The organism is Acinetobacter parvus DSM 16617 = CIP 108168, from assembly GCF_000368025.1.
In the GTDB taxonomy this organism is placed as follows: domain Bacteria; phylum Pseudomonadota; class Gammaproteobacteria; order Pseudomonadales; family Moraxellaceae; genus Acinetobacter; species Acinetobacter parvus.
This window is the reverse complement of the sequence record NZ_KB849207.1, coordinates 72,217-129,261: the sequence shown is the minus strand read 5'-3', so window position 1 is coordinate 129,261 and position 57,045 is coordinate 72,217. Positions and strand designations below refer to the sequence as shown.

General features: G+C 40.5%; 49 protein-coding genes, 2 tRNA genes, 3 rRNA genes and 5 pseudogenes. 36 read left to right on the top strand and 23 right to left on the bottom strand.

Going from position 1 to position 57,045, the window contains the following annotated elements:
* The 9 genes and pseudogenes from F988_RS00635 to F988_RS00595 all read left to right on the top strand — a co-directional run.
* A 16S ribosomal RNA gene (locus tag F988_RS00635) occupies positions 1-1,085 on the top strand; the annotation flags it as partial.
* A 177-nt stretch (positions 1,086-1,262) separates the two neighbouring features.
* A tRNA-Ile gene (locus F988_RS00630) sits at positions 1,263-1,339 on the top strand.
* 71 nt (positions 1,340-1,410) lie between these two features.
* Positions 1,411-1,486 (top strand) — tRNA-Ala (locus tag F988_RS00625).
* Between the two features lie 466 nt (positions 1,487-1,952).
* Positions 1,953-4,846, top strand: a 23S ribosomal RNA gene (locus F988_RS00620).
* A 195-nt stretch (positions 4,847-5,041) separates the two neighbouring features.
* A 5S ribosomal RNA gene (gene rrf / locus F988_RS00615) occupies positions 5,042-5,156 on the top strand.
* A 117-nt stretch (positions 5,157-5,273) separates the two neighbouring features.
* On the top strand, positions 5,274-6,350 hold the full coding sequence (locus F988_RS00610) for an AI-2E family transporter (protein WP_004680197.1): 1,077 nt from the start codon (positions 5,274-5,276) through the stop codon (positions 6,348-6,350).
* Between the two features lie 202 nt (positions 6,351-6,552).
* Positions 6,553-6,981: pseudogene (locus tag F988_RS00605) on the top strand (acyl-CoA dehydrogenase family protein); the annotation flags it as partial.
* A pseudogene (locus F988_RS00600) lies at positions 6,975-7,397 on the top strand (MFS transporter); the annotation flags it as partial. The pseudogenes F988_RS00605 and F988_RS00600, both read left to right, overlap by 7 nt.
* 191 nt (positions 7,398-7,588) lie before the next feature.
* Positions 7,589-8,758 carry a PQQ-dependent sugar dehydrogenase gene (locus F988_RS00595; RefSeq protein ID WP_004680194.1) on the top strand — a complete coding sequence of 390 codons (1,170 nt, stop codon included), beginning with the start codon at positions 7,589-7,591 and terminating at the stop codon, positions 8,756-8,758.
* 424 nt (positions 8,759-9,182) lie between these two features.
* On the opposite strand, the gene F988_RS00590 is transcribed toward F988_RS00595, so the two are convergent.
* Genes F988_RS00590 through ribF form a run of 4 tightly spaced genes read right to left on the bottom strand, consistent with a single transcriptional unit; the run spans position 9,183 to position 14,101 of the window.
* Positions 9,183-9,665 (bottom strand): FKBP-type peptidyl-prolyl cis-trans isomerase, encoded by a 483-nt coding sequence (locus F988_RS00590; RefSeq protein WP_004680192.1) that lies wholly within the window; start codon positions 9,663-9,665, stop codon positions 9,183-9,185.
* 1 nt (position 9,666) lies between these two features.
* Positions 9,667-10,197: a signal peptidase II gene (gene lspA, locus F988_RS00585; protein WP_162130233.1), complete on the bottom strand. Its 531-nt coding sequence runs from the start codon at positions 10,195-10,197 to the stop codon at positions 9,667-9,669.
* Between the two features lie 4 nt (positions 10,198-10,201).
* Entirely contained in the window at positions 10,202-13,039 is a 2,838-nt protein-coding gene (gene ileS, locus F988_RS00580; protein ID WP_004680190.1) for an isoleucine--tRNA ligase, read from the bottom strand.
* Positions 13,040-13,099: 60 nt separating this feature from the next.
* Positions 13,100-14,101 carry a bifunctional riboflavin kinase/FAD synthetase gene (ribF, locus tag F988_RS00575; RefSeq protein WP_004680189.1) on the bottom strand — a complete coding sequence of 334 codons (1,002 nt, stop codon included), beginning with the start codon at positions 14,099-14,101 and terminating at the stop codon, positions 13,100-13,102.
* A 206-nt stretch (positions 14,102-14,307) separates the two neighbouring features.
* On the opposite strand from ribF, the gene F988_RS00570 reads away from it, so the two are divergent.
* Both F988_RS00570 and F988_RS00565 read left to right on the top strand, forming a co-directional pair.
* On the top strand, positions 14,308-15,441 hold the full coding sequence (locus tag F988_RS00570) for a TDT family transporter (protein ID WP_004680188.1): 1,134 nt from the start codon (positions 14,308-14,310) through the stop codon (positions 15,439-15,441).
* A 63-nt stretch (positions 15,442-15,504) separates the two neighbouring features.
* Positions 15,505-16,071 (top strand): phosphorylase family protein, encoded by a 567-nt coding sequence (locus F988_RS00565; RefSeq protein ID WP_004680187.1) that lies wholly within the window; start codon positions 15,505-15,507, stop codon positions 16,069-16,071.
* A 48-nt stretch (positions 16,072-16,119) separates the two neighbouring features.
* Here F988_RS00565 and F988_RS00560 read toward each other — a convergent pair whose 3' ends face one another.
* The 10 genes from F988_RS00560 to ubiG form a co-directional block, all read right to left on the bottom strand.
* Positions 16,120-16,731 (bottom strand): TetR/AcrR family transcriptional regulator, encoded by a 612-nt coding sequence (locus F988_RS00560; RefSeq protein ID WP_026040037.1) that lies wholly within the window; start codon positions 16,729-16,731, stop codon positions 16,120-16,122.
* Between the two features lie 243 nt (positions 16,732-16,974).
* Positions 16,975-17,775 carry an ATP-binding cassette domain-containing protein gene (locus tag F988_RS00555; protein ID WP_004680186.1) on the bottom strand — a complete coding sequence of 267 codons (801 nt, stop codon included), beginning with the start codon at positions 17,773-17,775 and terminating at the stop codon, positions 16,975-16,977.
* 15 nt (positions 17,776-17,790) lie between these two features.
* Positions 17,791-18,594: an aliphatic sulfonate ABC transporter permease SsuC gene (ssuC, locus tag F988_RS00550; RefSeq protein ID WP_004680185.1), complete on the bottom strand. Its 804-nt coding sequence runs from the start codon at positions 18,592-18,594 to the stop codon at positions 17,791-17,793.
* Positions 18,591-19,766, bottom strand: coding sequence for an FMNH2-dependent alkanesulfonate monooxygenase (ssuD, locus tag F988_RS00545; RefSeq protein WP_004680184.1), 1,176 nt, complete (start codon positions 19,764-19,766; stop codon positions 18,591-18,593). The genes ssuC and ssuD overlap by 4 nt, the downstream gene beginning before the upstream one ends.
* 80 nt (positions 19,767-19,846) lie before the next feature.
* The gene (locus tag F988_RS00540; RefSeq protein ID WP_004680183.1) at positions 19,847-20,839 is read right to left on the bottom strand and encodes a sulfonate ABC transporter substrate-binding protein; all 993 of its coding nucleotides are present in this window, start codon (positions 20,837-20,839) and stop codon (positions 19,847-19,849) included.
* 291 nt (positions 20,840-21,130) lie between these two features.
* Positions 21,131-22,486 (bottom strand): amino-acid N-acetyltransferase, encoded by a 1,356-nt coding sequence (gene argA, locus F988_RS00535; protein WP_004680182.1) that lies wholly within the window; start codon positions 22,484-22,486, stop codon positions 21,131-21,133.
* A 111-nt stretch (positions 22,487-22,597) separates the two neighbouring features.
* Positions 22,598-23,056, bottom strand: coding sequence for an RcnB family protein (locus tag F988_RS00530; RefSeq protein WP_004680181.1), 459 nt, complete (start codon positions 23,054-23,056; stop codon positions 22,598-22,600).
* A 167-nt stretch (positions 23,057-23,223) separates the two neighbouring features.
* A complete protein-coding gene (locus F988_RS00525; protein WP_004680180.1) occupies positions 23,224-23,970 on the bottom strand; it encodes a YciK family oxidoreductase in 747 nt (248 codons plus the stop codon).
* Positions 23,971-24,000: 30 nt separating this feature from the next.
* Positions 24,001-24,699, bottom strand: coding sequence for an HAD family hydrolase (locus F988_RS00520; RefSeq protein ID WP_004675361.1), 699 nt, complete (start codon positions 24,697-24,699; stop codon positions 24,001-24,003).
* Positions 24,699-25,412 (bottom strand): bifunctional 2-polyprenyl-6-hydroxyphenol methylase/3-demethylubiquinol 3-O-methyltransferase UbiG, encoded by a 714-nt coding sequence (gene ubiG / locus F988_RS00515; protein ID WP_004680179.1) that lies wholly within the window; start codon positions 25,410-25,412, stop codon positions 24,699-24,701. The genes F988_RS00520 and ubiG overlap by 1 nt, the downstream gene beginning before the upstream one ends.
* 181 nt (positions 25,413-25,593) lie before the next feature.
* Here ubiG and F988_RS00510 point away from each other — a divergent pair, with 181 nt between their 5' ends.
* Positions 25,594-26,217, top strand: a complete 624-nt coding sequence (locus F988_RS00510) for a thiol:disulfide interchange protein DsbA/DsbL (protein ID WP_004680178.1) — start codon at positions 25,594-25,596, stop codon at positions 26,215-26,217.
* Between the two features lie 54 nt (positions 26,218-26,271).
* On the opposite strand, the gene F988_RS00505 is transcribed toward F988_RS00510, so the two are convergent.
* Both F988_RS00505 and F988_RS00500 read right to left on the bottom strand, forming a co-directional pair.
* Complete coding sequence (locus F988_RS00505; RefSeq protein ID WP_004675353.1) at positions 26,272-26,907, bottom strand: TetR/AcrR family transcriptional regulator; 636 nt, start codon at positions 26,905-26,907, stop codon at positions 26,272-26,274.
* 107 nt (positions 26,908-27,014) lie between these two features.
* Positions 27,015-27,665 carry a TetR family transcriptional regulator gene (locus F988_RS00500; protein ID WP_004675352.1) on the bottom strand — a complete coding sequence of 217 codons (651 nt, stop codon included), beginning with the start codon at positions 27,663-27,665 and terminating at the stop codon, positions 27,015-27,017.
* A gap of 310 nt (positions 27,666-27,975) precedes the next feature.
* On the opposite strand from F988_RS00500, the gene F988_RS00495 reads away from it, so the two are divergent.
* The 4 genes from F988_RS00495 to F988_RS00480 all read left to right on the top strand — a co-directional run bounded on the left by F988_RS00495 (position 27,976) and on the right by F988_RS00480 (position 31,432).
* A complete protein-coding gene (locus F988_RS00495) occupies positions 27,976-29,001 on the top strand; it encodes a flavin reductase family protein (protein WP_004680177.1) in 1,026 nt (341 codons plus the stop codon).
* Positions 29,002-29,031: 30 nt separating this feature from the next.
* Entirely contained in the window at positions 29,032-30,174 is a 1,143-nt protein-coding gene (locus tag F988_RS00490) for a fatty acid desaturase family protein (RefSeq protein ID WP_171055699.1), read from the top strand.
* 108 nt (positions 30,175-30,282) lie between these two features.
* Positions 30,283-30,999: a ribonuclease PH gene (gene rph / locus F988_RS00485; protein ID WP_004680175.1), complete on the top strand. Its 717-nt coding sequence runs from the start codon at positions 30,283-30,285 to the stop codon at positions 30,997-30,999.
* Positions 31,000-31,234: 235 nt separating this feature from the next.
* Positions 31,235-31,432 carry an ABZJ_00068 family colistin stress protein gene (locus F988_RS00480; RefSeq protein ID WP_004680174.1) on the top strand — a complete coding sequence of 66 codons (198 nt, stop codon included), beginning with the start codon at positions 31,235-31,237 and terminating at the stop codon, positions 31,430-31,432.
* Here F988_RS00480 and nadC read toward each other — a convergent pair.
* On the bottom strand, positions 31,429-32,274 hold the full coding sequence (nadC, locus tag F988_RS00475) for a carboxylating nicotinate-nucleotide diphosphorylase (protein WP_004680173.1): 846 nt from the start codon (positions 32,272-32,274) through the stop codon (positions 31,429-31,431). The genes F988_RS00480 and nadC overlap by 4 nt on opposite strands.
* Positions 32,275-32,418: 144 nt before the next feature.
* On the opposite strand from nadC, the gene ampD reads away from it, so the two are divergent.
* On the top strand, positions 32,419-32,997 hold the full coding sequence (gene ampD, locus F988_RS00470) for a 1,6-anhydro-N-acetylmuramyl-L-alanine amidase AmpD (RefSeq protein WP_004680171.1): 579 nt from the start codon (positions 32,419-32,421) through the stop codon (positions 32,995-32,997).
* A 61-nt stretch (positions 32,998-33,058) separates the two neighbouring features.
* The gene (gene murJ, locus F988_RS00465; protein WP_171055698.1) at positions 33,059-34,609 is read left to right on the top strand and encodes a murein biosynthesis integral membrane protein MurJ; all 1,551 of its coding nucleotides are present in this window, start codon (positions 33,059-33,061) and stop codon (positions 34,607-34,609) included.
* Positions 34,610-34,651: 42 nt separating this feature from the next.
* Here murJ and F988_RS00460 read toward each other — a convergent pair whose 3' ends face one another.
* From F988_RS00460 to F988_RS00440, 5 genes are all read right to left on the bottom strand, one after another.
* Positions 34,652-35,335: a BamJ family beta-barrel-assembly machinery protein gene (locus tag F988_RS00460; protein WP_010589301.1), complete on the bottom strand. Its 684-nt coding sequence runs from the start codon at positions 35,333-35,335 to the stop codon at positions 34,652-34,654.
* A 47-nt stretch (positions 35,336-35,382) separates the two neighbouring features.
* Positions 35,383-36,090 (bottom strand): BamJ family beta-barrel-assembly machinery protein, encoded by a 708-nt coding sequence (locus F988_RS00455; protein WP_004680165.1) that lies wholly within the window; start codon positions 36,088-36,090, stop codon positions 35,383-35,385.
* A 177-nt stretch (positions 36,091-36,267) separates the two neighbouring features.
* The gene (locus F988_RS00450; RefSeq protein ID WP_004680163.1) at positions 36,268-38,466 is read right to left on the bottom strand and encodes a polysaccharide biosynthesis tyrosine autokinase; all 2,199 of its coding nucleotides are present in this window, start codon (positions 38,464-38,466) and stop codon (positions 36,268-36,270) included.
* Between the two features lie 19 nt (positions 38,467-38,485).
* Complete coding sequence (locus F988_RS00445) at positions 38,486-38,914, bottom strand: low molecular weight protein-tyrosine-phosphatase (RefSeq protein WP_004680161.1); 429 nt, start codon at positions 38,912-38,914, stop codon at positions 38,486-38,488.
* A 1-nt stretch (position 38,915) separates the two neighbouring features.
* The gene (locus tag F988_RS00440) at positions 38,916-40,010 is read right to left on the bottom strand and encodes a polysaccharide biosynthesis/export family protein (protein ID WP_004680159.1); all 1,095 of its coding nucleotides are present in this window, start codon (positions 40,008-40,010) and stop codon (positions 38,916-38,918) included.
* Positions 40,011-40,389: 379 nt separating this feature from the next.
* Here F988_RS00440 and F988_RS14195 point away from each other — a divergent pair.
* The 18 genes and pseudogenes from F988_RS14195 to F988_RS00360 form a co-directional block, all read left to right on the top strand.
* Positions 40,390-40,569, top strand: a pseudogene (locus F988_RS14195) (IS3 family transposase); the annotation flags it as partial.
* A gap of 3 nt (positions 40,570-40,572) precedes the next feature.
* Positions 40,573-41,199, top strand: a pseudogene (locus F988_RS14190) (IS5 family transposase); the annotation flags it as partial.
* Between the two features lie 131 nt (positions 41,200-41,330).
* On the top strand, positions 41,331-42,395 hold the full coding sequence (rfbB, locus tag F988_RS00435; RefSeq protein ID WP_010589300.1) for a dTDP-glucose 4,6-dehydratase: 1,065 nt from the start codon (positions 41,331-41,333) through the stop codon (positions 42,393-42,395).
* Positions 42,395-43,288 carry a dTDP-4-dehydrorhamnose reductase gene (rfbD, locus tag F988_RS00430; RefSeq protein WP_004680155.1) on the top strand — a complete coding sequence of 298 codons (894 nt, stop codon included), beginning with the start codon at positions 42,395-42,397 and terminating at the stop codon, positions 43,286-43,288. Before rfbB ends, rfbD begins: the two co-directional genes overlap by 1 nt.
* Positions 43,285-44,169 carry a glucose-1-phosphate thymidylyltransferase RfbA gene (gene rfbA / locus F988_RS00425; protein ID WP_004680154.1) on the top strand — a complete coding sequence of 295 codons (885 nt, stop codon included), beginning with the start codon at positions 43,285-43,287 and terminating at the stop codon, positions 44,167-44,169. The genes rfbD and rfbA overlap by 4 nt, the downstream gene beginning before the upstream one ends.
* Positions 44,166-44,720, top strand: a complete 555-nt coding sequence (gene rfbC / locus F988_RS00420; protein WP_004680152.1) for a dTDP-4-dehydrorhamnose 3,5-epimerase — start codon at positions 44,166-44,168, stop codon at positions 44,718-44,720. Before rfbA ends, rfbC begins: the two co-directional genes overlap by 4 nt.
* Before the next feature lie 11 nt (positions 44,721-44,731).
* Complete coding sequence (locus F988_RS00415; RefSeq protein ID WP_004680149.1) at positions 44,732-46,267, top strand: lipid II flippase MurJ; 1,536 nt, start codon at positions 44,732-44,734, stop codon at positions 46,265-46,267.
* A complete protein-coding gene (locus F988_RS00410; protein WP_004680147.1) occupies positions 46,264-47,367 on the top strand; it encodes a glycosyltransferase in 1,104 nt (367 codons plus the stop codon). Before F988_RS00415 ends, F988_RS00410 begins: the two co-directional genes overlap by 4 nt.
* Positions 47,368-47,407: 40 nt before the next feature.
* Positions 47,408-48,310, top strand: a complete 903-nt coding sequence (locus tag F988_RS00405; protein ID WP_004680145.1) for a glycosyltransferase family 2 protein — start codon at positions 47,408-47,410, stop codon at positions 48,308-48,310.
* Between the two features lie 45 nt (positions 48,311-48,355).
* Positions 48,356-49,420, top strand: coding sequence for an EpsG family protein (locus F988_RS00400; RefSeq protein WP_004680143.1), 1,065 nt, complete (start codon positions 48,356-48,358; stop codon positions 49,418-49,420).
* 5 nt (positions 49,421-49,425) lie between these two features.
* Positions 49,426-50,505 (top strand): glycosyltransferase family 4 protein, encoded by a 1,080-nt coding sequence (locus tag F988_RS00395; protein WP_004680141.1) that lies wholly within the window; start codon positions 49,426-49,428, stop codon positions 50,503-50,505.
* Entirely contained in the window at positions 50,484-51,284 is an 801-nt protein-coding gene (locus F988_RS00390) for a glycosyltransferase family 2 protein (protein WP_004680139.1), read from the top strand. The genes F988_RS00395 and F988_RS00390 overlap by 22 nt, the downstream gene beginning before the upstream one ends.
* The gene (locus F988_RS00385) at positions 51,281-51,880 is read left to right on the top strand and encodes an LbetaH domain-containing protein (RefSeq protein WP_004680137.1); all 600 of its coding nucleotides are present in this window, start codon (positions 51,281-51,283) and stop codon (positions 51,878-51,880) included. The genes F988_RS00390 and F988_RS00385 overlap by 4 nt, the downstream gene beginning before the upstream one ends.
* Complete coding sequence (locus F988_RS00380; RefSeq protein ID WP_004680134.1) at positions 51,870-53,009, top strand: NAD-dependent epimerase/dehydratase family protein; 1,140 nt, start codon at positions 51,870-51,872, stop codon at positions 53,007-53,009. The genes F988_RS00385 and F988_RS00380 overlap by 11 nt, the downstream gene beginning before the upstream one ends.
* Positions 53,009-54,058 (top strand): WaaS/CpsH family glycosyltransferase, encoded by a 1,050-nt coding sequence (locus F988_RS00375; protein ID WP_004680132.1) that lies wholly within the window; start codon positions 53,009-53,011, stop codon positions 54,056-54,058. Before F988_RS00380 ends, F988_RS00375 begins: the two co-directional genes overlap by 1 nt.
* Positions 54,059-54,200: 142 nt before the next feature.
* Complete coding sequence (locus F988_RS00370) at positions 54,201-55,136, top strand: NAD-dependent epimerase/dehydratase family protein (RefSeq protein ID WP_004680129.1); 936 nt, start codon at positions 54,201-54,203, stop codon at positions 55,134-55,136.
* A 21-nt stretch (positions 55,137-55,157) separates the two neighbouring features.
* Positions 55,158-56,168: an MraY family glycosyltransferase gene (locus tag F988_RS00365; protein WP_004680127.1), complete on the top strand. Its 1,011-nt coding sequence runs from the start codon at positions 55,158-55,160 to the stop codon at positions 56,166-56,168.
* On the top strand, positions 56,161-56,346 hold the full coding sequence (locus tag F988_RS00360) for a PglD-related sugar-binding protein (protein ID WP_010589519.1): 186 nt from the start codon (positions 56,161-56,163) through the stop codon (positions 56,344-56,346). The genes F988_RS00365 and F988_RS00360 overlap by 8 nt, the downstream gene beginning before the upstream one ends.
* A gap of 67 nt (positions 56,347-56,413) precedes the next feature.
* Here the strand turns inward: F988_RS00360 and F988_RS00355 are convergent.
* Positions 56,414-57,045, bottom strand: a pseudogene (locus F988_RS00355) (IS3-like element ISAcsp5 family transposase); the annotation flags it as partial.

Sequence of the window (57,045 nt, the reverse complement as noted above, 5' to 3'; positions counted from 1 at the left end):
TGGATTAATACTCTAGGATAGTGGACGTTACTCGCAGAATAAGCACCGGCTAACTCTGTGCCAGCAGCCGCGGTAATACAGAGGGTGCGAGCGTTAATCGGATTTACTGGGCGTAAAGCGTGCGTAGGCGGCTGATTAAGTCGGATGTGAAATCCCTGAGCTTAACTTAGGAATTGCATTCGATACTGGTCAGCTAGAGTATGGGAGAGGATGGTAGAATTCCAGGTGTAGCGGTGAAATGCGTAGAGATCTGGAGGAATACCGATGGCGAAGGCAGCCATCTGGCCTAATACTGACGCTGAGGTACGAAAGCATGGGGAGCAAACAGGATTAGATACCCTGGTAGTCCATGCCGTAAACGATGTCTACTAGCCGTTGGGGCCTTTGAGGCTTTAGTGGCGCAGCTAACGCGATAAGTAGACCGCCTGGGGAGTACGGTCGCAAGACTAAAACTCAAATGAATTGACGGGGGCCCGCACAAGCGGTGGAGCATGTGGTTTAATTCGATGCAACGCGAAGAACCTTACCTGGCCTTGACATAGTAGAAACTTTCCAGAGATGGATTGGTGCCTTCGGGAATCTACATACAGGTGCTGCATGGCTGTCGTCAGCTCGTGTCGTGAGATGTTGGGTTAAGTCCCGCAACGAGCGCAACCCTTTTCCTTACTTGCCAGCATTTCGGATGGGAACTTTAAGGATACTGCCAGTGACAAACTGGAGGAAGGCGGGGACGACGTCAAGTCATCATGGCCCTTACGGCCAGGGCTACACACGTGCTACAATGGTCGGTACAAAGGGTTGCTACCTAGCGATAGGATGCTAATCTCAAAAAGCCGATCGTAGTCCGGATTGGAGTCTGCAACTCGACTCCATGAAGTCGGAATCGCTAGTAATCGCGGATCAGAATGCCGCGGTGAATACGTTCCCGGGCCTTGTACACACCGCCCGTCACACCATGGGAGTTTGTTGCACCAGAAGTAGGTAGTCTAACCTTAGGGAGGACGCTTACCACGGTGTGGCCGATGACTGGGGTGAAGTCGTAACAAGGTAGCCGTAGGGGAACCTGCGGCTGGATCACCTCCTTAACGAAAGATTGACGATCGGTAAGAATCCACAACAAGTTGTTCTTCGAGATATATCGAATGAAAGATAGAAAAAGTATTGTTTCTCTTTTTTAATTTTAGAGATAAGTCGTGCACTACGCGCTGCGCTTGTCTTGCGAAATAAAAGAAGAGATCAACGATCTCTTCTTTTATTTCTCAGGGTCTGTAGCTCAGTTGGTTAGAGCACACGCTTGATAAGCGTGGGGTCACAAGTTCAAGTCTTGTCAGACCCACCACTACTGACGAAGTGATGAATAATCACAAGCTACTAGATGAGAAGATATATCGTTCATTATGATTGTAAGCTGGGGACTTAGCTTAGTTGGTAGAGCGCCTGCTTTGCACGCAGGAGGTCAGGAGTTCGACTCTCCTAGTCTCCACCAGAGCTTCGATCAGCAAAGCAACGCTTTGCCGAAGCGCAAGACAAGAAGCTATGCTGCGCGTAGTATCTGATCTAATATGGTAGTGAAAGATATTTTTAAATTATAGAACTTAATAAATAAGGTGAATCAAGAGATTGATTTAGATTTATTAACTTCTGTGATTTATCACAGTTTACTGCAAGCTGACGAGGCTGTAGTTAATCATTAACAGATTAGAATTTGAGTCTGAAATAAATTGTTCACTCATTCAATAACAAAGCAAGAAGAATTAATTCTTTAAGCTGAGTTGTTAGAAATGAGAACTAGCAAAAACACTGAATCAAGCGTTTTGGTATATGAATTTAGATTGAAGCTGTACGGTGCTTAAGTGCACGGGACTTCGAACTGTAGATTAAATAGATCATTAATTATTTATTTAATTGTCTTAATCCTACTTGTAGGGATTAACGACTGTTTGGGGTTGTATAGTCAAGTAATTAAGTGCATGTGGTGGATGCCTTGGCAGTCAGAGGCGAAGAAAGACGTGATAGCCTGCGAAAAGCTCCGGGGAGGCGGCAAATATCCTGTGATCCGGAGATATCTGAATGGGGGAACCCACTTACCATAAGGTAGGTATTGCAACATGAATACATAGTGTTGCAAGGCGAACGAGGGGAAGTGAAACATCTCAGTACCCTTAGGAAAAGAAATCAATTGAGATTCCCTTAGTAGCGGCGAGCGAACGGGGAGTAGCCCATTAAGTTATGTGTGTTTTAGTGGAACGCTCTGGGAAGTGCGAACGTAGAGGGTGATATTCCCGTACACGAAAGGGCACACATAATGATGACGAGTAGGGCGAGGCACGTGAAACCTTGTCTGAATATGGGGGGACCATCCTCCAAGGCTAAATACTCCTGACTGACCGATAGTGAACCAGTACCGTGAGGGAAAGGCGAAAAGAACCCCTGTGAGGGGAGTGAAATAGATCCTGAAACCGCATGCATACAAGCAGTGGGAGCCGACATGTTCGGTGACTGCGTACCTTTTGTATAATGGGTCAGCGACTTATATTCAGTAGCGAGGTTAACCGAATAGGGGAGCCGTAGAGAAATCGAGTCTTAATAGGGCGTTTAGTTGCTGGGTATAGACCCGAAACCAGGCGATCTATCCATGAGCAGGTTGAAGGTTGGGTAACACTAACTGGAGGACCGAACCCACTGTCGTTGAAAAGCCAGGGGATGACTTGTGGATAGGGGTGAAAGGCTAATCAAGCCTGGTGATAGCTGGTTCTCCCCGAAAGCTATTTAGGTAGCGCCTCGGACGAATACCATTGGGGGTAGAGCACTGTTTCGGCTAGGGGGTCATCCCGACTTACCAAACCGATGCAAACTCCGAATACCAATGAGTACTATCCGGGAGACAGACTGCGGGTGCTAACGTCCGTAGTCAAGAGGAAAACAATCCAGACCGCCAGCTAAGGCCCCAAAATCATAGTTAAGTGGGAAACGATGTGGGAAGGCATAGACAGCTAGGAGGTTGGCTTAGAAGCAGCCACCCTTTAAAGAAAGCGTAATAGCTCACTAGTCGAGTCGGCCTGCGCGGAAGATGTAACGGGGCTAAAACTATGTGCCGAAGCTGCGGATGTAACTTTTAAGTTACGTGGTAGGGGAGCGTTCTGTAAGCCGAAGAAGGTGTATTGAGAAGTATGCTGGAGGTATCAGAAGTGCGAATGCTGACGTGAGTAACGACAAAACGGGTGAAAAACCCGTTCGCTGAAAGACCAAGGGTTCCAGTCCAACGTTAATCGGGGCTGGGTGAGTCGACCCCTAAGGCGAGGCCGAGAGGCGTAGTCGATGGGAAATTGGTTAATATTCCCATACTTCTGTGTAATGCGATGAGAGGACGGAGAAGGTTAAGTCAGCCTGGCGTTGGTTGTCCAGGTGGAAGACAGTAGGCATGTATCTTAGGCAAATCCGGGGTACTCTATGCTGAGAGTCGATAGCAAGCTGTACTTGTACAGTGAAGTGGCTGATACCATGCTTCCAGGAAAAGTCTCTAAGCTTCAGTTACACAGGAATCGTACCCGAAACCGACACAGGTGGTCAGGTCGAGTAGACCAAAGCGCTTGAGAGAACTCTGCTGAAGGAACTAGGCAAAATGGTACCGTAACTTCGGGAGAAGGTACGCTGCTGACGGTGATGGGACTTGCTCCCTGAGCGGTTGGCAGCCGCAGAAACCAGGCCGCTGCAACTGTTTATTAAAAACATAGCACTCTGCAAACACGAAAGTGGACGTATAGGGTGTGATGCCTGCCCGGTGCTGGAAGGTTAATTGATGGGGTTAGCGTAAGCGAAGCTCTTGATCGAAGCCCCAGTAAACGGCGGCCGTAACTATAACGGTCCTAAGGTAGCGAAATTCCTTGTCGGGTAAGTTCCGACCTGCACGAATGGCATAATGATGGCGGCGCTGTCTCCAGCAGAGGCTCAGTGAAATCGAAATCGCTGTGAAGATGCAGTGTACCCGCGGCTAGACGGAAAGACCCCGTGAACCTTTACTGCAGCTTGACATTGAACTTTGACCTTACTTGTGTAGGATAGGTGGGAGGCTTTGAAGTTGGAACGCTAGTTCCAATGGAGCCGTCCTTGAAATACCACCCTGGTAATGTTGAGGTTCTAACTCTGCCCCGTAATCCGGGGCGAGGACCATGTCTGGTGGGTAGTTTGACTGGGGCGGTCTCCTCCTAAAGAGTAACGGAGGAGTACGAAGGTGCGCTCAGCGTGGTCGGAAATCACGCGTAGAGTATAAAGGCAAAAGCGCGCTTAACTGCGAGACCCACAAGTCGAGCAGGTACGAAAGTAGGTCTTAGTGATCCGGTGGTTCTGTATGGAAGGGCCATCGCTCAACGGATAAAAGGTACTCTGGGGATAACAGGCTGATACCGCCCAAGAGTTCATATCGACGGCGGTGTTTGGCACCTCGATGTCGGCTCATCTCATCCTGGGGCTGAAGCAGGTCCCAAGGGTATGGCTGTTCGCCATTTAAAGAGGTACGCGAGCTGGGTTTAGAACGTCGTGAGACAGTTCGGTCCCTATCTACCGTGGGCGCTGGAAATTTGAGAGGATCTGCTCCTAGTACGAGAGGACCAGAGTGGACGAACCTCTGGTGTACCGGTTGTCACGCCAGTCGCATCGCCGGGTAGCTATGTTCGGAAGGGATAACCGCTGAAAGCATCTAAGCGGGAAGCCTACCTCAAGATAAGATTTCCCTAGGACTTTATGTCCTCTAAAGAGCCGTTCGAGACCAGGACGTTGATAGGTTGGGTGTGGAAGCACGGTGACGTGTGAAGCTGACCAATACTAATTGCTCGTGAGGCTTGACTATACAACACCCAAACAGTTGTTGTATTCAAGATAAGTTCAATACATAACTTGATTTAGTGTAAAAACTAGTTAAAATGCTGAACACAAAGTTAGACTCAATATCTAATCCGTTAATAACTCTTTGGTTCGTAAGTAAGGCAGACATGAAGTGAAAACACAACATGATCAATAAGACCCCAAAACACCACAACAGTTTGCTGGCGACAATAGCAAGAGTGAACCACCTGATCCCTTCCCGAACTCAGAAGTGAAACCTCTTCGCGCTGATGGTAGTGTGGCACTTGCCATGTGAGAGTAAGTCATCGCCAGCTTTTAAATTCAAACACCCCTAACCTGACGGTTAGGGGTGTTTTTTATTGCAACGAGAAAAATAAATTGGGGAAAATTACGGTATAACTATTGGGGAAAAGATAAAGCGTGATGTGAATATGCAAAATAATAATCTTGGTTCTTGGCAATCTAGCCTACAGACATTGGTTTATATTTTATTGTTTTTAATTCTCTTTGGATGGTTGTTGAAAATTGGGCAAGGCTTTTTATTGCCAATCCTTGTTGCGACGATAGCGATGTATATCCTTATCACATTAAGTCATTGGCTAGTAAAGTTTCCTGTTTTGAAATCTACGCCAGAATGGTTTAGAAGAATATTGGTATTAATCAGTTTTATTGTGGTGATGGTTCAGCTTATTAGTTTAGTGATTACAACTGGACAGAAAATTTTGGCTAAGATGCCAATCTATGAAGCGAATATTGAACAGGTTTTTTTGTATGTAAACGCGTATTTAGGGTGGAGTGATAGTCCGGACTGGCAAATCTTTAGAGAAATGCTGATGAGCCAGATTAATCTTCAAAGTCTCATTACTTCGACACTTACTTCATTTAGTGCGCTGACAGGCATGTTTGTTGTCATTATTGTATATGCCTTATTTTTATTGAATGAGCGAGATCAGTTCGTTAAAAAATTAATGATTGCATTTCCAGATGGTAAAACTGAACAAACGCGGTTATTGATCGCGGATATTAATAAAAAGATTAGTGAATATCTTGTCGTTAAGACACTTATTAATTTGATTTTAGCAACGATTTGTTTTGTTATTCTTTGGGCGTGTGGTGTGGAGTATGCATTATTTTGGGCTTTAATTATTGGTTTGTTTAACTATATTCCATACGTTGGTTCTTTATTCGGTGTGATTTTCCCTGTTCTAATGACATTGGCTCAAACTGGTTCGCTGAAATTAACTATTCTGGTTGCAATTCTATTGACGGTTGCACAAATGTTTGTAGGAAATTTTCTAGAGCCACGTATGATTGGTAAACAAATCAATTTATCTCCGTTTGTTGTTTTGCTTTCCTTGTCTTTGTGGTCTTCATTGTGGGGAATCGCAGGAGCGATTTTAGCAATTCCTCTTACTTCAATTTTTGTAATTGTTTTGGAAGCATTTCGATCTACTCGCCCATTTGCTATTTTACTCATGCAGAATCCGAAAAATTACGATCAATCATAACCGTGATAATAGGGCTTAAATACTTACTAATAGGATTTGGGCTCTTATTTCGGATAAATATCTCAACGTTTTTGATAAATGATTATGGATAAAATTGATGTGTATTTTGCCAAGCGCTTGCTTGGTTTTTTCTTTTTTGATAAGGTAAAGCGCTTATAAATACTCTAATCGACTCAGAATTATTCAAGCTAGGAAGCAGAAAATGCAACTTAATCCGATCTACTATAATGAACAACACCAAGCTTTTGCAGACAATGTACGTCGATTCGTGCAAAAAGAAATGGCTCCATTTGTTAATGAATGGGATGAGGCTGAAACGTTTCCTCGAGAGCTTTATAAGAAAGCTGCTGAGATTGGATTATTGGGCTTAGGCTTTGGTGAAGAATATGGGGGTATTCCGGATGCTGATCCTTTTTATTCGTTACTCGCTGGTGTGGAAATGGCGAAAGCGGGTTCAGGTGGTGTGCATATTTCGTTGATGGTACATACCATCGGTGCTCCACCAATTCAGCATTTTGGAAGTGAAGAACTAAAAGCGAAAGTATTGCCAGATATTATTTCCGGCGAAAAGATTTCGGCTTTGGCAATTACTGAGCCTGGTGGTGGATCTGATGTTGCCGCTTTGCAGACCGTTTCCACTTAAAACCTGTGATTATTGGCATGTTTTTATTGGGGGCATTCTCTCTAGTGGGTCTAGGCTTCAATTCACCACAGCCTGTAATTTATTTATTGGTCGGCTTAGCGGGTGCTTCTGCCATTGGCAGCAGTATTTTACTGTATAGCTTTGTTGCACAGTATTATCCACTCACGATTCGTTCGACAGGTATCGGTTGTGCTTCTGCAGTGGGGCGTGTAGGTGCGATTGTAGGCCCTATTATCATTGGCGTACTTTTGGGTATGAATTTACCGCATAAAATGAACTTTTTGGCGGTGGCGATTCCTGCGGTGATTGGTGCAATTGCAGTGGCAATGATTCGTTTACAAAGTACATCAAAGGTGGTGAGTGAGCCAAGTGTGGTCAAAAAAGCCAGTCGATCTTATAGTTAATTGATCGTTAATATTGTGGGACTTTGAAATTAAGGAGCATCGCTCCTTAATTTTTTGCCTATTTACTTTGTAGAAGATTCAAGTAAGAAAGTGTATAGCGATACATTTCTATTATGCTCAGGGTGAGTTTCATTGGTTATGATGTCTTGATTAGCTCAAGCTAAGATTGAATAAATAGAGGAGCAATTAGGATGCTTAAGATGAATCGGCAACACTATGGATTTATAGGTCTAGTTACATTGGGTTTAATCACAGGGTGTAATGCACAAGTTCAGCCGAAACAGAACTCGGCTACTTTAGAGTCAAAATCAACTTCTGCACAAAACTTACAACGCTATCAAGTACAGCCAATTGCAGATTTTAATGAGCCGTGGGCATTGACAGAGTTACCAGATGGACGTCTATTAATTACAGAAAAAGCGGGGAAATTAAAACTTTTTAATCCAAAAACAGTTCAAAGCTTAGATGTTCAAGCTATCCCTGAAGTGGCTTATGGCGGACAAGGTGGTTTGGGTGATGTCATTTTAGATCCTGAATTTAAACAGAATCAGCAGATTTATTTAAGTTATGCAGAAGCGGGTACGGGTGGTTACGGTGCAGTCGTGATTCGGGGCAAGCTCTTATTGGATGCTAAACCCACGCCAAAACTTGCCCAAATTCAAAGAATCTGGCAGCAAGTGCCGAAAGTTTCAGGACAGGGACATTATGCACATCGTATAAAGTTTGGTGCAGATGGCAAATTATGGATAAGTTCTGGTGAACGACAAAAGTTTGAACCTGCTCAGGATTTAAAATCTAATTTAGGCAAAATTTTGCGTTTAAATGCAGATGGCACAACCCCTTTAGACAATCCATTTCAAACACATGGCGAGATTGCCAAACAAGTCTGGAGTTTGGGGCATCGAAACCCTTTGGGCATGGCATTTGATTCCGCAGGGCAGCTTTGGGTTGCAGAAATGGGACCTAAAGGTGGCGATGAGTTGAATCTGATTGCCAAGGGCGAAAACTATGGCTATCCGCTGGTGTCGAATGGTGATCACTATAATGGTTTGCCAATTCCAGACCATGCGACTCGTCCTGAATTTACAGCCCCAGTTCTGGATTGGACGCCTGTCATCTCTCCTTCAAGTTTGATGTTTTATACGGGAGATGTATTTCCACACTGGAAGCATAAAGCCATTCTTGGTGGTTTATCTTCAAAAGCAATTATTGTAGTGGATACACAAGCACAGCCTGTTCGGGAGCTACAGCGAATCGCGATGGGGCAGCGGATTCGTGGCGTACTCCAAGCGCAGGATGGCAATATTTGGGTGATTGAAGATGGTCAATCTGCCAGATTGCTTAAATTGGTGGCTCCATAAAATGCCTTTCTTCAGGTCTAAACATATTTTAGGGTGGGACAAAAAACAGATAGAAAAAAGCCCCAACATCATGTCGGGGCTTTTTCAGATTTATGTTTAGGTATTAGTGCTGTTATACCTTTCAGCGTCCTGCCGTTATATTCTTTATTATAGTTATTCTTGCTTTTTGAAACATCCTGTTTCTGTATGCCTTAAATATAAAATGAAAGGTGATTTTTGCCTAGCATCAATTTTCTGCAATGCATGTAAGCTAAAACGTACAACGAGATATCGGTGAAACGAATATCAATAAACTGGATTTATTGAGTTTTAAATGATTGATTATATTTAATAATTGTCTTATTCAATAAAAAATCCCCCAAGTCCATATTCTTGTACTTGGGGGGGTTGAACAGCAGAAAGATGCAGCAAGTATGCAAATTGATTACATCAATTTAATACCTTGTTGTCCAGCAGGGGTGACTCTAAAGATTTCAACTTCAAAGGTAATATTTTTACCCGCTAAAGGGTGGTTAAAGTCTACTTCGGTCACATCATCATTTACAGATTTCACCACGCCATAGAGGCTTTGTTTGGCTTTATCTTCAAACTCAATCATGTGTCCTTCAACTGGACGTTGCTCAAATTTAACCGTATCAAAAGTTTGTACGTTTTCAGGATTCCATGGACCAAATGCTTCTTCAGGTGGAAGACTCACGGTACGACGGTCACCTGCACGTAAACCAAATAATGCCTTTTCAAAGCCAGGTAATAAGTTACCATCGCCAATCACGAGGCTTACGGGTTCTTCACGATTACGTGTATTGTCAATCTCAACACCATTTTCGATTGAAACAGAAAAATGCAAGTCGACTTTTGAGCCATCTTGAATACGAATTTCTTCGTTTGGTTGGATAATTTCGTTCATCTTATGCATCCACGTTTTGGTTACGTTTCTTCTCAAGGAAGAAGGTATCAATCAGCAGTAAAATCGTGCCTAGCGTAATTGAGCTATCCGCAAGGTTGAAGGCTGGGAAATGGCTGTTTTGATAGTAAACATGAATAAAATCGACCACATAGCCTAAGCTGACACGATCAATCAGATTGCCAATTGCACCACCGAGAATCAACGCAATCGCCATCGGTAACACGATCATTTTCTTTGGCATACGCATCAGCCAGAAAATGAAAATCAGCGATACCACACCTGCTAAAGAGGTGAAGAAGTAGCGTTGCCAGCCGCCTGCGTCAGACAAAAAGCTGAATGCAGCCCCGTAGTTATGCAACAGCGTCCAATTTAAAAAGGGCAGTACAGGAACAGGATCTGCATAATTTAAATGTGAACTGGCAATCCATTTAGTCCATTGGTCCAGCACAATGGCGAGGACTGAAAGTCCAAGCCAAAGCAGGTTATGTGGATAAAATTGGAATAAGCCTTTTTTTGCTGGGCTAGTTTGCACAGAATTATGCATATTTTCTCACTTCGCCACTGCCAGTGACGTTGATAATACAACGAGCGCATAAACCAGGATGACCAACATGTGTATTTACATCTGGCAGTACATGCCAGCAACGTACACATTTTTCACCATCTGCTGCGGAGACTTGGACACGTAATCCTGCAAGATCCGTGCTTTCACCTTGTTCAGCATAAGGGTGAACGATGACTTGAGAGGTGATCAAGACAAAACGTAATTCATCAGCCAATTGGTTTAACAATGTCTGTAAGGCTTCATCTGCCCAAAGTTCAACTTTGGCAGATAAGTTACTGCCGATGAGTTTAGCGTTACGTGCGGCTTCAATCTGTTTATTTACTGCTGATTTTACGCTAATCAATGTTTGCCAATCTGCTTCAGACAGTAAGTTTGCTGTTGATGCGGTTGGGATGTCATACCATTCAGCCGTGAACACATATTTACCGGTTTGTTCAGGAATCAATGGCCAAGCTTCTTGTGCGGTAAAGCTCAAGATCGGTGACATCCAGCGAACAAAGGCTTGTACGATGTGATATAGCGCTGTTTGTGCAGAATGACGTGCTTGAGAATCTGCTTTAGTGGTGTACTGACGATCTTTGATGATGTCGAGATAGAAACCACCTAAGTCGTTAATACAGAAGTTGGTCAATGCATTGGTGACGATATGGAAATTCATCTCTTCATAGGCTTGCTGGATGGTTTTTTGAACCTCAGCAGCGCGTTGCAAGATGTATTGATCCAATGCAATCAGTTGGTCGACTGGCAAAGCATCTGTCGATGGTTTGAAACCATTCAAGTTGGCCAACAAGAAACGTAAGGTATTACGAATACGACGATAACCATCTGATGCGCGGCTAAAGATTTCTTTACCAGCCGTCATTTCATAGCGATAGTCAGCAGATGCAATCCAGAAACGTAAACCATCAGCACCCATATCTTTAATAATGTCTTGTGGGGTGATGATGTTGCCTAATGATTTAGACATCTTACGACCTTTCTCATCGACCACGAAACCGTGAGTGAGTAGACCTTTATACGGTGCACGTTCATTAATCGCAATTGAAGTTAACAATGACGATTGGAACCAGCCACGATGTTGGTCTGAACCTTCAAGATACAAATCTGCAGGGTCTTGTAACTCTTCACGTTCACGCAACACTGCATAATGTGTAGTACCTGAGTCAAACCAAACGTCAAGTGTATCGCGTACGGCATTGTACTGTTCAGCATCTGCGCCAATGAAGTCGCTAGCATCGCGGTTATACCAACCATCAATACCTTCTTGTTCGATCAGTTTAGCGACTTCTTCAATGAGTTCAGGTGTACGAGGGTGTAATGCATTAGTATCTTTGTGTACAAAGAATGGGATTGGTACGCCCCAAGTACGTTGACGTGAGATACACCAGTCAGGGCGTCCTTCAATCATGGATTGAATACGATTTTTACCCCAATCTGGGACAAACTCGATGTCATTTTCAATCGCATTCAAGGCTGTCTGACGTAAACCTTTAGCATCCATGCTGATAAACCATTGAGGTGTCGCACGGAAGATAATCGGGGTTTTATGACGCCAGCAGTGTGGGTAGCTGTGTTTGATTGGCTGATGCGCCCATAGACGACCAGCAGCACCCAAAGCTTCGATAATTTTTGGATTGGCTTTATAGATATGTTCGCCTGCAAAAATCGGCGCTGTTGGTAAATATATGCCATTACCACCGACAGGGTTATCAACTTTTAGGTTGTACTGTAAGCCAACTTTATAGTCGTCCACACCGTGTCCAGGAGCGGTATGTACTGCACCTGTACCGCTAGTTGCGATAACGTGTTCACCTAAAATAACAGGCACTTGGCGATCAGTAATCAGAGGATGTTGTAATAAGACATTCTCGATTGCTGAACCTTTAAAATCAGCCAGTACCACTGGATTTTCAAGCTTATAACGCTCAATTGCAGATTCAACCAGATCTTTGGCCAAAATAAAGTTTTGTGTACCACGATCACTTTGTACTTGAACCAGTTGGTAGTCGATTTCAGCATGGAGTGCCACTGCTTGGTTGGCAGGCAGTGTCCAGGGTGTAGTGGTCCAGATCACGATGTCCGTCACATCTTGGACATTTACACCAAGACGGCTGCTTAAGTCTTTAAGATCAACAACCGTAAAGCCAACATCAATCGCATCTGATTTTTTATCTTCGTATTCAACTTCCGCTTCTGCCAGCGCAGAACCACAGTCTAAACACCAGTTCACAGGTTTTAAACCCGGTTCGATATGACCTGCTTTGGCAATTGCGCCAAGCGAACGAACAATGTCTGCTTCTTGCTTAAAGTTCATGGTGAGGTATGGATTATCCCAGTCACCAAATACGCCCATACGCACAAAGTCTTTTTTCTGTAATTCGACTTGGGTGTAGGCATATTCGCGACAAGCTTTACGGAAAGTAGAGGCATCTACTTTAACGCCCACTTTGCCGACTTTTTCTTCGACCTTAAGTTCGATTGGAAGACCGTGACAGTCCCAACCCGGTACGTATGGCGCATCGAAGCCATCCATCACACGGCTTTTAATAATAATGTCTTTAAGGACTTTATTGACGGCATGACCCAAATGAATTTGACCATTGGCATATGGAGGGCCGTCATGAAGAACATATTTTTTCTTACCAATACGCGATTCACGAATCTGCTGATAAATGTTGTCGGCATACCACTCTTCTAACCATTTGGCTTCACGCACAGCCAAATTTGCTTTCATGGCAAATTCAGTATCAGGCAAATTGAGTGTGGCTTTATAATCCACTGCATTTTCAGGAGTTTGCTTATCGCTCATGCAAGTTTTCTTCCAGTTTTATCAGTCTAAACTGACATGTATTACAAATGAAATTTAAATTTAAAAAGGAAATTCTGGTGTGCGCTTACGATAGTCTCGTAATTTTTGCACATCATCATCGATTCCAGCTTTGAGTGCTTCAAGCGAAGGGTAATTCAGTTCACCATGTAGATAGTGAAGGAAAGTTACCCGCATCAATAAGCCATACAGATTAGCAGAAACATCGGGGAAATGTACCTCTAATCGCCATTCTGGCTGGTCTTGTTTGATGGCTGGGCGTGTCCCCACATGACCTGCACCAAACAAACTATCAGCTTGATAGCCTGTAATTCCGTTCAAAGCAGGATCAGTGTGCTTTGTTTTTGCTGTGAGTGAGGCATTTTCACAGACGACATCCACCGCATAAATACCACTTAAACACGGTTTATGGCGGTTTAAACGGACATTGATGGTTGGAAAATCAAGGGTTCGGCCAATCTGGTCGCCATATTGCACCCGTCCCGTAATGCTGTAGGGACGGCCCAGCAGCTTTGCCGCCAAAGCAAGGTCGCCCTGCTGTAGAACCTGACGGATACGGGTTGAACTGACTCGTTCTCCATTCAGTGCCACCGTATTTAAATTGGTGACATCAAAGCCATATTTGCGTAGAAACTCGCTGTTGCCCTGACGGTCTTTACCAAAATGAAAATCATCACCTAGCACTAAGCTTTGTGCATTGAGTTTTAATTTAAGTAGATCAGCAAATTCTGTGGCATTTAAACTTCTAAAATATTGGTCAAATTTCGCAACTGCAATGTAGTCCACACCAAGCTCAGTTAAATATTCTACTTTTTCACGTAATGAGCTAATGCGTGGCGGAGCATCATAAGCTTTAAAAAATTCAAGTGGTTGCGGCTCAAAAATCATCACCAATGTTTTTAAGCCTTGCGCTTCAGCCAACGTTTTGAGTTGGGCAATCATCGCTTGATGGCCGAGGTGGACACCATCAAAATTGCCAATCGTGACCGCAGTTGGGGGTAACTGAAAATCTGGCGATAAAGCGTTGAGACGAAGCAACTTCATGGGCGTTAAATACAGTGATTTTGCAAAGGCTATATATTGCCATATTCTCAGCGTTTCGTCTTGTTGTTGTGTTTTTACACAGAAAATTTTCAATATTTAGAAGTTTTATATCAATTAAATTTATTCATTAAATAAAAATAAATCAATTTTTCTTATTTTATGATTGACCTAAAATAGCTGCATAGTCGCTTGATATTGAGAAAGAGATGAAAAAGCCGTTTTATCAGCTACAACAGAACACCGATGTGATTCGCCATTTTACCCCGAATTGGTTTACTGCAACCATGGGAACGGGTGTGGTGGCGATGATTTTAGCACAGCTGCCTTTTGCCTCATCTGTTTTGTTTATGCTTGCGACCAAATTATGGCAGTTTAATATTCTGTTATTTAGCACTTTTAGTGTGCTCTATATCTTACGCTGGATTTTATTCCCAACCGAAGCAAAGCAGATTTTTAGTCATCCGAATATGAGCTTATTCCTCGGTGCGATTCCGATGGGCTTAGCGACGATTGCCAATGGTTTTCTCATTTTTGGTACGCATTTATATGGTGATATTGCCATCCAGATAGCGACCTATCTCTGGTATCTGGATGTGTTTCTGGCAGTGGTGATTGCATGGGTGGTGCCATTTTGTATGTTTAGCTGCCAAGATCATCAATTACAACGGATGACTGCGGTATGGTTACTCCCGATCGTGGCCTGTGAAGTTGCGGCTAGCTCTGCGGGGCTGCTATTACAGCATTTAGCAGCAGATCAGCATGCGTTAACCATCTTGATCACAGGCTATGTGTTGTGGGGCATTTCTGTCTTACCTGCTTTTGCGATCTTAACGATTTTGATGTTACGTTTGGCTTTGCACCAGTTACCTGAAAAAGAGGTGGCGATTTCTAGCTGGTTATGTTTAGGGCCAATTGGGACAGGTGCCTTGGCGTTATTATTACTGGGTGAACAAGCGCCACGAATCATGCAGGCGATAGGTTTCGAAGGTTTAGCGACATTACTGCCAGCCTTGGGTATTGTGGCAAGTTTAGTGTTATTAGGTTTTGGCTTATGGTGGTTTGGGATTGCGATTTTGACCACACTGCGTCATATGCGTACAGGCATTCCATTTAACTTGGGTTGGTGGGGACTGACTTTCCCATTCGGTGTGTTTATTTTGGCGATCTTTAACTTGGCGCATCAGTTACATATCGACTTCTTACAGTATGCGGCTGTGGTTTTAAGTCTGTTGTTGGTGGGTTTGTGGGCATTGGTGATGAAGAAAACGCTGGCAGGAGCGTACAGCGGTCAATTATTTTTCTCCCCATGTTTGGTCGCCTTACAGCAGAAGATGCAATAATATCAAGGTGTGCTTTAGCACACCTTTTTTGTGTCTCTATTTTGATTTGAACGAGTCTTTTTTATGAATGCTGATATTGCTCTGATTATGGCCTTACCGAATGAATCTAAAGGTTTGTTTGAACAAGTAGGTATTGACGTTCATTACAGTGGAATCGGCAAAATTAATGCAGCATTCAAGGCATTTGAGGTGATTCAAAAGACGGGATGCAAAACGCTGATCAATTTAGGCAGTGCAGGCAGTTCGCACTTCGATGCACATAGTCTGGTTGAGGTGATTACTTTTGTACAACGGGACATGGATGTGTCACCACTGGGTTTTGCCGTGGGCGTGACCCCAATGGATGAGGACATTCCTGCCGAAATCCATGTTCAGCCGCATTTTGAACATTTACCTAAAGGGATCTGTGGTACAGGTGACTCCTTTGAAACAGGACAGCCAAAAGTATCCTGTAATCTGGTGGACATGGAAGCCTATGCCCTCGCCAAAGTGTGCCAGAAGCTTGGGGTGCGTTTGATTTCAGTCAAATATATTACAGATGGTGCCAATGATACGGCTCATTTAGATTGGGAAGAGAATCTGCTGCTTGGCGCACAAAAATTATTGGCGTTGTATCAGGCGCATTTTTAAATAAAAAAGCCTATCTGCTGAGATAGGCCTGATCAATGCTTTCTGGTTTTAACGTGGCAATACACCATATAGCATCAAGTGTACCGTATGCTCAATGGTGCGTTGATACATACTGCGGTTGCGCAGGGTCTTGCCTGTGACCATTTCCATTTGAGTAGAAAAATCCGCATAATTTTGGGTGATTGCCCAAATATTGATAATTAATAATTCTGCATCAATTTCTTTGGATAATTTGCCTTGTTCCTGCCAAGTCTCAATCACTTTGGTTTTGCGTTTAAACAGCTTTTTCAATGGACCTTTTAAAATCGGTAAAATATGTGGTGCACCCTGAATGATTTCCAATGCAAATAAACGAGAAGCTTTTGGCTGATCTTTTGAACTTTCGATTTTTTGCATCAAATAATGAGTTAAGGCCTCAGTTGGCTCAAGCTCGACTTCCAATATCTGTAAGGGTGCCAACCACTTTTGCATTACGGTGGTGAGCACTTCAACATACAGTGACTCTTTGTTTTCATAATAATAAAAGATATTGGATTTATGCATATTTGCCAGTTGGGCAATTTCATCCAGACTTGCACCACTAAATCCATAGACGGAAAAAACATCCAGGGCAGCATTCAGCAGTTGATTGCGCTTTTGTGTACTCTTTTTCTGTTCCATCTGCGAGCTTGATTCAAAAAATGTCATTGACATTGTAAGATAAATTGGCGGATTTGTGCAAAATAACCGTATTTTTTATCGAAAAAGCAGGGATTGCCAGACCAGTAGTCACGATGTACTTGATAATTATTGAAATCTAAAATGGGTAAGACATATTTTGTAAATAATTCCTCAGTCATTGCGAGAAATTGTCGAGTGGTTGTTGTTCTTGAAATGTGGTTTTTGAGATGGGTAAAAGCGGTTTTAGGTGGCTAAAACCGCATTAAGGACCTGTTGTTCCAACTGGGCAAAGGCAATGCTTTTTTTGCGTGGACGTGGAAGATTGACCTGGAAATTATGCGCAATATGCCCCTGATCCAGCAGAATAATTCGGTCAGCAAGCTGTACTGCTTCACTGACATCATGTGTCACCAGAATTGCGGTAAAGCCCTGTTCTTTCCAGAGGCGTTCAATCAGGTTCTGCATTTCCAGACGGGTAAGTGCGTCCAGTGCGCCAAGTGGTTCATCCAGCAACAGGATACGCGGTGCATGTGACAATGCCCGAGCCAGTGCGGCACGTTGACGCTGACCGCCTGATAGCTGGGCAGGCCATTGTGCAGCCTTTTCCTTTAGGCCGACTTTTTCTAGAAGTTGCTCTGCAAGCCCACGCTGACTTTTGGCCAATCCCAGTTGCACATTTTGCATGACACTTTTCCAGGGTAGCAGGCGTGGGTCCTGAAACATCACCCGAATGTCATCATTGGTGATGCCCTCACGGAAGTTGCGTGCGGACTGGAACTTGATTTCACCATAGCTGGTCTTTTCCAGTTGTGCGATTAGGCGTAGCAGGGTGCTTTTACCACAGCCACTGCGCCCGACAATGGCAACAAACTCGCCTGCCTGAATGTTTAAATCCAGATCCTCAAGTACCTTGACCTCGCCATAGAACTTATACAGTTGCTCAATCAGGATATCTGTACCATTGGCTGGGGCGTTTGTGGTATCTAGCTTAATAATGGGCTGGATGAAATTATTTTCATATAGGTTTAGATTGAGGTTGCTCATGTTTATTTTCCTTTTTTATTTTTGATAACCTGAATGCCAGCGTAATAAATAACGTTCCAGCAGTTGCGCAAAGACATCGGCCAGTTTCCCCAGCAAGGCATACAGCAGGATACCCACTAGCACGATATCGGTTTGTAAAAACTCCCGTGCATTCATGGTCATATAGCCAATGCCTGACTGGGCGGAAATGGTTTCAGCAACGATCAGCAATACCCACACCAAACCGAGAGAGAAACGTAGCCCCACTAAAATGGAGGGCATTGCGCCAGGTAAAATAATGTCTTTATACAGTTGCCAGCGGTTCAGCCCATAGCTTCTACCCATTTCAATCAGCTGCGGATCAACTGAACGGATGCCATGATAGGTATTGATATAGATCGGGAAAAACACCCCGACCGCCACTAGAAACAACTTGGCGGTTTCATCAATGCCAAACCATAAGATCACCAGTGGAATCAGGGCAAGTGCAGGGATGTTGCGGATCATTTGCAGGGTGGTGTCCAGCAGCGTTGATGCAACACGGGATGAGCCATTCAACAAGCCGAGAACTAGCCCCAGCCCCCCACCCACCAATAAGCCGAGTAAAGCCCGTCCAGCACTGACCTTGACATGCTGCCAAAGTTCACCACTGATGAGCAGGTGCCAAAAGGCACTGACCACAGAAGAGGGGGCGGGCAGAACCCGACTTTGCAGTAAACCTGTACTTGAGGCAATTTGCCAGATGACGATCAATAAGATCGGTAACAGCCACGGTAACAGGCCTTTGCCGAGCTGCTGTGTTCCACGTGAAACATTGTTTAAGAAAACTTTTGCACTCATGCTGTCTCCTTGACCAGATTTTTTGCTTCCGTAGTCTCAGGGACGTAGTTGTTGGCAATGATTTCCCCAAATGGTCCTGTTAAGTGCGGTTGTGCCAGTTTCTTGCGTGTTTTCAGCGGCAAGAGTGGAAACACCAATTCCGCAAAACGAATCGATTCTTCCAGATGTGGATAGCCTGAGAAAATAAAGGTATCAATGCCTAAATCCGCATACTCCTGAATCCTTGCAGCCACCGTTTCTGGGTCACCCACCAATGCCGTGCCTGCACCACCGCGAACCAGACCAATGCCTGCCCAAAGATTCGGGGACACTTCAAGTTGATCTTTACGTCCACCATGCAACGCCGCCATGCGTTGTTGGCCCACTGAATCCATTTGCGCAAATTTCTTCTGTGCTGCGGCAATCGTGGCATCATCCAGATACTGGATCAGTTCATCCGCCGCTGCCCAGGCCTGTTCATTGGTTTCACGCACAATCACATGCAGGCGAATGCCGTAATTTAGGGTTCGGCCTATAGCGGCAGCCTTGGCACGTAAATATTGGATTTTTTCCTTAACTGCGGCAGGTGGTTCACCCCAGGTTAAATAGGTATCAACCTGTTCTGCTGCCAGCTCAGTCGCCGCTTCGGATGAGCCACCAAACCATAACGGGGGATGAGGCTGTTGTACGGGTGGATAGAGCAGTTTGGCATCATCGACGCTTAAGCGTTCGCCATGAAAAGTAAACGATTCACCTGTATGCGAACGGGTCAGGATTTCACGCCAGATTTTGACATATTCAGAAGCGGTCTGGTAACGGGTACTGTGGTCTTCATACAGGCCATCGCCCTTGAGTTCCTGTTCATCTCCACCTGTGACAAGGTTGAGCAGGATACGTCCATTGGAAAGACGGTCGAAAGTCGCTGCCATGCGGGCGGCGAGCGCAGGCGTGGTAATGCCTGGACGGAGGGCCACCAGAAACTTAAGTTGTCTGGTGGCATCAATCAGGCTGGCAGCTGTAATCCATGGGTCTTCACAGGAACGGCCTGTTGGAATCAGTACGCCATCATAGCCCAGGTTGTCAACTGCCACCGCAATCTGTTTCATATAGGCATGATCGACCTGACGTGCGCCCTTGCTGGTGCCTAGATAACGGCTGTCACCATGAGTGGGGATAAACCAGAAAATATTCATGTCGATGTTCCTTATGAAAAAGTAAAAAATTTATTTGGCAGAGCAGACACTGTGCTGAATGTTGATCTGTATTCTGCTGATTACTTAATGTCGTTCTTGAGTACCGCGTCCTGAATTACCAACTGTTTTGGAATCAGTTTCTGCGCGTAGAATGCATCAGCAACATATTGCTGTTCCTTGGCAACCTTTTCAGAGATGGGCTGAACCCCGAAGCCCATGCGTGAAATCGATGCTTTTAACACCTCAAATTCCAGTGCGGTTGGTTTTTCCAGTAGTTTCGCGGCATCATCTGGATAGGTCTTGACCCAGTCGGTGGTCTGGTTCAGGGTTTGAACAACGGTCTTTAAAATTTCAGGATGATTTTCGGCAAATTTACGGTCCGCTAAATAGAACTGGTAATTGCTGACCAAATGCTCGCCATTGGCAATGACACGCGCATGTACCTGATGTTCCGCCGCAGCTAGGAATGGGTCCCAAATCACCCAGGCATCAACTGCGCCCTTTTCAAATGCGGCACGGGCATCTGAGGGTGGAAGATAGACAGGCTGGATGTCATTGAGGGTGAGGTTGTTGGCTTCCAACAGTTTCAATAATAAATAGTGGACGTTTGAACCCTTGTTCAGTGCAATACGTTTGCCTTTCAGGTCTTGTACGGATTGAATTGGGGAATCTTTTTGTACAATCAGGGCTTCAGCAGTAGGTGCTGCTGGCTGGTTGGCCACATACACCAGATTTGGATTGGCTGCCTGAGCGAAAATAGGCGGGGCTTCACCTGCCTCACCCAAAGAGACACTGCCAACATTCAAGCCCTCCAGAAGTTGTGGACCCGCTGGAAACTCTACCCATTTGACATTTACGCCTTGAGCAGCAAGGTTTTTTTCTAGTTCACCTTTTGCTTTAACAATCGGCAAAATACCATACTTCTGAAAGCCGATATTTAATGTTGTGGTTTCTTGTGGTTTGGCCTCTTGCTGCTCAGCTTTTTTTGCACAACCTGTGATGTTAACCAAGCTGGCAAGCATTGCTGTAATTAGGATAGGTTGTGTCCATAAACGACTGATAAAAATGGCCATGCTGCTTGTGCTCCCCGAAAATCAAAAGATGAAATAAGCTGAGCAATCAAACTAAAACTTTTTTTATTGCATAAAAAATAAATAATCAGGCTTTATTTATCTAAAAGATTGCAAAACAGAATATTGGATATGCTTATCGTGGGTATAGATATCAAAAAGGAGCGTTATTTTTATAAGCTATTGTTTTTAGTGTTTTTCTATTTTAAGGCTATGGTTTTGCTGAGGGAAGATATAACAAAAAGACAGGATGTGGAGATATCATTATCAAAAATAACAATATCTCCAGAGGCATTAGTCAAGGGATTTTTTAAATACCAAAGAATTACGTTGATAGTTATAAAGTGCCTGACGTGCATTTGGCAGGTCATCCACACTGGCAGGGCTAAAGCCGTGTTCCAGAAACCAGTGCGCCGTGCGTGTGGTGAGGACAAATAGTTGCTGAATACCTTGCTGTTTGGCCCTGCCTTCCAGAAATTGCAAGATCTGGCTACCACGGTTAGATTTGCGGTAACTGGAGTCGACAGCAACACAGGCGATTTCGGCAGAACATTTTTCATTGGCTTTCGCTGGAATCGGGTAGAGTGCGGCACAGGCCAGAATCATGCCATCACGCTCAATCACGGCAAACTGCTCAATCTCACTTTCAAGGCGTTCGCGGGAGCGATACACCAGAATACCTTCCTGCTCAAGTGGCCGCAGCAGGTTTATCAGGCCGCCCACATCATGAATATTGGCAATCCGTACCTTCTCATAATGGGCATCGGTAATCATGGTGCCAATGCCATCACGAGTGAACAGTTCCTCAATCAGTGCGCCATCATAGGCATAGGAAATCAGGTGTACACGATGTACGCCTGACAGGGAAGCCTGTTGCGCCTGTTTTAAATGTAGGGCCAATTCTGGAGACTGGTTTTGGTATTGCTGAATATAGGGATCAAGCTGACGTGGGCTGAGCTCACGCAGCAACTGCTGTTTGGCATCCATTAAACCTTGCTGTTCACCCAGAAAAATTAGCTTGTCCGCCTTTAACATGGTTGCCGTTTTAGTGGCTACTTCCTCCGCCAGCAAATTAAACACTTCGCCAGTGGTCGAGTAACCCGTTGGCCCTAACAACACAATATTGTGATTGTCCAGATGACGATGGATGGCATCGGTGTCAATTGAGCGGACATCGCCTGTAAGCTGGAAGTCAACGCCATCACGGATGCCATAGGGTTTGGCGGTGACAAAGTTTCCAGAAACCACATCAATGCGTGCGCCATACATCGGGGAGTTGGCAAGTCCCATCGAAAGCAGTGCCTCAATTTCCAGGCGAATTGAACCCACGGCATTCATCACCCCCCGCAGTGACTCACGTGTGGTAATGCGGCGGTTTTGGTGGAAAGGTGTTTCAATATTGCGTTCAGTGAGGTTCTGGTTAATCTGTGGTCGTGCGCCGTGTACCAGAATCAGGCGGATGCCGAGTGAATGTAACAGGGCAATATCATGGATGATGTGCTGGAAATTTTTATGCTGAACCGCCTCACCGCCAAACATCAGCACAAAGGTTTTATGGCGGTGCGCATTGATATAGGGTGCGGAATGGCGAAACCAATGCACATAATCCTGTGTGCTACTCTGTGATATTTCAGTGATTTGGTTCGCCATGTTGATCTCAGATCGCTATCAATTAATCTGATTCTAACGAAAAAAATGAAAAGATAAATCTATTCCTAAAACAACGGCCCAAGTTTATTGGACCTGCACATGGGAAAACGTCTAGAATCCCATGATGCGAACAATGCTGTTGTCATCCGAGTTGACCAGGATGTAGTCATTGTTGATTTTGTACCATTGCTCGTTACGGCCTGGTCTTGGCAGGTTATTGTCCTTGTAGTCAACCTTGTAGCTATTGCCACGATAATGCTGAGGCATGACATAGCCCGCCTGCCAGCGATGCTGCTTCAGGCGTTCAACCCCACGTTCCTGACGCATTCGGCGCTCACGATCACGGTTTTCCTCTCCTGGACGGCCCTGCCAGTTGCCACGCGGATCATCATCACGATCAAAGTTGCGGCCCTGCCAACCACCGCCACGGGAATCGTCACGGTCAAAGTTGCGGCCCTGCCAACCACCGCCACGGGAATCGTCACGGTCAAAATGCGGGCCTGCAAAACTACCCATACTGCTGAAAAGGGTGGTTGAACCTAATATCAAGATGATGAAAACTTTTTTCATGATGCACCTAGGCGGATGTCTCTCATGGCAAAACTGTACTCTAAAAATGCAGAGAAACTGTGAAGATCAATTCATTATTCCATTAAAAAGATGGAGATTCTCCCAGTTCTCCTTTAAAAACGATAGGTTGTGACCGTTTCAGGCCCATTGTTGGTTGATGCGAAAACCTAGGCCTGCGCATCAATGCTCTGACCATTCATGTCCAAACTATCATCACCCATGAGGTAAAGATAGGCAGGCATAATCTCGTCAGCTGTTGGCAGCACTTTCGGGTCTTCATCAGGATAGGCCTTGGCGCGCATGGCGGTGCGTGTGCCGCCTGGATTGATGCAGTTAAAGCGGATGTTTGGATAGCTATTCTCTGCGGCAAAAATCTTGCTCATGGCTTCCGTGGCTACCTTGGAGACGGAATAGGCGCCCCAAAGCGCACGCGGTTCTCGTCCCACACTGGAACTAGTGAACACCACCGAGGCGTGTGCCGATTTTTGCAGCAGTGGAAGCAGTGCCTGTGTCAGGGCAAAAGGCGCACGCAGGTTGACGGAAAGCACGTCATCCCACACATCAATTGGATAATGTGCCAGTTCAACACGGTCACCCAGCATGCCCGCATTGTGCAGGATACCATCTAAGCGGCCAAACTGCTGTTCCAGTGTATTGACCAGAAGCTCATAGTCATGGCTGGAGGCGGTTGAAAGCTGTAAGGGCAGAATGGCAGGTTGTGGCGCACCCAGACCCTCAATTTCATCATAGATGACTTCGAGTTTGTTCAGGCTACGACCATGAAGCACAACCGTGGCGCCATGTAAGGCATAACTAATAGCAGCGGCACGCCCAATTCCATCACCTGCACCTGTAATCAGGATAATGCGATCCTTGAGCAGGTCTGGACGAGGTTGATATTCTGAATATTTCATTGTTATACCTCCTATTGTTATCTTGTATGCTTAGCCCATCATACCCTGATTTTCGGCTAAAACCGCGATTTTATTTTTTAACAGTTGGTGAAGTTCAGGCACGGTTTGAATAATCGCATCAGCCTGCCATGCCAGCAGGTCATCACGGGACTCAACAGGCAGGTAACCATAGGCTGCCAAAATCGTATACATCTCCGCATTGCGCCCTGCATCAATATCACGTGGGTGATCCCCCACATAGATAATGTCCCTGGCCTCCAGATTCAACTGTTTCGCTGCCAAATACATCGGTTCAGGGTCAGGCTTGGTTTTGCTGACATCCTCTGGACACACCAGTACCGCGCAGCGTTCGGTCAGGTTTAGTGCGGCCAGCAACAATTCACTTAAACCACGCGGTTTATTGGTGACAATACCCCAGGGAATTTGATGGGCTTCGAGTTCCTCAAGCAGGGGATACATTCCCTCAAACAGGTTGGTGTCGACCACGATATTGTCGCCATAGGTATTTAGAAAACGCTGACGATGCGCCAAAAATACGGGGTCTGTTACGTCCATTTCAGGATAAACCAGCTGGACCATCGCACGTGCACCTTCGGACACCTGAGTACGGATGATTTCCGCCTCCACCACAGGACGTTGCTCATCACGGCACATTTGCTGGATAATACGGACAAAGTCCGCCGCGGTGTCAATCAGGGTACCATCAAGATCAAATAAAACCGCTTTCATTAGGCACCTGTATTGACTGTATGAACCATGTAATTGACATCGACATTGGGTGCCAGCCAGTAATGCTTGGTCAATGGATTGTAATGCAGGCCAGTCATTTCCTTTAAGGTAAGACCTGCATTGCGGATGTCATGCGCCATTTCCGATGGACGAATGAACTTATGATAATCGTGGGTGCCTTTTGGCAGTAGGCGCAGCACATATTCCGCACCGATAATCGCAAACAAGTAGGATTTGGGATTACGGTTAATGGTGGAGAAGAACACATGACCACCTGGCTTGACCAAGCTTTGGCAAGCCTTGACGATGGAGGCTGGATCGGGAACGTGTTCCATCATTTCCATACAGGTGACGACATCGTATTGTCCTGCCTGTTCCTGCGCCAGTTGCTCAACGGGAATCTGGCGGTACTCAATATTCTGTACATTCTCCTGCTGTGCATGCAAGCGACCCACCGCAAGTGGTGCCTCGCCCATGTCAATGCCCAGCACATTGGCACCACGGCGTGCCATGCTTTCCGCCAGAATACCGCCACCACAGCCCACATCCAGCACTTTTTTGCCCGACAGTCCACCGACCCGCTCATCAATCCAGTTTAAGCGCAACGGGTTGATTTGATGCAGGGGACGAAACTCGGAATGCTGATCCCACCATTTGGCAGCCAAGGCCTCAAATTTTGCGATTTCCTGTGGATCAACATTCAACTGCGACATGGTGTCACCTCATTCATATTAGGATGATTATTTTGGTTTAATCTGTTGGTAGTGTAGCGATTCTGGAAAAAAAAGCGATAAATCCAATAAAAAACTTCACAGAAGCAAAACGAATTGGTCGTGTTTGTTTTATATTTAGTATATAAACTTACGAAAAATGCTTAGAGGAAAAGCAAACTCAATGAAAAAGTTAGTATTAAGTGGTTTAAGTGCAGTTGTAATGGCGTTTTCAATGAATGCAACGGCTGCTGATTTTGTTGCTGGTAAAGACTATACCGTGGTTGCCAATCCGGGTAAAACAGCTGCGCCAGCGGGAAAAATTGAAGTACGTGAATTCTTTTGGTACGGTTGCCCGCACTGCTTTAAGCTTGAACCACATATGCAAACGTGGTTAAAGAAAATTCCAAAAGATGTGTATTTCCTGCGTACCCCAGCGGCAATGAACAAGGTGTGGGAACAGGGTGCTCGTGGTTATTATGTGTCTGAGGCACTAGGTGTACGTAAGAAAACCCATATTCCACTGTTCCACGCCATCCATGATGGTGGTCAGCAGATTTTTGATCAAGCATCACAAGCAAAATTCTTCGCCCGTTATGGCGTGCCTGAGCAGAAGTTCAACAGTATGTTTAATTCATTCCCGATCACTGCAAAAGTGGCTGAATCTAATCAGTTGGCACAGCAATACCAGTTGACGGGTGTTCCAGCGGTGGTGGTTGCAGGTAAATATGTGGTGCAAGGTGAAGATGGCAAGGTCACCCAGGTAGTTGACTATCTGCTTGAGAAAGAGCGCAAGGGCGGTAAATAATTTACGGGTTTGTGGTGGTGTAAAGAAGGACTGTTCAATACGGTCCTTTTTATTTTAGGGCTGTTCCAGTTGAAACTCTTTTAAGTCAATCTGTACCGTCTGGGTCGGTAGTGACAGCGCCTGACTGACATAGAGGTTGATCAGCTTCTGGCGGGAACCAATTGAACGCTGGTAATAGCTTGAGTTAAGCAATAGGGCGGCACCGTAGGTCAAGGACCAGATATAGGACAGATAGTCACGGATCGACATATCATAGTTAAGTGACTTTAAATATTTCTCAGTCATTTCTTTTAGTGAAACAATACGTTGCTGGCGAACCGCATACAGCTCATCAAACAGGTGCTTCAGCTTTGACTCGGTCATGGTCAGATGTTCTTCTAACTGATGCAGTAAAATCGTACGACTCGGTGAGGTTAAATGATAAAGCATATAGCGAGGCGCATACTCCTTAACATCAGTGTTATATTTTTCTGAAATTTTTAAAATTTCTTTTTCATTCTGAATAATCAGTTCCAACAGTAATTCATTTTTACTGCGGAAATGTTTATATAAAGTACCTTTAGCAATATCTAGCTCGGCAACCAGTTCATCCAAGGTCATTTCTTGGTTGTTTTCTAGTAAAAGTTTTTCTGCAACCTGCAAAATTTTTTCTTTACGAATTAAGAACTGAGTATGACGATCAGGATTCATGATGCTTATAGGCTCCTCATAGTGTTCTAAACGGCATTTGCATTAGTGTGTTATTAATCATAACGCTAAGCAATGCTTTTATATATCAAACTTTAGCTTTGATAAGATCAGGCATTTTGTGGTTCCCAGTTGGAGATGCCACGGAATAATAAGCGTACCTGAGTTGCCGCATTGTCAATAAACAGCTTCTGTTGTTCGAGTAAATGATCAATCGTGAACTGTTTCGGGAGGTTGATCCAGGTCATGGCCCATGTAAATGACATATTGATCAGGATGGTGGATAGCACTTGCAGGTCCTTGGACTCTTTAATGTGCTTAAAGGTTTCAAGCTTGCACAAATCAATGGCAAGGTCCTCAATCAAAAACTCAATTTCCCGTGCGATTGCGATTCTTACCGTCTCAGAACCGCCCCAGCGTTCAGCAATCATGAACTGCCACTGCTGCGGGCTATGGTTGACTGCCTGTACAAATAGTTCAATGCTGGTACGGGTTTTGGCGCTTCCGCCATGCTGTAGATAGCTTTGTCCCAACTGATGGATCAGGCTTTTTAAATGGAGTGACACTTGGTCAACCAGCTCCTGTCCCAATGTATCCATGTCCTGAAAATGACGATAGAACGCCGTTGGCACCAACCCAACTTCGCGAGCCACCTCACGCAAACTGATGCTACTAAATGAGCGCCCAGATGTACTGAGATGAAGTGCCGCATCCAGTAGAGCCTGCCGACTCTGTTGTTTTCGTTCATCTCTAATCGACATGAATAAGTTCCATTAAAACCATAAGCAGAGTCTAGCAAAAAATACAAAACTTTTTTAGCCCCAACCATTGCTAAATAAGACAGATTCCTGCTTGTCCAAAACCATGGCATTGTGGCTGGGCAAAAAGCATCAGGTTTAAATCATTTATTTTTTCATGATTTTTAGCCACTTATAAAAAGAATAAAGAATATTCAAAAAATTAGTGAACAAGTGTTGACTCAGTGAACACAAATAAATATAGTGTACATATGTTCACTATATGAACATACGTTCACTCAAGATAAATAGCCAGATACAAAACGAGGAACTTATGAACGCACAGTTAAGCTATCAGCCACATTGGGTTAGAGAAGATTTTGTTGATTTTATCTTACAGAAAATCAAGCCGACATTTGCATGGAAACGCATCCTTGCTGAAGTGACTGGGGTACAGTCCTTAAGTAAAGATATGGTTTTATTGACTTTAAAACCAAACAAAAACTTTGATATCGCTGCGGTACGTGCAGGTCAAAGTATTTTGCTTACCTTGATGATTCACGGGGTTTATCATCAACGTAGCTACTCAATTATTGATGTTACCGCACAAGGCGAAATTCGTCTGGGTATTAAAGTACAGGGCTTGGTGTCAAGCGCAGCGCAACTTTTGCATGTGGGTGATAGTATTGAGATTTCGCAGGCACAAGGTGATTTTGTTCTGCATCAAGGACAACAATCTGCACTCTTGATTGCTTCTGGTTCTGGGATTACTGCAATTTACTCGTTGTTAAAACAGGCAGTTGCTCAAAAGCTTAAAGAAATTCATGTCGTGTATTTTAACCGCGCTGAAGTGTTCCATCAGGAAATATTGGCTTTAGCAAAACAATATCCACAACTGAAATATCACTTTTTTAATACAGCACAGCAAAAGCAGCATTTAGATACCGCTTTATTAGAAAAGTTAGTTCCGAATTTTAAAGAATTACAGGCATATGCTTGTGGGCATCACAGCATGATGCGCCAAGCACAAGAGATTTATGCTCAACAGGATGCAGCATCGAATTTTCATCAAGAATTTTTCCAACCTGTACAAATTGAGCAGTCTAACGAAGCTCAACCGATTACTTTCCGCCGTGCACAACAGAATTTTATTGCAACGACCAATCTATTAAGTAGTGCGGAGCAAGCAGGTTTACGCCCACAGCATGGTTGTCGCATGGGGGTATGTAATCGCTGTAGCTGTACCAAAGTTAGTGGTGTAACACAGAACGTGATTACGGGTGAGATTGATGATCAGCCTAATCGTGCGATCAAGTTATGTGTAAGCCAAGCCCTTAGCCCAGTCACGATTGACCTATAAAAACAAATATTGAGGATAATTGAAATGAATATGGCATTAGAATTTAAAGCAGCATCAAAGTCAGCACATTTAACGCCAGAGCAAGTTGAAGCATTTGGTCGCCGTGTCGAAGAAATTCGTCTAGCTGTGATGCAGAATTTAGGCGAAGAAGATTCAAAATATATCTATAAAGTCCGTAATTTTGTGCGTTATACCGAGATTGCATCTCGTGGCATGTTGATGTTCGGTGGTTGGATTCCACCTGTATGGTTAGTGGGTACAGCAATGTTAGGTGTATCTAAAATCGTCGAAAACATGGAACTTGGACACAATGTCATGCATGGTCAGTTTGACTGGTTGAATGACCCAAGTTTACGTGGTGAAGATTATGACTGGGACAATACCTGTTCAGGAAATGATTGGCGTTTTACCCATAACTATATGCACCATACTTATACCAATATTGTGGGCAAAGACCATGACGTTGGCTATGGCATCTTACGTGTCACGGAAGACCAAAAATGGGAAGTTCGTCATTTGGCCAATATTCCATTGGCATTACAGTTAATGTTCTTTTTCCAATGGTATGTGGGCGTACAAAACCTACATTTAGAAGATGCTTTGGTCTACAAAACTAAAACATGGAAACAAGCATGGGCAGATGCAGCCGAGTTTCGTAAAAAAGCGACTCGCCAAGTCCTCAAAGATTATGTGTTTTTCCCTGCGATTGCGACGATTAACTTTATCCCAGTATTGGCAGGCAATGCTGTAGCCAATGTGATTCGTAACTTATGGTCTTCGGCAGTGATTTTTAATGGTCATTTTACTGAAGATGCAGAAACCTTTGAAGCCGATAATACTGAGAACGAAACCAAGGCAGAATGGTACTTACGTCAGATCCGTGGTTCAAGCAACTTCACAGGTGGTAAGTGGATGCACTTTATGAGTGGCAACCTGAGCCATCAGATTGAGCACCATTTGTTCCCAGATATGCCAGCCAATCGTTATGAGCAAGTAGCACCACAGATCAGGGCGTTATGTGCTGAATATGGCGTGAACTATAACGAAGCGAATTTCATGAAGCAATTTGGTACTGTGTGGGTGGCTTTGGCGAAATGTTCATTGCCAAATGATATGTCGGCACAATTGGCGCAAGGTTGGACAAATTTAAAAGCGAGATTTAAATTTGCTTAAAGGATTGCGTATTCGTGGAATTGTAACGAATAAGTAAAACTGAAATCGCGTGTAATTGAGCTATACTATGGTGCAATTATATTTGTGCCATAGTTTTAAGGAATCGTTATGCGTATTGACCAAAGAACATTAGACCAATTACGTGAGGTAAAAATTACCCGTAACTATACCCGTTACGCAGAAGGTTCAGTTTTGGTTGAATTTGGGCATACCAAAGTGTTGTGTACCGCGAGCATTGACAATTCAGTACCACGTTTCTTGAAAGGACAGGGGCAAGGCTGGGTCACTGCGGAATATGGCATGTTGCCACGTTCAACACACACTCGTAGTGACCGTGAGGCAGCTCGTGGCAAGCAAACAGGCCGTACACAGGAAATCCAGCGTTTAATTGGTCGTAGTTTACGAGCAATGGTTGATCTGAAAAAGCTTGGTGAAAACACCATCACCATCGACTGTGATGTGATTCAGGCAGATGGTGGGACACGTACCGCAGCAATTACAGGGGCGGCGGTTGCCTTGGTTGATGCAATGAATGTGTTGCTCAGCAACAAGAAAATTAAACAGGACCCGTTAAAAGGTCTGGTGGCAGCCATCTCGGTGGGGATGTATCAGGACGAGGTTTTACTCGACCTCTGCTACGAAGAAGATTCAAATTGCCAAACGGATTTAAACGTGGTGATGACGCAGGCAGGCGAATTTATTGAGATTCAGGGAACGGCAGAAGACAAGCCGTTTACCCGTAGCCAGTGCAATGCCATGTTAGAGCTTGCAGAAAAAGGGATTCAGGAACTGATCCAAAAGCAACAACAAGCTCTCGGTTGGTAATTTCCAGTTGATAGTTCAGGCGGTCTGGCTACTTTAGACCGCCTTTTTTTGTCCTAATCAATCTGGGCGTTTGATATCGGATATTTACATAAGTCTAAATAGAATCAGACAGAACAGCATGCTCTTCAACATAAATTCACTTAGTCTGTCTATGTTGTAACAAAGCCAGCAAATTCATCTCACTTTGCCCTGCTAGATTAAACCATTAAAACAGGAACAATAAATAGGGATAATCATGTTACAGGTTTTTTTAGTATTTCTGAGTGCAGTGACGTTTGTATTAATGGCTACTGACCCACGTCCAACTGATTCAACCCAAGCCAAGTCAGCCTGGACTGAACAGCTTAAAACATCTGAAACCTCAAAGGTTGCAGATGCTTCGGCGAGAAAAGATGAAGCCAATACAAAACGAGATGATTCTGAACAGGTTTAGTCGTTAAAACGCATGGATAAATCAATGGCTTTCACATCTTTGGTCAGAACACCCATTGAAATGTAGTCAACTCCTGTGGTGGCAACTTCACGTAAATTATCAATGGTGATATTGCCTGAGGCTTCCAATTTGCAACGTCCTGCAACGTGTTTGACGGCATCAATCATCTGCTGCTGACTAAAATTATCTAGCATTACAATATCGGCACCTGCTTCAAGGGCTTGATTGAGCTCATCCCAGGTTTCGACTTCGACTTCAACAGGTTTATTGGGTGCAATTTCATGAGCTTTGGCAATTGCCTGAGCAATTCCGCCTGCTGCCATGATGTGATTTTCTTTAATTAAAAAGGCATCAAACAAACCTAAACGATGGTTCTGTCCACCACCCACAGCCACCGCATATTTTTGTGCAATACGTAAACATGGCAAGGTTTTACGAGTATCCAATAGTTTGGTATGTAAACCATCGAGTTGTTTTACATAACTTGCGGTTTTGGTTGCCACCGCAGACAGGGTTTGGATGAAGTTCAATGCAGGGCGTTCTACTGTCAAAAGACTACGGGCAGAACCAGCAAGCTTTAAAAATGCTTCATTGGCTGCAACCACTTCACCCTCTTGTTTTAACCAAGTGACTTGAACGGTATTGTCATAAGCCTGAATCAATGCATTGACCCAGGGCTGTCCTGCCAACACCATCTCTTCACGGCTAATAATGGTCGCAGTGGCCTGTTCATCTGCTGGTGTGAGCAGGGCCGTGATATCGCCGTCCCCAATATCTTCCTGTAATGCTTGCTGAATATTGATTTGAATAGATTGTTCAAGCAAAGATTGTGGGATGCTCATACGATTTCCAGTAGATGTTGACCAAAAAACTTGGGGCTTATCTTAGCATTGTCCTCGTAAAAAATAAGTATTTGATCTCGATTATTCACGATAAAGCATGTCAGAATGTGGAGGATAAATATTAAATTGCTGATTCGGGTCACAATGCAACAATCTAGATTTGCTCAAGTCCAAGATGGAATCCTACAAGGCGCAACACAGATTGCATCCCCCAATTTTAATGCCCGTCCTATTGATGCTGAAATTCAGTTGATTGTGATCCACAACATTAGCCTGCCACCGTCCCAGTTTGGAGGGGGCTATATCCAGCAGTTTTTTCAGAATCAACTGGATTGGTCGATCCATCCATATTTTCAGACCATTGAAGGGATGCAGGTATCCGCACATTTGCTGATCTTGCGTACGGGAGAGGTCATTCAGTTTGTTAATTTTAATGATCGGGCATGGCATGCAGGACGCTCGAGTTATCTGGCTCAAAAAGAATGTAATGATTATTCGATTGGAATTGAGCTTGAGGGTAGTGATGACTTGCCCTTTGAGCCAGAACAATATCAATCATTGGCAGAAGTGGTAAAAACACTGCGCCAAGCCTATCCAAAAATTCAGAACCATATTGCAGGGCACTCAGATATTGCACCAAAACGTAAGACCGACCCAGGGTTGTATTTTGACTGGCAATTGTTCCGTCAGTTGTTATCTGAAAAAACATCAACTGATTTATGATTTCACAACGAAATCTATTTTAACTTTCATTACAATAACGCTTTTTAAAGATAAGCCGTAGGTGAGTGCGATGGCATTGTGGCGATCGACTGTAATTGTCAGTGCAATGACGATGTTATCCCGAATTTTGGGTCTGGTGCGCGATGTGGTGCTGCTCAATGTGTTTGGTGCAGGTAAGGACTTTGATACCTTTGTCGTTGCCTTTCGTATTCCCAACTTTTTTCGGCGGCTGTTTGCGGAAGGGGCTTTTTCCCAGGCCTTTATTCCAGTCCTGACAGAATATAAAACCAGCCGTGCTCATGCCGAAGTTCAGATCCTGATTAGCCGTGTCTTTGGTTGTCTACTCACCGCAATGACCTTGCTGACCTTTGTGGCGATGGTTGCCGCACCTGCAATTATTTATCTGTATGCGCCTGGTTTCCACAACGATCCTGAGAAATTTGATCTCGCGGTCAGTATGTTCCGCCTGACCATTCCATATCTGATGTTTATGTCATTAACGGCATTTGCCAGCAGTATCCTGAATAGTTATGGCTCGTTTGCCTCACCTGCGTTTTCACCTGTGTTGCTGAATGTGGCAATGATTGCAGGGGCGTGGTGGCTAACGCCATATATGGCTGAACCGATCATGGCATTGGGTTGGGCGGTAGTTGTGGCGGGTATTTTGCAGCTTGCCATCCAGATTCCAGAGTTATGGAAAAAGAATCTACTGATTCCACCCAAGGTTGATTTTAAACATGAGGGTGTCGACCGTATTTTAAAGCTGATGCTACCAGCACTGTTTGGGGTGTCAGTCACACAGATCAACCTATTGCTGAATACCATCTGGGCATCATTTATGCAGGATGGTTCAGTATCGTGGCTTTATAGCGCAGAACGGATGACTGAACTACCTTTAGGCTTGATCGGTGTGGCGATTGGTACAGTGATTTTGCCATCACTTTCAGCCCGCCACGCCGAACAGGATCAGGCCAAATTCAGGAGCATGATTGACTGGGCTGCCAAGATCATTATGTTGGTGGGCATTCCTGCAAGTATTGCCTTATGTATGCTGTCCACCCCCATTATTCAGGCATTGTTTCAGCGCGGTGAATTTACATTGGAAGATACCCACATGACGGCACTGGCGTTGCAGTGTATGAGTGCTGGTGTGATTTCTTTCATGTTGATTAAGGTGTTTGCTCCAGGCTTTTATGCACAACAGGATACCAAGACTCCTGTTCGTGTCGGGTTAATGGCAGTTGCGGCAAATGCTATTCTAAACGTGGTATTTATTGGTTTATTTAAACTGATTGACTGGCATGCAGAACATATGGCTTTGGCGCTGGCTTCTTCAGGTTCTGCTTTAGTCAATGCAGGTATGCTGTATTTCTATTTACACAAACGCAATATCTATCGTTTTGGAACGCACTGGAAGAAACTGGCAGTACAATTTACCATTGCCAACCTGACCATGATTGCTGCGCTTTGGTATGCACTGACTTGGTATCAGGGCGATATTTCACAGTGGTTACGGATTGCTGAAGTGGTTGGGCTGTGTGTCGTTGGGGTAGTGGCCTATGCCGTAGGATTATTGGCAACTGGGTTCCGCCCAAGACATTTAAGAGCCTAATAGCTCTCTAAAAAAGTAAACCCTCCATCAGGAGGGTTTTTACTATTTAACTTCAAGTAATTCAATATCAAAAATCAGGGTACTGTTGGGTCCGATTGCATCACCTGCACCAACATCGCCATAGGCCAAATTGGCTGGAATAAAGAAACGGCTTTTACCACCCTCTTTCATGGTTTGCACACCCTCAGTCCAACCAGCAATCACTTGGTTCAGTTTAAACTCAATTGGATGGTTGCGGGCAATTGAGCTGTCAAACACAGTGCCATCCAGTAAACGACCTTCGTAATTCACCTTAACCGTAGAGGTTGCCTTTGGAGATTTCCCTTTGCCTTCCTGCAAAATTTGGTACTGCAAGCCTGACTTGGTGGTTATGATGCCTGTCTTTTGAGCATTTTCAGCGAGGAATGTTTTACCAGCAAGTTCATTTTTCTGGCCAACTTCCTGAAACTCAATCAGCTGTTTTGCCTCTAAACGTTTTTTATATTGGTTGAGTACTTTCGCCATGTCTTCATCAGTCAAAGATGCGACTTTTCCTTGAACAGCTTCCTGTACTCCCTGAACAAAAGTTTCAATATTCAGGTCTTTTAGAGTTTCGGCATTACCTTTGCCCATTAAATAACCGTAACTATAGCCCAGTTGATCTTTTTGTGGGCTTTTTAGCGTAATTGGGGCAGCGTGGACTGTAGCAAAAGTTGAAGCTATTAAAATAAGGCTTAATTTTTTCATTATTTCTTCCAAAATAAAGGAGAGCACATGCTCTCCCTATTAATCAGTTATTTTACAGCGATGAGTTCTACATCAAAGATTAAGGTACTATTTGGTGGAATAGAACCTGGTACACCCTGAGCACCGTAACCCAGGTTTGCTGGGATATAGAATGTGGCTTTACCACCCTCTTTCATAAACTGTAGACCCTCGGTCCAGCCTGGAATGACTTGATTCAACGGAAACTCAATTGGTTCACCACGGTCGTAGGAACTGTCAAAGACCTTGCCATCAGTGAGCTGTCCCTTATAGTGAACTTTCACCACAGAAGTGGCGGTAGGCTGTTTGCCCGTACCTTCTGTAATGATTTTATACTGCAAACCTGAAGCAGTGGCTTTAACCCCGTCTTTTTTAGCATTTTCAGTGAGGAATGAATTACCTGTTGCCTCTGCTTTCTTTGTTTCGTTCAGTTGCTTTTGTTGTAATTCTTTTTGGAACTCCATATACGCAGCTTGTAATTCCTCTTCAGTATATGCAGCAGGCTTTTGTGCATGCGCATCACGGAAACCTGTAATAAATGCACCTGTTTCCAGTTCAGGTGGAGTCTGCTTTGCAACTTCATAACCGAGTGCATAACTGATTTTTGCAACAGGTGCCGCATTTTTATCTGCTTTGGTGCCTAGCTCAGTCGCTGGGTGTTGAGTTGCATAATAAATTGGAACAAGGGCTGCACCAGCTAAAACGACTGCAACCACAACAGGTAAAGCTTTACTCATGAGATGTCCGAAGTAAGATTTTAATAAAAAACATGGTCATGATCTTAGCATGTCTAAGCTTAAGCATTGAATAACTCAGCTAAAAAATGCGTGTATTTTTTATATAGTTTATGTGTTTATCGATAAAAAGCCAGACTTTGAGATCTGGCTTTTTGAGATGATTATTGTGATGGATTTTTAATCATCTTTATTTGCTTTGTAAGCATATGAATAATTGTATCCATACCCGTAACCAGCACCAGCACGTTGAATATCATTCAAAATAAAGCCATTTACTTTCACGCCAGCTTGTTCAAAGCGGTTGACAGTCAGTTCAAGCTCTTTCATTTGCGTCTTGGCATAACGTGCCACTACCAAATTCACACCCGCATATTGTGAAATAATAATCCCATCGGTGACTGCAAGAACTGGTGGGGTATCAATCAGAATATGGTCAAATTGGCTCGACAAGTGCGTGAGCATATCTGCAAATTTTTGCGTACTTAACAACTCTGACGGATTAGCAGGGCTTTTACCACGACTGATGAAGCTTAAATTTTCAACTTCAGTACTGCGCACAACACTGTCTAACTCGTGCTGACCATTCAGGTATTCGGTTAAGCCAGGCTTAGGGTCGTAATTAAAGTATTTATGCATATAACCACGACGTAAATCGGCATCAATCAATAATACGCGCTTATCACTTTGCGCCAAAATGGTGGCTAGATTGATTGAAATAAACGATTTACCCAACTCTGGTGCAGGGCCAGAAATCATAATGATATTGTTTTTGGCACTGCTTAAAGCAAAGTGAATAGCAGTACGCATGCTGCGTAGGCTTTCAATGGCAATATCATCACTATGTTTCACCGCAAGAATTGGAATATTCTTTTTCTTTTTCAGAATTTTAATACGGCTTTCTTGCACAGGTGAACGTGGTACAGTGGCATAAACAGGTAAATCCAGTTCATTTTCAATTTGATTCGAGTCTTTAATACCTGAGCGTAACATATTACGCAGTAAGGCCAATAATGTGCCCAAGAAGCCACCTACAAAAATAGCAAGTACTAATGTGATGAGCTTTTTAGGTTTAATTGGTTTTACAGGTTCAATTGCAGTATCAATAATGCGTACATTACCAATTTCACCTGCTTTGGCAATTTTGAGTTGTTGGTAGCTATTCAATAACGCAGTGTATAACTCAGTATTTACCTTAACATCGCGGTACAGTTGTAAGTACAGTCGCTGGGTTTCAGGTAAACGCTTAATGGATTGAGTCATTTCTGAAGTTTTTTTGTTAATTTCAGAAAGTTGAGCGTTAATTGCTGACATTAATGGGTGGTCAGGCGTATATTTTGAAGAGAGTTCTGCTTGTTGCTGTTGTAGTTGGATTTTTAATTTTTCCAGTTCAACATTCTGCTTTAGCATTAACTCCGCTTCTTGTGTTACATCAATTGTGTTGTATTGTTCTCGGAAACGGTTAAATTTAATTTCAGAGTCTTCGAGTTGTTGTTTTAACTCAGGCAGTTGCTTTTCAAGGAAGCTCAATGTTTGAGCCGATTCCAGTGATTTACGTTCAATATTTTGTGCTTGGTAAATATTTAAGATGTGGTTAAGTACTTGGGTGATATGTTCTTTATCTTCACCATTGTAGTTAAGACCAATCACACCAGAGTTTTTACCTCTTTCTGCTACGCTGTAATCTTTTTTAATCCATTGTACGGCTGAAGGCATAGATAATTTAGTAACTGAAAAATCATGCGATATAGGGTTTTTCGCATAAATTTGAATTTTCCATAAACCTTTCTGATCTAGGCTTTGATTGACCGCATTTAACTTGCCTTTAAACACTACATCTTTTTTATAAGACAGGCTAAACTCTTGTCCATTGATAAAGTTTAGTGTGAGTTTTTTATCGAGATAAAAATTAGGCACATCAAAAGATTGAATAACAAATACATTTTTTTTATCTTGCCAAGTCACAACATTATTTTTATAGATCACTTTACTTTGAACTGTGTTGAGCAAACGATACGTCAAGCTACTTTGTTCATCGGTGATACGAATATCTAGCTTTAAGTCTTGTATGGTTTGTCCAAGCACTTTGCGCGAGTTTAAGATTTCAATTTCCGCATCTGCAACTGACTTTCCACCCACTCCTCCAGGTAGTGCGCTTCCTAAATCCCCTAAAAGAGCTGCGGCACCAGCACCTTTAGCGTCCTCAACCTGAATCATAGCATCCGTTGAGTAGACATTTGGCGTTACTTTTAAGTAAAGCAGAGCAAAAACGAGGCTAAGGAGTGTACATAGAGCAATGAGCTTCCATTGCGACAGCAAAGAAAAGAATAATTCTTTTAAGTCAATGGTATCGTCTTGAGGTGTGCTATTCGAATTCATGAAATAAAACTGCTAAAAATTAAAAATGGGATTGCCAGTCAGAAACGTATTTTTGAATGTTGCGACAAGTTTCATCAAAAAAAGCTTGATCATGTTGATAAGGATCGGGCACATTTTGATTTTGCCAATGCCCCAAACGAAAAACCTTTCCTTTGGCAAAAGACCAAGTTTGCTCAAGATGTTTTTTTTGATTATTACTCATGACTAAAATTAAATCTGATTTTTTAATCATTTCGGCAGTAATTTGTCTGGCAATGTGTGGACGCATATCAATATTCAGCTGATCCATACAGTGTATAGCTTTTGCATCTGCCGAATGCCCAGACATTGCAGAGAGACCTGCAGACTCAATATTTAAATTGGGATGATTGTTTTTTAGAAAATATTCAGCCATGGGGCTACGACATATATTTCCAATGCATACAACTAAAACATTTTGAATTTGCATGCTATTTACCTAACTGGTCAAATGTGTAAAGTGCACTCGAGAAAGGCACAATTTGATTCATGATACGTTGCCAGCGTGTAAGCCCCGTTGCATCGATATATACAATATCATTTTTTTGCATCTGAAATTGATTGGCTAAAGCTAAATTGCCTAAGCTGCTTAAGTTCAAATGATAAATTGTAGAGGTTTTAGTATTTAAATCTGTACGCATCACAAAAATACGTGCAGCACTTGCAGAATAAGGGTTAATACCTTCACTTTCACCCAATACATCACTTAAGGTCATGCCCTGATCACGTAAAGTAAGTGCCTGGCTTTTATTTGATTCACCCATAACATACAACTTTTGATTTTGTTTTGTGTTTACAAAAATTGTATCGTTAGGTTGAATCAATAATTGATGTAAGGAATATCCGCGTTTCTCAAGCTCAATACTATTAAGATTAAATGTTCGGCCATTACGAATCAGTTGAATAGCTGTGTTATCGCCTGTCTCGGTATTGACACCGCCGGCCATACCTAAAGCAGTGTAAATGCTAACAGGCTGATCATTCAAGGTATATTGCCCGCTTCTCATAACTTGACCATTCACAAAATAACGCTTCCCTTCGTAGGATATTACACGAACGAGTACATCAGGTGTTTTTAAATAATGAGAAAATTGTGTTCTGAGTATTTGGTTTAGTTCTGAAACAGTTTTTCCCGCAGCATGAACTCTCCCAACTAAAGGGAGGTAAAGGTTGCCATCACTGCCAATTGGATAACCTGCAGCTTTGATATTGGTTGCATCTTGAAAGGGTGGAGTAATTTCTGGGTAAGCCCAAAGCTGTATGGATAAAATATCCCCTGAACTTAAACGATATAAGGTATGTTTTATATTAAACAGCTCATTTAAATTTGCCGAAGAGTTTATTTGAGAAAGAGCCAAGGTTGGAAGGTTTTCTTGAGTCAATTGCACAACAGAAAGCTCAGCACCTTCATCTGTTTTATAAGAACCTTGGTTTGGTAGGTCGTATGTCTGCAGACCCGAAGTGATCGCGCAACTTACTGTACTAATGCTGATTGTAAGAATTGAGAAAAGCTGATAATACTTCACATGAAACCCTTGTTAATTGTATTTTATCTAATGAACCCTAATTCTATGCTAATGACAAGAAAACCTGAGGCGAGGTAATTTTAGCTGAAAAGAACAGAAAAGCATAATACTCTTTTCGCTGGCTCTAAAGCATATTGCATATTCTTAATTAAGTGAACACTGAGTGGACAGTAAACGTAGACACCTATTCTCCATTTAGTTGGACAGCTAAACATCTTTAGGGAACAGAAAAGGTAACTCTGCTGTTAAAGACAAAGTTACCTATAAGGACAAGAGTTAAGCTTACTATTCCAATAGTAAGCTAAAAATTTTACATAGCTAAAGCTTATTGCTTATTGGAAAAATACAATTCTACAAATAATACTCATAAAGGATATCTGTAGTACATGGCAGTGTATTTTCTAGGAGAAAAGAGGCAAATGCTATCTTGTTTGAGTATATTGAAGTTTACTACAATCGAATCAGAAGGCATTCTGCAAATGGCTGGTTAAGTCCAGAAGCCTTTGAACAGAAATATTTCAAGAATTTAGAGGGATCGGTTGTCCACGATACTGTCTAGGATCACTTCTCGATTTGGAATAAAAAGTCTTCAGAAACTGAACCTAGCATACTTGAGCAAGCTTTAAAAAAATGTAGTTGGCGAGGCCCGTATCAACAATGGACGGAAAGAACAAACGAGCTTTATCATGATTGATTCACAAAGTGTAAAAAACACAGATACTGCACGTGATAAAGGGTATGATGCTGGTAAAAAAATTCAGGCATTAAAAGACATATTATTGTTGATACTGAAGGTCTCCCGCATGGAATATTGGTTACGACAGCAGATAAAACAGATCGTCAAGGTGCGTTAGATACTATAACTTTGCATAAAGATAGCTTACAAAATGTATAGGTTGTACTTGTTGATGGCGGTTACACAGGTGAACCCTTTTCTTTGGCTGTTAATAATTTAATCGGATCCCCAGTTGATGTAGCTAAAACAAGTGAATTGCATAAATTTGCAGTCATTCCACAACGCTGGGTTGTGGAAAGATAATTTGCTTGGTTAGAAAAATGTAGAAGGCTCTGGAAAAACTCTGAAAAGCACCTAAATACGAGTCTTCAGTTCATTAATTTAACCTTTTTAAGGCTACTTTTGCATAGAAAATATTCTGGGTACGTTCTAACAAAGTGCGTGGATTTGTGATATCATGCAAAAAAAATAGGATTTAGTTGCATGAATTTTAGTTGTGTTAAAAATATTTTGTAACTTTAATATCTAAATAATTTAATGTTAAATGAGTAAGATAGTCGAATTTTAAGATTATGGTAGAAAATATGAGAATACTATTAACCGGAGGGGCTGGATTCATTGGTTCGGCTGTGGTACGTCACATCATAAAAAATACGGATGATGAAGTTTTAAATCTAGATAAACTTACTTATGCAGGTAATTTAGAATCATTAAATGAAATTAGTGGAAATCCTCGTTATCAATTTCAACAAGTTGATATTTGTGATGCTGATAAATTAGCAGACGTTTTCACTATGTTCAAACCTGATGTTGTGATGCATTTAGCGGCAGAGTCTCATGTGGATCGCTCAATTGATGGGCCGACAGCATTTATCCAAACCAATATTGTGGGCACTTATACCTTATTAGAAGCAGCGCGTCAGTATTGGCAAGGGCTTGAAGAAAGTAAAAAGACTCATTTTCGTTTTCATCATATTTCAACAGATGAAGTTTATGGAGATTTGGAAGGTACAACAGATTTATTTACTGAAACCACATCTTATGCGCCTAGTTCTCCATACTCAGCAAGTAAGGCGAGTTCTGATCACTTAGTGCGAGCATGGCAAAGAACGTATGGTTTACCAACAATAGTGACCAATTGTTCGAACAACTATGGACCCTATCATTTTCCTGAAAAGCTGATTCCACTCGTTATCCTAAATGCTTTGGATGGAAAACCTTTACCTATTTATGGAAAAGGTGATCAAATTCGTGATTGGCTATTTGTTGAAGACCATGCTCGTGCATTATACCAAGTGGTGACACAAGGAGTGGTGGGCGAAACTTATAATATTGGTGGCCATAACGAAAAACAGAATATAGAAGTGGTCAAAACTATTTGTAAGATTTTGGATGAGTTAAAGCCACAAGCCAATGGTCAAACTTATGAATCACTGATTACATTTGTAAAAGACCGCCCTGGTCATGACTTACGCTATGCGATTGATGCTACAAAAATTCAAAATGAATTAGGCTGGACACCAACGGAAACATTTGAAACTGGAATCCGTAAAACGGTAGAGTGGTATTTAAATAATCAGGAGTGGGTTGCTCATATTCAAAGTGGGGAATACCAATCTTGGTTAGAAAAACAATACAAGGCTAAGTAATGAAAATCTTATTGCTTGGAAAAAATGGACAAGTTGGTTGGGAGCTTCAGCGTTCCCTTGCGCCATTGGGTGAGGTGATTTCACTTGATCGAAATGGTTTAAATCAATGGTGTGGTGATTTAAGTAAGCCTGATCAAATTTATCAAACTATTGTAGATATAGCGCCAAATGTTGTTGTGAATGCAAGTGCTTATACTGCTGTAGATTTGGCTGAAACAGAACAAGATATGGCTAATCTCATTAATTATGTGGCAGTAGGGAAGATAGCTGAGGCTTGTGCTCAAATTAAGGCACTTTTAGTGCATTATTCGACAGATTATGTTTTTGATGGTGAAGGTACATCAATATTTAATGAAACAGATGTACTGAAACCCTTGAATGCATATGGTCAAACTAAGGCATTAGGGGAGCAGGCTATTCAAAATGCTCAGTGCAATTACTTGATATTTCGAACATCATGGGTTTTTGCACAAAAAGGTACAAACTTTTTAAAAACAATGCTTGCTCTATCTCAGCAGCGTGAAGAATTATCTATTATTGATGATCAAATTGGTGCTCCAACGTCAGCTGAGCTAATTGCGGATGTAAGTGCTCATGCGATTGTGCAGACATTACGAGATCAAACTAAAATTGGTATTTACCATTTGGTTGCTAGTGGGGAAACATCGTGGTTTGAGTATGCAAACTATATATTTGAGCAAGCAAAAAACTTAGGTGTGAATTTAGCCATTCAACAAGTTAATCCGATTCCAACAGCAGCATATCCGACACCAGCTAAACGTCCACATAATTCACGTTTAAATAATCAAAAAATTCAACATGCTTTTCAAATCTATTTGCCAGATTGGAAAGTATATGTACAAAGAACAGTAATTGAGGTATTTCATAAATGAGCATAAAGCGTAAAGGTATTATATTGGCAGGTGGTTCAGGCACACGCTTACATCCTATTACTAAAGGTGTATCTAAGCAGCTTTTACCAATTTATGATAAACCCATGATTTACTATCCATTATCTGTATTGATGTTGGCAAATATTCGTGAGATTTTAATTATTTCGACGCCTGAAGACTTACCAAACTTTGAAAAGTTGCTTGGCGATGGTTCGCAGTTTGGTATTGAGTTAAGTTATAAAGAACAGCCTTCACCAGATGGACTTGCGCAAGCGTTTATTCTTGGCGAAGAATTTATAGGAAATGATCACGTTTGCTTAATCTTGGGCGACAATATTTATTATGGTCAAAATTTTAGTAAGCAATTAAAGGCAGCCAATAACCTTGAAAAAGGTGCAACAGTTTTTGGTTACCATGTCACTGATCCAGAGCGTTTTGGTGTAGTAGAGTTTGATCTAACTGGTAAAGTACTGAGTATTGAAGAAAAGCCAATCAAACCAAAATCACCTTATGCAGTAACTGGTTTATATTTCTATGATAATCGGGTTGTTGAGTTTGCTAAACAGGTCAAACCATCCGCACGTGGTGAGTTAGAAATCACAGATATTAATAATGCCTATTTGAAAGATGGCTCACTCAATGTTGAATTACTTGGGCGTGGTTTTGCATGGCTAGATACGGGAACCCATGAATCTCTTCTAGAAGCAGGTCAGTTTGTGTATACCATTGAAAAACGTCAATCGCTAAAAGTTGCGTGTTTAGAAGAAATTAGTTTTCAGCAAGGTTGGATTTCAAAAGAAAAACTTAAGGAAAGTGCAGAAGCACTTAGAAAAACAGATTATGGTCAATACTTATTGAAATTATTGGATGAACTAAAATGAGAGTGGAAAAAACAAAACTCGACGGTTTATTAGTACTTCATCCACAAGTATTTGGGGATGATCGTGGCTGGTTTATGGAAAGCTTTAATCAACAGCGTTTTGACGCTGCATTAAAAGCGTTAAATTTACCTATTCCAACATTTGTGCAGGACAATCATTCCTGTTCGCAAAAAGGGGTGTTGAGAGGTTTGCATTTTCAGCGCGAACCATATGCTCAAGGTAAATTAGTTCGTGTTGTTCAAGGTAAAGTTTGGGATGTGGCTGTCGATATTCGCCCAAACTCTAAAACTTATGGGGAATGGGTGGGAGTAGAGTTGAGTGCGGAAAATAAAACTATGTTCTGGATTCCTGAGGGATTTGCACATGGCTTTATAGCATTAGAAGATAATACTCAGTTCTTATATAAAACGACGAATTATTACTCTAAAGAGTGCGAGAGAAGCATTATTTGGAATGATCTAGACTTAGGTATTAAATGGCCAATTCACAATGTTAATGAAGTTATAGTAAGTGATAAGGATAAATTTGCTGATAAATTTATTTCACTCTAGATGTGAATTCCATGTATAAAAAATCACTTACGTTATTTTTGCTTAAGGTCTTAAAAATACCTTTATCAATTTTGACATTAATTTTGACTGCTAAATATTTTGGAGTAAGCTTAGACAATGATGTTTGGTTAATAGGTTCAATGATTGTTGGTGTGATTGGCTTAGCAGTTTGGGGGCCAATCAATGAAACTTTTCGTGCAAAATTTGTAGCTATTAAAGAGATAGAAGGACAGGAAGTTGCAATAAACTATACTAAATCCTTAATTTTATATATGTTTATTATTTCTAGTGTAATAGTGATAGCGCTTATTATGTATCCTAATCTAGTCGCTAGGATTATTGCACCAGGATTTGATGAATCGGGATTTCAAAATTTGTTGCGTATGATTAGTTTTTTGGCACCTATTTTGTTGTTCAATCAACTTAATATGATTTTAAGCTCTATATTGAATGCGTTTGAAATTTACTATATCCCTGAAATATCATCATTATTTACGCAATTAATTAATATTTTTATAATTATTTTTTTAGCACCGATCATAGGAATTAAAGCACTTGTATTAGCATTGTATGTAAGTACAATACTACTGTTTTTTTTCTTAATAAATAAAATCATAAAACTAAATATACCAGTATTTAAAGGGCCCATAAATTTTACTTTTGATGGCTTTAAGTTATTTTTTCTTTTTTCTTTTCCATTTTTTGTACCTTATTTAATTGGCCAATTGAATGGTATTGTTGAAAAAGCAATTGCAACATCGTTAGGTGTCGGAGTTGTCTCAATTATTGATTATTCAAGGCGTATACCAGATCTACTAAATAGTATACTCGTTTCAATAGTTTTAACCATACTTGTACCGACCCTGACCAAAGCATTTATCAATAATGATGTTAAAACCTATAATCGAGAATTTTTAGCGAGTTATCGATTAGGTTTATTAGGTTTGATTTTGTTCATAGTTTTTTTTATAAATGGAGCAGAACCAGTATTTTATTTATTATATAAAAGTCCTGCAATTAATACGGTGCAAATGAATGATATAATTTTATTGAGCAAATTATTTTCAATTTCATTAATTGGAGTATTTTCATACATTATTTTAGGTATGAGTATGCTTTCTGTTAATAAAGCTAAATTGTATGTTATTACTGGAGTTTTAGCACAAATAGTAGTTATATTTTTTAATTCGATAACAGTGAAATGGCTGGGTATGAAAGTGTTTCCTTTGTCATTTTTCTTAGCACATTTTTTTGCAGCAATTTATATGTGTATGCATTATCCATATGATAAAGCAATGATTTATAGAGAGACGATTCGCTATTATTTGCTATGTATCCTCTCGGCATTTTTTGCTTATTTTATCTATTCATTATATAAGTTTTCATTTGGAGAAAATGTAGTGTTAAACTTATTTGTTGAAGTTTTATACTCATTGTTATTAACGTTGGTGTTCGTTGGTTTTTTTGGTTGTATATTAAAAGTACCTGAAATTAATATGTTATTTAAATTAATTAAATCTACTTTAATTAGAGGAAATAAAACATGAAAAAAAAGCAATTTATTTGCATATTTCCGCAAGGTGAAAATATTCATTTAATGAAAGATGTTGGAATGATACCTTATTCTTTGAAGAAAAAAGGTTATTATGATACGACAATTTCTTTTTATGAAAATCAGAGAAATTTACCATTTTTTAAAAAGTATTTTGATGGTGTGAAATATAAAAAAATAAATAAAATTTCTAGGTATCAGGGTGTCAATATATTTATTTTTCTGTTAAGGAATTATAGAAAATATGATATAGTTATGTTCATTCATGAAGGGGGGCTAAAATTCTTTGCTGCCCTCTTTTTTAAAATAATAACATTTAATAGGATAAAATTTTATTTTAAACTAGATATGAACTCGTTGGTTTTGAATTCTGATAGATTTGCAAATAAAAATTTCTTATTTCGTATTAAGTCTTATATCTTAAAACATGTAGGATTAATGACAGTTGAGTCAGAAAAACTTAATACTTTTTTGAATAACGAAAGTTATTTAAAAACTAGGTACTTACCAAATGGATTCTTAAATATTAATAAATTTAATAACATAAAAGAAAAAACTATTATTACAGTCGGGCGGCTAGGTACAAAAGAAAAGGATACAGAAGTTTTTTTACGAGCTCTTGAAAACATGGATTTAAATGATTGGAAGGTTAAATTTATTGGTCCAATTGATGAAAAATTTTATCATGTGGTAGAAAAATTTTATGCAAATAATCCAAGTTTAAAAAATAAAGTTTATTTTCTAGGCAATATTGATGATAGAGATATGTTATTGCAAGAGTATATGAAGGCAAAAGTATTTGTATTAACATCAAATAGCGAAGGATTTCCTCTGGTTTTGACTGAAGCTATTTCGAATGGCTGTTATATAGTTTCAACAGATTTAGCTCCTGTATATGATGTAACGAATAATCTGGAATTTGGCGAGGTTTTTAGTATAGGTGATTTTGATCAATTAGCAATAATATTACAAAAAATTGTGAATGATGAAACTAAGTTGCCAAATCCAGATGATATTAGAAGGTTTGCTGCTCATAATTTTGATTGGAATATTATTGCTGAGAGCTTGTATAAATATCTGGAATCAGATTTTTAATTTGTAGTTGAATTAATTTAAACTTTGTCAGGAAGTAAATTTGAATTATATTAAAGATGTCTCAATTGTTATTGTTAATTATAACACATATGATTTGGTTTTGGAGTGTATTGAATCTGTAATAAAAAATACAGAGGAAATCACTTATGAAATTATAGTTGTAGATAATAATTCACCTAATCGTGAGATTGAGCAATTAAAAAAATTATATCCTCAGGTTAATTTAATTTTAAATGATTCTAATAGTGGTTTTGGAATCGCAAATAACATTGGGAGTAGATTTGCAAGTGGTAAATTCTTATTTTTTTTGAATTCAGACACTATTGTCATTGATAATTCAATTTATGAATTATATAGATTTATAAATGAAAACTCAAAAGTTGGGGCATGTGGTGGAAATTTATGTGATATTAATTTACACCCAACAGTCTCATTTACAAGATTGATGCCATCAGTTTTATTGGATATTGATACTTTATTCTTTAATATTTTTTCAAAAGTTATATATGGTAAGAATTTAAATTATTGTTATGAAAAATCTCCAATATTGATTCAGGGTAATATTTCTGGAGCAGATCTAATGATTTCAAAGAAATTATTTGATGAGTTGGGCGGATTCGATGAGAGTTTCTTTATGTATTATGAGGAAACTGATCTATTATTTCGAGTAAGGTCAAATGGTTATCAAACATATATTGTTCCATCAAGTAAAATTATCCATTTAGAGGGGGCATCTGAATCCCTCAAAAGTATAAAGTTAGATTGGACCTATGAGAGTAAAGAGAAATATTATTTAAAGCATAAAACAAAAAAATCTTTTAAAATTTCTAATTTTATTTTATATCTTACAATCTTACAAAGATTATTTGTTTTTAGGGTTTTAGGCAATAGTGAAAAGGTGAAGTATTGGAAAGGTTTTTATCATTGGTTTAGTTTAAAGTAATTTTATTTCAGTTGAAAATTTTAAATTAATATTAGGAATATTAGAGTGATATATTTTTTAATTCCAATAATAATGCTGTTTTTCTCAATATTATTAGAAAAATGCAGTGACATTAATTTAAAAATTATTTCTTACATCTGTTTGGTGTCTTTTTTAGTAATGCTTGCTGGTTTAAGAGGGAATGTGGAGCCAGATTATTCTAGTTACCTTGATATTTTTACAAATGCTAGAATGGGTGGGGAGAGAGAGATTGAACCAGGGTTCTTTTATTTTAATAAAATATTAAACAACTTTGGTATGAGTTTTCAGTGGGTAATTTTTTTAATAGCACTTTTTTCAATTACGTTAAAACTTAACTTCTTCTTTAAAAATTCGCCTAACTTCGCTTTTTCAATATTAATATACTATTGTTCTATGTTTTTCTTATATGACTTTATTGCCATAAGACAAGCATTATCAATGGCTATATTTATGATTTCTATACGATTTATAATAGATAGAAAGTTTTTTCATTATGCGGCTCTAATTGCAATAGCATCAATGATTCATCTTTCTGCTTTAGTATTAATTCCTTTATACTTTTTCATTCATTATTCTTATAACAAAGTTTTATTCTATTTGGTTCTACTGTTAACTACATCTGTTTCAGTTTTAAAGGTTGATATTCAGTTGGTGAGTTTGCTGTTGAATTATTTTGCGTTACCTGATTTTGCATCTAATAAATTAGATATATATACACAAGAAGATGTTTTTGCTGCATTGTCTGGTAGACAGCTTTTGTTAGGTTTTGTTTTTGTATTCTTTTTATCAAAAAATGATAATAAAATTATTCAGGTACTGTTGAATATCTATATTTTGGGTATTGTAATCGGAACTTTGTTTAACGAGGTTCCTCAGATGTCCTTTAGGCTTAAGGCATATTTTTTATGGACTGAGTCTGTATTGGTAGTTTTTTACATTTGTAAAATATTCAAAAATTACTATTTATTAAGAATTTTCGCTTATTTTGTATTAGTTGCACTTTACTTTTATTCTTTGTATGGGTATTTGGATGTTTTATCACAAAGGCATAATGGTTATATTTATCCTTATAAATTCTTCTTTGAGTAATATGAATGAAAATTTTATTTTATTTTAATAGTATGACTCCTGCAGGGGGAATAGAACGTGTTATCAGTACTTTGGCAAATCAATTTTGTGAATTTATGGAAGTTACGATTTTAGTAAAAGATAAAGCATATAGCCATTATCCTCTTTCTGATAAGATTAAAATTGTTTCGTTAGATTCAAATCTTGAATTAGATATGAACAATAAAATTAAAAGGATTGCTCAAGCAGGAATAAACTTGCTGCAAAGTACAGCTAAATTAAAACATTTTTTGGCATTAAATCAATATGATATATATTATTTAGCCCATCCCCTAAATGTTTTAGAATTTCATTTAGCAAGAGGTATTGATAAGCAAGTTATTATCACAGAACATGGTGGAATTAATGCTTATAATATCGTTTATAAAAAGATCAAACAATGGTTATACCCTAAAGCACGTTGTTATGTAGTTCCAACAAGTAGTGACGCTAAGGCATATTCAGAGTTGAATTTACAGGTGGTTTATATACCTCATTTCAAATCAACGATGAACTATGTTCGCAGTCAATTATCAAATAAAGTTGTTCTCTCTATTGGCCGTATGACAGAGGCTAAGCGTCAATGGATAATGATTGATTTATGGGACAAACTTGTAAATGAACATCATATAAAAGATTGGCAATTACATCTTGTTGGCAATGGCAATCTATATGAGCACTTAAACAACAAAATAATAACTCTTGGACTGCAAGATTATGTGATAATATTGCCTCCTGTGCAGGATGTTGAAAGATATTATAAATCTGCATCAGTATTTATGTTAACTTCACACTCTGAAGGCTTTGGTATGGTTTTACTTGAAGCAATCTCTTTTGGGTTGCCATGCATATCTTACGATTGTCCATCAGGACCTAGGGATATCGTGGAAAATGAAGTGAACGGTTATCTGATTCCAATGGATGACTTTGATGCACTAGAGTTAGCGACAGTTGAATTATTATCTGATCCTGAAAAAATATATAAATTTGCAAATGGTGCTTTCAGCACTAGTTTAAAGTGGAATGATGAGGCGGTGTTAAACAAATGGAAGAAAATTCTTTATTAATATCAGTAATTATTCCTATGTATAATTCTGCTGAAACAATTATAAAAGCATTGGACTCTGTCAAAGCACAGACTTTTAAATGCTACTATGATGTTATAGTTGTTAATGATGGATCAATGGATAAGTCTCAGGAGTTAGTTGAAAATTATATATTTGAAGATAACCGTTTTAAGTTAATTTTAATCAATCAAGAAAATGGTGGGGTTTCTACTGCTAGAAATGCAGGTTTAAAAGCTTCTAACGGTGATTTAATAGCTTTTCTTGATTCTGATGACCAATGGTTTCCTGATAAATTAGAGAAGCAAACAAAACTGCTGGAATTGAATCCGCAGATTGATCTTTTAGGATGTGCATTTGATGGTTTGTATCTACCTAATACACCAGATGGTAGTCTTTTGAAAATCGATATTAGTAAATTGATATTTAAAAATTATTTCCAACCCTCTACAGTCATTATGAAGCGTAAAGTTTTTGAAGAAATAGGTTATTTTGATGAAAATCAAAAATATGCTGAAGAAGGGAATTATTTTATAAGAATTGCAAATCGATTTAATTGCTACTTTTGCAATATGAAAGTTATTAATTATGGTGATGGAAAGTCAGGATTTGGGGCTAGTGGTTTGAGTGCTAATCTTAAAGAAATGCATAGAGGATTTAATAAAAACTTAAAATTTGCATATGAAAATCAATTGATCACTTCAAAACAATACATTTTAGCTCGAATATTTGAATCTATAAAATATGTTCGCCGAATAGTGTTTGTGAGGATGAAAAAATGATTTCAAAGTATGGAATTTTTGGTGCTTTAAAAATATTTCTGTTTCTTATCAAAACAAAAATTTTCTTTCCAAAGGCTAGGTTGATCCGTTTTCCAATCGATGTGAGAAATAAAAACAATATAGATTTTGGTGAAAATTTGACTACAGGTGTGGGTTGTAGAATAGAAAGTTTCCCACAAACCAATACTGATTCTAAGTTATTGAAATTTGGTTATAATGTGCAAATAAATGACTATGTACATATAACAGCCGCTCATTCTGTTGAAATTGGCAATAATGTACTTATGGCGAGTAAAATATATATTTCTGATTGTACTCATGGTAGCTATATCGGAAATGAATATGATAGTGATCCGATGTCCTTACCTGTCGATCGCCCTTTATCTGTGAAAGCTGTAAAAATAGAAGATAATGTATGGTTGGGTGAATTCGTTTCCGTTTTGCCAGGAGTTACGATCGGTCAAGGGACCATTGTCGGTGCAAATTCGGTAGTATCTAAAAGTCTTCAACCGTATGTTATTGCTGTTGGTTCGCCTGCCAAGCCAATTAAATTTTATAATTTTGAAAGTAAAAGATGGGAAAAATATGTCAATTAAAAATGTACTAATTACTGGTGGTGCTGGGTTTATTGGTTCAAACTTAGCCTTAAAGCTTATTGAAAAAGGTTATCAGGTTACAGTATTAGATAATTTATCCCCTCAAATTCATGGTGACAATCCAACTGAAACGTCACCATTATATTTAAGTATCAAAGATAAAGTTAAATTTATTCACGGTACTGTGACGAGTAAGACTGATTGGGAAGAAGCACTAAAAGATCAAGATGCCATTGTTCACTACGCTGCTGAAACAGGCACTGGTCAATCGATGTATGAAGTCGAAAAGTATGTAGACGTTAACATCAATGGGACAGCATTGATGTTGAATTTACTTGTGAACGGCTCATACAACGTAAAAAAAGTCGTTGTTGCATCATCTCGCTCGATCTACGGTGAAGGTAAATACATCAGCAAAGAGCTAGGTGCTGTATACCCTACGCAACGTGAATCCATCCATATGGATCAAGGTGATTTTGAAGTCAAATATCCAAATTCTTCAGCATTGACTTTGGTCGGTACAGATGAAGAATCAAAAATTCATCCTTCATCGGTTTACGGTATTACTAAACAAAACCAAGAGCAAATGGTCCTGACCGTGTGTCCTACAGTGGGTATAGCAGGCGTTGCATTCAGATACCAAAATGTCTATGGTCCAGGTCAATCACTAAAAAATCCGTATACAGGAATTTTATCAATCTTTTCAACTCAAATTAAAAATGGCAATAATATCAATATATTTGAGGATGGTTTAGAAAGTCGTGATTTTGTTTATATCGACGATGTTGTAGATGCGACAATTTTAGGTTTAGAGAAAGAAGAAGCCAGTAATCAAGTGTTTAATGTGGGCACTGGTGTAGCCACAAATGTACTTACTGTTGCGAATGAACTCGTAAAAAACTATGGTGTTGACGTTTCAATAAACGTATCGGGTAATTACCGTTTAGGTGATATTCGTCATAATTATGCGGATTTAACAAAGATCAATAAACTTCTAGGTTTTAATCCAAAAGTTTCATTTGAAGAAGGTTTAAAAAAATTTGCAGAATGGGTAAATACTCAAGAGGTACAAGAAGACAAATATCAAAAGTCAATTGAGGAAATGAAAGCAAAGGGTTTATACAAGTAATGAGTAGCTTAGAAAGCCTTCATGGCAAGAATATATTATTTTTTTGTGTTCAGACATTTAATTTGGAAAAAGATATTATTCAGCAACTGGAAAAACATGGTGCCTTTGTAACATACTATGATGAACGACCAGAGAATAATAATTTTACAAAGGGTATGATACGTTTAAAAAGAGGTTTTTTAGAAAAAAAAATTAATGACTATTATACTACTATTTTAGCTGAGATTAAAGATAAAAAATTTGACTTTCTGTTTGTAAATCGAGGAGAGGTTGTTACTCGCGATTTTATGGAAAAATTTATTAAGCTTCAACCTAATTGTAAGCGTATTTTTTATACCTGGGATAGTATTGGAAATCATAGTCATTGCTTAGGAATTTTAGATCTTTTTCATAAACGATTTACTTTTGATCAAAATGATGCAAAAAAGTATCAATTGGGATTTAGACCTTTATATTTTACTGATCGATTCCGCGAAATTTATAATAGTAAAATCGAGAAAACAATTGATTTGCTTTTTTTAGGTACTGCACATTCAGATCGCTATATTGTTAGTAACAATATAGCTAAGTGGTGTGAAATTCACGAGTTGAATGCTTTTAATTATTATTATATGCAAGGCAGATTAATTTATTTTTTTAAGAAGTTTTTTGATAGAACTTTTTTTAAATTTGACTATAAAAAATTAAGTTTTAAAAGTTTAAGTATTACCGAAATTGTGGATTTTTATGCTAAGTCTAATGTTATTTTAGATATTAGTCATCCTGGTCAATCAGGTTTGACTATGAGAACATTTGAGGCAATTGGCGCAGGTAAAAAGTTAATTACAACCAATACAAATGTCGTGAATTATCCTTTTTATAATCCCAATAATATTTATGTAATTCGCAGAGATGTTGTTGAGTTAGATGGTATTTTTTTTGTAAATCAGTATCAGCCCTTAAGTGCGGATTTATATGAAAGATGTTCTATTGATGGTTGGGTTGAAGATGTTTTTATAGGTGATGAATTGAACTATTGGAGTGAAAAATTAAAAAACATCAAGAGTTAGGTTAGCGGTTTTGTGACGGTCTTAATTTTGTCATAAATATCCATTTGATAAAATTTTTGTTGTTAATTTGGAATAATTCTATTTTCTTAATTTTAGTATCGATTAATATTTTTTATTATCTAAATTATTTGGAATTTAATTTATGAATGTTTTACTCACAGGCAGCAATGGTTTTTTAGGACAATATTTAGCTCAGTTTTTGGCAGATAAAAACTATTCCATTTTAGCACATACCCGTACAGTCCAAACGTTTAATCATCCCAATGTTCGTAATATCAACTTTGAGCTCAATGACAATCTAGATCACATTGACCTTAGTCACATCGAAGTCATTATTCACTGTGCAGGTCGTGCGCATATTATGAATGAAACAGCTGAGTCACCACTCGAAGCATACCGCCAAACAAATGTACAAGGTAGCTTGAACCTTGCGCAAAAGGCGGTAGAAAGTGGAGTAAAGCGCTTTATTTATTTAAGTAGTATTAAAGTCAATGGTGAACAAACCACAACTCAAGCCTTTAAACCGAGTGATGCTGTAAATACCGATGACCCTTATGGTTTGTCTAAATACGAGGCAGAACAAGAGCTATTGGAACTGTCTAAACAAACTGGATTAGAGGTTGTTATTATTCGCCCCGTGTTGATTTATGGTCCAAATGTCAAAGCCAACTTTAAAAGTATGGTGGGCTTGGCAAATAAAAAATTGCCTTTGCCTATCGGTTGCTTAGACAACAAGCGCAGTATGGTCAGTATCTATAATTTAGCAGACCTAATTCATACCTGTATGACCCATCCAAATGCCAATGGCGAAGTATTTCTTGCCAGTGATCAAGATGATATTTCGGTAAAACAATTATTTGAGAAATTGGCTTATCAGCAAAATAACAAATTGTTGATGTTACCGGTGCCTAAAAGCTTGATTAGCTTTTTAGCACGTTTAGTGGGTAAAAAGGCGGTAGCTTCACGCTTATGTTCAGAATTAGTGGTGGATACGTCTAAAAACACTCAGCTATTAGGTTGGACAGCACCTTATACGGTCGATGAAAGTCTACAAAAAATGTTTAACACTCCCAATTAAAAAAGAAGTTCAGTTATAGCCATGTCATTTATTCTTATCTTCATTTTCTTTATTCTAGCATTTAGCTTGACCTATATGATGCGAGCCTACGCCCTCAAGAAAAATATAATAGACAACCCCAATGAACGTAGCTCTCACAGTGTACCCACGCCCCGCGGTGGTGGTGTCGCGGTGGTGGGCAGCTACTTGTTGGCGCTGGCTGTGCTGATCTATAGCCAACAATTGACCGTACATATTGGTTTAACACTAATAGTAGCGGGTTTTGTCATCGCTTTACTTGGCTTTTTAGATGACCATGGGCACATTAATTCCATGTTGCGCTTAGCAGTACACTTTTTAGTGGCCATTGGCGTGGTGATCAGCTTGGGTGGCTTTAGCGAAGTTACGGCTTTTAATGGTCTACAACTTGGCTTTATAGCCAATATTATTGCGGTACTATTTTTGGTGTGGTTGTTGAATCTATATAACTTTATGGATGGGATTAATGGCATTGCCAGTGTTGAAGCCATTACCACTGTCGTTAGTATGGCTATTTTGTATTATGTACTCAATAGCACATTAAACTCAGACATACTTTGGTTATTGGCAGCCTGTGTATTTGGCTTTTTACTGTGGAACTTTCCCAAGGCTAAAATTTTCATGGGCGATGCCTGTAGCGGATTTCTCGGCCTCACTTTGGGTATTTTGGCGCTCATCGCCCTCAAAGAAAACTTGGCATTGTTTTGTGCGTGGATCATTTGTCTAGGTGTATTTGTGGTCGATGCGACCTATACCCTGATAAAACGCGTATTGAGCGGCTATAAAATGTATGATGCACATCGAAGCCATAGCTATCAAATTTTATCGCGCAAATGCGGGAGTCATACTCCCGTGACTTTAGCGGTTGCAGCAATTAATCTATTGTGGTTATTTCCTATCGCTTATATAACGGTTACACAAGCATGGGCGTACCCTGAACTGGCGGTATTGATTGCCTATATACCATTGTTAATTGTGGCTATAAAATTCAAGGCAGGTCATGCAGATGCCTAATAAACCCAGCTTGTTAATTTTAGGTGCAGGGGGATACGGTTTGGCCGTTGCAGAAGCTGCAGAACTGAGTGGACAATGGCAAGAGATTATGTTTGCCGATGATCGTTGGCCTGCAACACAGCATGTGGCGGAATATAACATTGTTGCAAATATTGCCAGTTTGCATCAGTTAGACTAATGTGGTTCCGTTAATTAGACCACTCAATTCAGTTTTATAAGTGATAAATCCGCTCTAAATATTTAAATCATGCTGCCATTACTTTTAGTAAATGTTGATCATAAAATTCATTTGGTGTTGCCTTATTCAAACTTGAATGAGGACGTATCGTGTTATAAAAATCCAAATATTCAGCAATTGATTGTTTCGCTTGTTTAACCGTATCGTAAGCCTTCAAATAGACTTCCTCATGCTTCACGCTGCGCCATAACCGCTCAATCATCACATTATCCATCCATCGTCCTTTCCCATCCATACTGATACGGATATTTCGCAATTTTAACTCATTCAAAAATGCCTCGCTTGTGAATTGACTGCCTTGGTCTGTATTAAATACCTCTGGACAACCATATTTCACAATTGCTTCTTGCAACGCATCTATGCAAAAGTCTGTTTCCATACTGATCGATACACGATGAGCCAGTACTTTACGACTATGCCAATCTATAATTGCACACAAATAGACAAAGCCTTTAGCCATAGGAATGTATGTGATATCTGTACACCAGACTTGATTAGAGTGATCGATGACCATGTTTTTCAACAGATATGGGAAAATACGGTGTGCAAGATTAGGCTTACTGGTATTGGGTTTTGGATACAAGGCATGTATTCCCATCAAGCGCATTAAACGTCGGACTTTACGCCGACCTATTTGAT

Excerpts from the sequence above, each read along its gene's own strand:
- F988_RS00590 (WP_004680192.1), bottom strand. The coding sequence starts at position 9,665 with ATGAACGAAATTATCCAACCAAACGAAGAAATTCGTATTCAAGATGGC.
- ampD (WP_004680171.1), top strand. The coding sequence starts at position 32,419 with ATGCAACAATCTAGATTTGCTCAAGTCCAAGATGGAATCCTACAAGGC.
- F988_RS00415 (WP_004680149.1), top strand. The coding sequence starts at position 44,732 with ATGTATAAAAAATCACTTACGTTATTTTTGCTTAAGGTCTTAAAAATA.
- rfbD (WP_004680155.1), top strand. The coding sequence starts at position 42,395 with ATGAAAATCTTATTGCTTGGAAAAAATGGACAAGTTGGTTGGGAGCTT.
- F988_RS00595 (WP_004680194.1), top strand. The coding sequence starts at position 7,589 with ATGCTTAAGATGAATCGGCAACACTATGGATTTATAGGTCTAGTTACA.
- rph (WP_004680175.1), top strand. The coding sequence starts at position 30,283 with ATGCGTATTGACCAAAGAACATTAGACCAATTACGTGAGGTAAAAATT.
- F988_RS00375 (WP_004680132.1), top strand. The coding sequence starts at position 53,009 with ATGAGTAGCTTAGAAAGCCTTCATGGCAAGAATATATTATTTTTTTGT.
- F988_RS00555 (WP_004680186.1), bottom strand. The coding sequence starts at position 17,775 with ATGAGCAACCTCAATCTAAACCTATATGAAAATAATTTCATCCAGCCC.
- F988_RS00490 (WP_171055699.1), top strand. The coding sequence starts at position 29,032 with ATGGCATTAGAATTTAAAGCAGCATCAAAGTCAGCACATTTAACGCCA.
- rfbA (WP_004680154.1), top strand. The coding sequence starts at position 43,285 with ATGAGCATAAAGCGTAAAGGTATTATATTGGCAGGTGGTTCAGGCACA.
- F988_RS00570 (WP_004680188.1), top strand. The coding sequence starts at position 14,308 with ATGAAAAAGCCGTTTTATCAGCTACAACAGAACACCGATGTGATTCGC.
- nadC (WP_004680173.1), bottom strand. The coding sequence starts at position 32,274 with ATGAGCATCCCACAATCTTTGCTTGAACAATCTATTCAAATCAATATT.
- F988_RS00520 (WP_004675361.1), bottom strand. The coding sequence starts at position 24,699 with ATGAAAGCGGTTTTATTTGATCTTGATGGTACCCTGATTGACACCGCG.
- F988_RS00505 (WP_004675353.1), bottom strand. The coding sequence starts at position 26,907 with ATGAATCCTGATCGTCATACTCAGTTCTTAATTCGTAAAGAAAAAATT.
- F988_RS00540 (WP_004680183.1), bottom strand. The coding sequence starts at position 20,839 with ATGGCCATTTTTATCAGTCGTTTATGGACACAACCTATCCTAATTACA.
- rfbC (WP_004680152.1), top strand. The coding sequence starts at position 44,166 with ATGAGAGTGGAAAAAACAAAACTCGACGGTTTATTAGTACTTCATCCA.
- F988_RS00510 (WP_004680178.1), top strand. The coding sequence starts at position 25,594 with ATGAAAAAGTTAGTATTAAGTGGTTTAAGTGCAGTTGTAATGGCGTTT.
- F988_RS00410 (WP_004680147.1), top strand. The coding sequence starts at position 46,264 with ATGAAAAAAAAGCAATTTATTTGCATATTTCCGCAAGGTGAAAATATT.
- ileS (WP_004680190.1), bottom strand. The coding sequence starts at position 13,039 with ATGAGCGATAAGCAAACTCCTGAAAATGCAGTGGATTATAAAGCCACA.
- F988_RS00560 (WP_026040037.1), bottom strand. The coding sequence starts at position 16,731 with ATGGAACAGAAAAAGAGTACACAAAAGCGCAATCAACTGCTGAATGCT.
- ribF (WP_004680189.1), bottom strand. The coding sequence starts at position 14,101 with ATGAAGTTGCTTCGTCTCAACGCTTTATCGCCAGATTTTCAGTTACCC.
- F988_RS00450 (WP_004680163.1), bottom strand. The coding sequence starts at position 38,466 with ATGAATTCGAATAGCACACCTCAAGACGATACCATTGACTTAAAAGAA.
- F988_RS00395 (WP_004680141.1), top strand. The coding sequence starts at position 49,426 with ATGAAAATTTTATTTTATTTTAATAGTATGACTCCTGCAGGGGGAATA.
- F988_RS00445 (WP_004680161.1), bottom strand. The coding sequence starts at position 38,914 with ATGCAAATTCAAAATGTTTTAGTTGTATGCATTGGAAATATATGTCGT.
- F988_RS00500 (WP_004675352.1), bottom strand. The coding sequence starts at position 27,665 with ATGTCGATTAGAGATGAACGAAAACAACAGAGTCGGCAGGCTCTACTG.
- ssuD (WP_004680184.1), bottom strand. The coding sequence starts at position 19,766 with ATGAATATTTTCTGGTTTATCCCCACTCATGGTGACAGCCGTTATCTA.
- rfbB (WP_010589300.1), top strand. The coding sequence starts at position 41,331 with ATGAGAATACTATTAACCGGAGGGGCTGGATTCATTGGTTCGGCTGTG.
- F988_RS00380 (WP_004680134.1), top strand. The coding sequence starts at position 51,870 with ATGTCAATTAAAAATGTACTAATTACTGGTGGTGCTGGGTTTATTGGT.
- F988_RS00530 (WP_004680181.1), bottom strand. The coding sequence starts at position 23,056 with ATGAAAAAAGTTTTCATCATCTTGATATTAGGTTCAACCACCCTTTTC.
- ssuC (WP_004680185.1), bottom strand. The coding sequence starts at position 18,594 with ATGAGTGCAAAAGTTTTCTTAAACAATGTTTCACGTGGAACACAGCAG.
- F988_RS00360 (WP_010589519.1), top strand. The coding sequence starts at position 56,161 with ATGCCTAATAAACCCAGCTTGTTAATTTTAGGTGCAGGGGGATACGGT.
- F988_RS00455 (WP_004680165.1), bottom strand. The coding sequence starts at position 36,090 with ATGAGTAAAGCTTTACCTGTTGTGGTTGCAGTCGTTTTAGCTGGTGCA.
- F988_RS00495 (WP_004680177.1), top strand. The coding sequence starts at position 27,976 with ATGAACGCACAGTTAAGCTATCAGCCACATTGGGTTAGAGAAGATTTT.
- F988_RS00525 (WP_004680180.1), bottom strand. The coding sequence starts at position 23,970 with ATGAAATATTCAGAATATCAACCTCGTCCAGACCTGCTCAAGGATCGC.
- F988_RS00460 (WP_010589301.1), bottom strand. The coding sequence starts at position 35,335 with ATGAAAAAATTAAGCCTTATTTTAATAGCTTCAACTTTTGCTACAGTC.
- F988_RS00610 (WP_004680197.1), top strand. The coding sequence starts at position 5,274 with ATGCAAAATAATAATCTTGGTTCTTGGCAATCTAGCCTACAGACATTG.
- F988_RS00480 (WP_004680174.1), top strand. The coding sequence starts at position 31,235 with ATGTTACAGGTTTTTTTAGTATTTCTGAGTGCAGTGACGTTTGTATTA.
- argA (WP_004680182.1), bottom strand. The coding sequence starts at position 22,486 with ATGGCGAACCAAATCACTGAAATATCACAGAGTAGCACACAGGATTAT.
- ubiG (WP_004680179.1), bottom strand. The coding sequence starts at position 25,412 with ATGTCGCAGTTGAATGTTGATCCACAGGAAATCGCAAAATTTGAGGCC.
- F988_RS00365 (WP_004680127.1), top strand. The coding sequence starts at position 55,158 with ATGTCATTTATTCTTATCTTCATTTTCTTTATTCTAGCATTTAGCTTG.
- F988_RS00390 (WP_004680139.1), top strand. The coding sequence starts at position 50,484 with ATGGAAGAAAATTCTTTATTAATATCAGTAATTATTCCTATGTATAAT.
- F988_RS00370 (WP_004680129.1), top strand. The coding sequence starts at position 54,201 with ATGAATGTTTTACTCACAGGCAGCAATGGTTTTTTAGGACAATATTTA.
- F988_RS00385 (WP_004680137.1), top strand. The coding sequence starts at position 51,281 with ATGATTTCAAAGTATGGAATTTTTGGTGCTTTAAAAATATTTCTGTTT.
- F988_RS00565 (WP_004680187.1), top strand. The coding sequence starts at position 15,505 with ATGAATGCTGATATTGCTCTGATTATGGCCTTACCGAATGAATCTAAA.